Origin of the sequence: Halanaerobium sp. ST460_2HS_T2, assembly GCF_003337665.1 — a bacterium.
In the GTDB taxonomy this organism is placed as follows: domain Bacteria; phylum Bacillota; class Halanaerobiia; order Halanaerobiales; family Halanaerobiaceae; genus Halanaerobium; species Halanaerobium kushneri.
Genome location: NZ_QPJF01000003.1, coordinates 1 through 57,671, shown reverse-complemented (window position 1 = coordinate 57,671; position 57,671 = coordinate 1). Strand labels below are relative to the sequence as shown.

The 57,671-nt window shown below is 33.7% G+C and carries 41 protein-coding genes (1 of these 41 running past the window's edge); 38 read left to right on the top strand and 3 right to left on the bottom strand.

Annotated features, from left to right (window positions below; all coding sequences use genetic code 11):
• The 5 genes from uxuA to DFR80_RS02320 all read left to right on the top strand — a co-directional run.
• Window positions 1-447, top strand: partial view of a mannonate dehydratase gene (uxuA, locus tag DFR80_RS02340; protein ID WP_114489102.1) — the end only. It extends 621 nt beyond the left edge of the window; 447 of the gene's 1,068 nt are visible here — the last part of the coding sequence; the start codon falls outside the window, past its left edge; its stop codon occupies window positions 445-447.
• Window positions 448-488: 41 nt separating this feature from the next.
• Window positions 489-2,582: an alpha-glucuronidase family glycosyl hydrolase gene (locus tag DFR80_RS02335; RefSeq protein WP_114489101.1), complete on the top strand. Its 2,094-nt coding sequence runs from the start codon at window positions 489-491 to the stop codon at window positions 2,580-2,582.
• 15 nt (window positions 2,583-2,597) lie between these two features.
• The gene (locus DFR80_RS02330) at window positions 2,598-4,781 is read left to right on the top strand and encodes a glycoside hydrolase family 3 C-terminal domain-containing protein (RefSeq protein WP_114489100.1); all 2,184 of its coding nucleotides are present in this window, start codon (window positions 2,598-2,600) and stop codon (window positions 4,779-4,781) included.
• Between the two features lie 130 nt (window positions 4,782-4,911).
• Window positions 4,912-5,994, top strand: a complete 1,083-nt coding sequence (locus DFR80_RS02325; protein WP_114489099.1) for an aldose epimerase family protein — start codon at window positions 4,912-4,914, stop codon at window positions 5,992-5,994.
• 256 nt (window positions 5,995-6,250) lie between these two features.
• Window positions 6,251-8,278, top strand: coding sequence for a methyl-accepting chemotaxis protein (locus tag DFR80_RS02320; protein ID WP_234978121.1), 2,028 nt, complete (start codon window positions 6,251-6,253; stop codon window positions 8,276-8,278).
• A 116-nt stretch (window positions 8,279-8,394) separates the two neighbouring features.
• Here the strand turns inward: DFR80_RS02320 and DFR80_RS02315 are convergent, their stop codons facing one another.
• Entirely contained in the window at window positions 8,395-9,615 is a 1,221-nt protein-coding gene (locus DFR80_RS02315) for an EAL and HDOD domain-containing protein (protein ID WP_076546210.1), read from the bottom strand.
• Between the two features lie 243 nt (window positions 9,616-9,858).
• On the opposite strand from DFR80_RS02315, the gene DFR80_RS02310 reads away from it, so the two are divergent.
• Entirely contained in the window at window positions 9,859-10,383 is a 525-nt protein-coding gene (locus tag DFR80_RS02310) for an outer membrane beta-barrel protein (RefSeq protein WP_076546211.1), read from the top strand.
• 59 nt (window positions 10,384-10,442) lie between these two features.
• Here DFR80_RS02310 and DFR80_RS02305 read toward each other — a convergent pair whose 3' ends face one another.
• Window positions 10,443-10,598: a XapX domain-containing protein gene (locus tag DFR80_RS02305; protein WP_076546212.1), complete on the bottom strand. Its 156-nt coding sequence runs from the start codon at window positions 10,596-10,598 to the stop codon at window positions 10,443-10,445.
• A gap of 267 nt (window positions 10,599-10,865) precedes the next feature.
• On the opposite strand from DFR80_RS02305, the gene DFR80_RS02300 reads away from it, so the two are divergent.
• From DFR80_RS02300 to DFR80_RS02165, 28 genes are all read left to right on the top strand, one after another.
• On the top strand, window positions 10,866-11,897 hold the full coding sequence (locus tag DFR80_RS02300) for a LacI family DNA-binding transcriptional regulator (RefSeq protein ID WP_076546213.1): 1,032 nt from the start codon (window positions 10,866-10,868) through the stop codon (window positions 11,895-11,897).
• A 499-nt stretch (window positions 11,898-12,396) separates the two neighbouring features.
• Entirely contained in the window at window positions 12,397-13,689 is a 1,293-nt protein-coding gene (locus DFR80_RS02295; RefSeq protein WP_076546214.1) for an ABC transporter substrate-binding protein, read from the top strand.
• A 121-nt stretch (window positions 13,690-13,810) separates the two neighbouring features.
• Window positions 13,811-14,761, top strand: a complete 951-nt coding sequence (locus DFR80_RS02290) for a carbohydrate ABC transporter permease (RefSeq protein ID WP_199505757.1) — start codon at window positions 13,811-13,813, stop codon at window positions 14,759-14,761.
• Between the two features lie 3 nt (window positions 14,762-14,764).
• Window positions 14,765-15,610: a carbohydrate ABC transporter permease gene (locus tag DFR80_RS02285; protein ID WP_076546215.1), complete on the top strand. Its 846-nt coding sequence runs from the start codon at window positions 14,765-14,767 to the stop codon at window positions 15,608-15,610.
• Between the two features lie 145 nt (window positions 15,611-15,755).
• Window positions 15,756-16,979 (top strand): Gfo/Idh/MocA family protein, encoded by a 1,224-nt coding sequence (locus DFR80_RS02280; protein WP_076546216.1) that lies wholly within the window; start codon window positions 15,756-15,758, stop codon window positions 16,977-16,979.
• 16 nt (window positions 16,980-16,995) lie between these two features.
• Window positions 16,996-18,309: an NADH:flavin oxidoreductase gene (locus DFR80_RS02275; protein WP_114489098.1), complete on the top strand. Its 1,314-nt coding sequence runs from the start codon at window positions 16,996-16,998 to the stop codon at window positions 18,307-18,309.
• Window positions 18,310-18,457: 148 nt separating this feature from the next.
• Complete coding sequence (locus tag DFR80_RS02270) at window positions 18,458-19,996, top strand: tagaturonate reductase (RefSeq protein WP_114489097.1); 1,539 nt, start codon at window positions 18,458-18,460, stop codon at window positions 19,994-19,996.
• Between the two features lie 83 nt (window positions 19,997-20,079).
• Window positions 20,080-21,603, top strand: coding sequence for a tagaturonate epimerase family protein (locus tag DFR80_RS02265; protein ID WP_076543848.1), 1,524 nt, complete (start codon window positions 20,080-20,082; stop codon window positions 21,601-21,603).
• A 99-nt stretch (window positions 21,604-21,702) separates the two neighbouring features.
• A complete protein-coding gene (gene uxaC, locus DFR80_RS02260; protein ID WP_114489096.1) occupies window positions 21,703-23,076 on the top strand; it encodes a glucuronate isomerase in 1,374 nt (457 codons plus the stop codon).
• Window positions 23,077-23,161: 85 nt separating this feature from the next.
• Window positions 23,162-24,667, top strand: coding sequence for a UxaA family hydrolase (locus DFR80_RS02255; protein ID WP_114489095.1), 1,506 nt, complete (start codon window positions 23,162-23,164; stop codon window positions 24,665-24,667).
• Between the two features lie 158 nt (window positions 24,668-24,825).
• On the top strand, window positions 24,826-25,812 hold the full coding sequence (locus tag DFR80_RS02250; protein ID WP_076543845.1) for a Gfo/Idh/MocA family protein: 987 nt from the start codon (window positions 24,826-24,828) through the stop codon (window positions 25,810-25,812).
• 78 nt (window positions 25,813-25,890) lie between these two features.
• Window positions 25,891-27,213 (top strand): glycoside hydrolase family 28 protein, encoded by a 1,323-nt coding sequence (locus DFR80_RS02245; protein WP_076543844.1) that lies wholly within the window; start codon window positions 25,891-25,893, stop codon window positions 27,211-27,213.
• A gap of 20 nt (window positions 27,214-27,233) precedes the next feature.
• Entirely contained in the window at window positions 27,234-28,289 is a 1,056-nt protein-coding gene (locus DFR80_RS02240) for a dienelactone hydrolase family protein (protein WP_076543843.1), read from the top strand.
• Window positions 28,290-28,349: 60 nt separating this feature from the next.
• Window positions 28,350-29,711, top strand: a complete 1,362-nt coding sequence (locus DFR80_RS02235) for a hypothetical protein (RefSeq protein WP_114489094.1) — start codon at window positions 28,350-28,352, stop codon at window positions 29,709-29,711.
• Between the two features lie 58 nt (window positions 29,712-29,769).
• Window positions 29,770-31,767 carry an FAD-binding protein gene (locus DFR80_RS02230; protein WP_114489093.1) on the top strand — a complete coding sequence of 666 codons (1,998 nt, stop codon included), beginning with the start codon at window positions 29,770-29,772 and terminating at the stop codon, window positions 31,765-31,767.
• Window positions 31,768-31,848: 81 nt separating this feature from the next.
• The gene (locus tag DFR80_RS02225; RefSeq protein ID WP_076543840.1) at window positions 31,849-32,685 is read left to right on the top strand and encodes a helix-turn-helix domain-containing protein; all 837 of its coding nucleotides are present in this window, start codon (window positions 31,849-31,851) and stop codon (window positions 32,683-32,685) included.
• 162 nt (window positions 32,686-32,847) lie between these two features.
• Window positions 32,848-34,110: a glycoside hydrolase family 28 protein gene (locus DFR80_RS02220; protein WP_199505756.1), complete on the top strand. Its 1,263-nt coding sequence runs from the start codon at window positions 32,848-32,850 to the stop codon at window positions 34,108-34,110.
• 356 nt (window positions 34,111-34,466) lie between these two features.
• Window positions 34,467-36,377 carry an ABC transporter substrate-binding protein gene (locus DFR80_RS02215; RefSeq protein ID WP_114489091.1) on the top strand — a complete coding sequence of 637 codons (1,911 nt, stop codon included), beginning with the start codon at window positions 34,467-34,469 and terminating at the stop codon, window positions 36,375-36,377.
• 106 nt (window positions 36,378-36,483) lie between these two features.
• On the top strand, window positions 36,484-37,494 hold the full coding sequence (locus DFR80_RS02210) for an ABC transporter ATP-binding protein (protein ID WP_076543837.1): 1,011 nt from the start codon (window positions 36,484-36,486) through the stop codon (window positions 37,492-37,494).
• The gene (locus DFR80_RS02205) at window positions 37,491-38,513 is read left to right on the top strand and encodes an ABC transporter ATP-binding protein (RefSeq protein WP_114489090.1); all 1,023 of its coding nucleotides are present in this window, start codon (window positions 37,491-37,493) and stop codon (window positions 38,511-38,513) included. The genes DFR80_RS02210 and DFR80_RS02205 overlap by 4 nt, the downstream gene beginning before the upstream one ends.
• 35 nt (window positions 38,514-38,548) lie before the next feature.
• Window positions 38,549-39,538, top strand: a complete 990-nt coding sequence (locus DFR80_RS02200; protein ID WP_076543835.1) for an ABC transporter permease — start codon at window positions 38,549-38,551, stop codon at window positions 39,536-39,538.
• A gap of 25 nt (window positions 39,539-39,563) precedes the next feature.
• A complete protein-coding gene (locus DFR80_RS02195) occupies window positions 39,564-40,688 on the top strand; it encodes an ABC transporter permease (protein WP_076543834.1) in 1,125 nt (374 codons plus the stop codon).
• A 130-nt stretch (window positions 40,689-40,818) separates the two neighbouring features.
• Window positions 40,819-42,396: a glycoside hydrolase 43 family protein gene (locus tag DFR80_RS02190; RefSeq protein WP_114489089.1), complete on the top strand. Its 1,578-nt coding sequence runs from the start codon at window positions 40,819-40,821 to the stop codon at window positions 42,394-42,396.
• Window positions 42,397-42,484: 88 nt separating this feature from the next.
• Window positions 42,485-43,171 (top strand): rhamnogalacturonan acetylesterase, encoded by a 687-nt coding sequence (locus tag DFR80_RS02185; RefSeq protein WP_076543832.1) that lies wholly within the window; start codon window positions 42,485-42,487, stop codon window positions 43,169-43,171.
• 29 nt (window positions 43,172-43,200) lie between these two features.
• Window positions 43,201-45,537: a pectinesterase family protein gene (locus tag DFR80_RS02180; RefSeq protein WP_114489088.1), complete on the top strand. Its 2,337-nt coding sequence runs from the start codon at window positions 43,201-43,203 to the stop codon at window positions 45,535-45,537.
• Window positions 45,538-45,629: 92 nt separating this feature from the next.
• Window positions 45,630-46,439: an alpha/beta hydrolase gene (locus DFR80_RS02175; RefSeq protein ID WP_076543830.1), complete on the top strand. Its 810-nt coding sequence runs from the start codon at window positions 45,630-45,632 to the stop codon at window positions 46,437-46,439.
• A gap of 353 nt (window positions 46,440-46,792) precedes the next feature.
• Window positions 46,793-50,602 carry a bacterial Ig-like domain-containing protein gene (locus DFR80_RS02170; RefSeq protein WP_114489087.1) on the top strand — a complete coding sequence of 1,270 codons (3,810 nt, stop codon included), beginning with the start codon at window positions 46,793-46,795 and terminating at the stop codon, window positions 50,600-50,602.
• 178 nt (window positions 50,603-50,780) lie between these two features.
• Entirely contained in the window at window positions 50,781-51,728 is a 948-nt protein-coding gene (locus DFR80_RS02165) for an AEC family transporter (protein ID WP_114489086.1), read from the top strand.
• 182 nt (window positions 51,729-51,910) lie between these two features.
• On the opposite strand, the gene DFR80_RS02160 is transcribed toward DFR80_RS02165, so the two are convergent.
• Entirely contained in the window at window positions 51,911-54,337 is a 2,427-nt protein-coding gene (locus tag DFR80_RS02160) for a GH36-type glycosyl hydrolase domain-containing protein (protein ID WP_114489085.1), read from the bottom strand.
• A 260-nt stretch (window positions 54,338-54,597) separates the two neighbouring features.
• Here DFR80_RS02160 and DFR80_RS02155 point away from each other — a divergent pair, with 260 nt between their 5' ends.
• The 4 genes from DFR80_RS02155 (at window position 54,598) to DFR80_RS02140 (ending at window position 57,583) form a co-directional block, all read left to right on the top strand.
• Complete coding sequence (locus DFR80_RS02155; protein WP_114489084.1) at window positions 54,598-55,470, top strand: aldose 1-epimerase family protein; 873 nt, start codon at window positions 54,598-54,600, stop codon at window positions 55,468-55,470.
• Between the two features lie 91 nt (window positions 55,471-55,561).
• Entirely contained in the window at window positions 55,562-56,212 is a 651-nt protein-coding gene (locus tag DFR80_RS02150; RefSeq protein WP_114489083.1) for a hypothetical protein, read from the top strand.
• A 151-nt stretch (window positions 56,213-56,363) separates the two neighbouring features.
• Complete coding sequence (locus DFR80_RS02145) at window positions 56,364-56,648, top strand: hypothetical protein (RefSeq protein WP_114489082.1); 285 nt, start codon at window positions 56,364-56,366, stop codon at window positions 56,646-56,648.
• Window positions 56,649-56,914: 266 nt separating this feature from the next.
• A complete protein-coding gene (locus DFR80_RS02140) occupies window positions 56,915-57,583 on the top strand; it encodes a cache domain-containing protein (RefSeq protein WP_114489081.1) in 669 nt (222 codons plus the stop codon).
• Window positions 57,584-57,671 lie beyond the last annotated feature (88 nt).

Here is a 57,671-nt window from a genome sequence, read left to right as displayed (position 1 = left end):
CCCGATGATCCACCCTGGCCAATTTATGGTCTGCCCAGAGTTGTAACTGGCCAAGAAAATTTGAGAACAATTTTAGAAATGGTTGATAACCCTTATAATGGCCTAACACTCTGCAGCGGTTCCTTAGGATCAAACCCAGCTAATGATGTACCGGCACTGGTCAGAGAGTTTGGCAGTAGAGTTCATTTTGCCCATGTTAGAAACCTTAAGTTTGATGGGGAAGGCAAATTTCATGAGACTTCTCACCTGTCAACAGATGGCTCCCTGGACTTATTTGAAATAATGAAGGCTTATTATGATTCCGGTTTTGATGGTTATCTCAGACCTGACCACGGGCGCATGATCTGGGGAGAAAAGGCAAGACCTGGTTATGGACTTTATGATCGGGCTCTGGGAGCTACATATATTAATGGCTTGTGGGAAGCAATTACAAAAATTGACAGTTAAATTTTATACCTTAACTTTTTAATTCTGAATGGAGGCCAAAAATGTCCGAAATGAAAGTTGTTAACAAAAATTCTAAGGCCTATCAGGCCTGGCTCAGCTATGAAAAACTGAGTGATAGTTATTTAAAAGAATATAACGAATTACTGAGCAACATTTCTGTTTATGGAAAGACTAATTTAAATGCTTCAATCAAAGAAGAAATAAATAGGGCTTTAGCGAAATTTTTAAGTGCAGATTTTGAGCTGAATTTTAATCAGCAGTTACAGAATAAAATTTTAATTGCTGCAGGAAAAGAACTTAAAGAAATTGCAGCTGATAATGAAAAACTGGATTCATTATTAAAAAGTATTGATTTTGCTGAGTTAAATGATGAGGGCTATTTAATTAAATATTTTAAAGAGGAAGATCTACTCCTGCTCACTGCAAAAAGTGATCAGGGCCTTTTATACGGTAATTTTGAGCTTTTAAGAGAAATTCAGCAGGAAAATGATCTGCTGGAACTAGATCTTTTATCTAATCCCAAAAATAATCTCAGAATGCTAAATCACTGGGATAATTTAGATGGCAGCATTGAGCGGGGTTATGCAGGTAAGTCAATTTTTTATCAGGATAATCATCTGGTAAACGATTTAAATAGGATTAAAGACTATGCTCGAATGCTGGCTTCGATTGGAATAAACGCCCTTTCAATTAATAATGTCAATGTTTCTTATCAGGAAACACGCTTAATTGATGACAAAATTGAGATGGTAATTACCATTGCTGATATTTTAAGAGACTATGGAATTACCACCTATTTAAGTGCTAACTATGCTTCACCGATGCAGCTGAGCAGTATTGATACTGCTGATCCACTGGACGAAAAAGTACGACTCTGGTGGAAGGAAAAAACTGCCGAAATTTACGATGAGATTCCAGATTTTGGAGGATTTGTAGTTAAAGCAGATTCTGAAGGCAGACCAGGACCCTTTACCTATGGCCGCAGCCATGCTGATGGTGCCAATATGATGGCAGAAGCACTGGAGCCCCATGGAGGTTTATTAATCTGGCGCTGTTTTGTCTACAACTGTCAGCAGGACTGGCGGGATAAAGAGACCGACCGAGCCCGAGCTGCCTATGACAACTTTAAGGATTTAGATGGCCAATTTAAGGAAAATGTACTTTTACAGATCAAAAATGGACCGATGGACTTTCAGGTGCGTGAACCAATTACTCCACTATTTGGAGCCATGCCGGAAACAAATCAGGTGCTTGAACTGCAGGTTACTCAGGAATATACAGGCCAGCAGAAGGATTTATGTTATTTAATTCCTCAGTGGAAGAAGGTTACTGATTTCGACACCTATGCTGAGGGAGAAAATACCCCTGTTAAGAGAATTGTTGACGGCTCAACTTATAATCAGAAAAATACTGGATTTGCTGCGGTTGTTAATGTAGGTAATGATCAGAACTGGACAGGACACCACTTAGCTCAGGCCAATCTCTATGGCTACGGCCGTCTGGCCTGGAATCCAGATTTATCAGCTGTTAAAATCACAGAAGAGTGGATAAAAATCACCTTTGGTCAGGATCAGGAAGTGATGGAGAGCCTGCTCAGGATGTTGTTATACTCCTGGAGTATTTATGAAGACTATACTTCGCCTTTAGGAATTGGCTGGATGGTAAACCCAGGTCACCATTATGGAGTTAATGTCAACGGTTATGAATATTCGCGTTGGGGAACCTATCACAGAGCGGACCATGAGGGAATAGGTGTTGACCGCAGTGTAGCAACTGGAACCGGTTATGCGGGTCAATATTTTAAGGAAAATGCAGAAAAATATGAGACTATAGAAAACTGTCCGGATGAGCTGCTTCTATTTTTCCATCATGTTCCCTATACCCATGAGCTGGATTCTGGTAAAACGGTGATTCAGCATATTTACGACAGCCACTTTCGAGGTGTGGCAGCTGTTAAAGAACTGCAGGGACACTGGGAGAAACTTGAAGAAAAAGTTGATTCAGAAATCTTTGAAAATGTAAATAAAAGGCTTAAGATGCAGCTTGATAATGCTGTTGAGTGGAGGGATCAGGTGAATACCTACTTCCACAGAATTTCCGGTATTGATGATCAGTTTGATCGGGAAATATATTAGTAATGGAGGAATATAATGACTGAAGAATTGAAATATAAAAATCCATCTCTTCCCTTAGAAGAACGGGTAGAAGATTTAGTTGCTAGAATGACTTTAGAAGAGAAGATGTCGCAGATGATCTATGATGCTGCAGCAGTTGAAAGGCTGGATATTAAAAAATATAACTGGTGGAATGAATGCCTGCATGGAGTGGCCAGAGCTGGTACAGCAACCGTTTTTCCTCAGGCAATTGGAATGGCAGCTTCTTTTAACGAAGAACTGCTCCATGATGTTGCGGGGACTATAGCAGATGAGGCCAGAGCCAAGTACAATCAGGCTCAGAAAAAGGATGACCGCGGAATTTATAAGGGCTTAACTTTCTGGACACCCAACATCAATATTTTTAGAGATCCCCGCTGGGGAAGAGGCCAGGAAACCTATGGTGAAGATCCTTACTTAACTGGACGTCTGGGAGTTGCTTTTATTAAAGGACTGCAGGGAGACCACCCCAAGTACTTAAAGGCTGCAGCCTGTGCCAAACACTTTGCAGTTCACAGCGGACCTGAAAGTGAGCGCCATCACTTTGATGCAGAGGTCAATAAAAAAGATCTGCGCGAAACCTATCTCCCTGCTTTTCGTGATGCGGTTAAGGAAGGAAAAGTTGAGGCAGTAATGGGTGCCTACAACAGAGTTAATGGTGAGCCTGCCTGTGCCAGTAAAGAGTTAATGGAAAATATTTTGCGCGAAGAATGGAATTTTGACGGCCACTATGTTTCCGACTGTGGTGCAATAGAGGATATCTATTTAAGGCATCAGGTTCAGGAGAGCCCTGAAGAAGCTGCAGCAATGGCAGTAAATAAGGGCTGTGATTTAAATTGCGGTCGAGTGTATGAGAGCATGAAAATTGCAGTGGAAAAAGGCCTGCTGACAGAAGCAGTAATTGATAAATCAGTTAAGAGGCTGATGAAGACCAGATTTAAACTGGGAATGTTTGACCCGGAAGATGAAGTTCCCTTTAATCAGATTCCATTTGAAGTAAATGACAGTCAGGAAAATAGAGAGCTGGCCCGGGAGACAGCAAGGCAGTCAATTGTAATGTTAAAAAATGAAGAAGATATTTTACCCTTAAATAAAGCTGAGCTGGATTCTATAGCAGTTATTGGCCCCAATGCTGACAGTCAGCCGGTGCTGATTGGAAACTACAGCGGTAAGGCTTCTAAATATGTGACATTGATAGATGGAATACATAATGCGGTTAGTGACCAGACCCGGGTTTACTATGCTGAGGGCTGTGATTTGAGAACAACTGAGCCTTCTTACTGGGGTAATCAGCCGGATGCTGGCTTTGCAGAGGCGGTTTCCATTGCCGAAAAATCTGATGTAGTAATAATGTGCCTTGGTATTTCTCCTGAACTGGAGGGAGAGGAGGGGGCAGTTGCCAACTCAGATGGTGGCGGAGATAAGATAGATATTGCTCTGCCAGGAATGCAGGAGCAACTGCTGACAGCTGTCGCAGAGACAGGAAAGCCAATCATTGCAGTAATTACAAATGGTAGTCCTGTTAATTTAAATTCGGTTGACCAAAAAGCAAGAGCTGTCTTAGAAGCCTGGTATCCAGGGGAAGAAGGCGGAAACGCTGTTGCTGATATTCTATTTGGAGATTATAATCCATCTGCAAAATTACCGGTAACTTTTGTTAGATCTATGGATCAGCTGCCTGATTTTAGAGATTATTCGATGCAGAATAGAACCTATAGATTTATGGAAGCAGACCCACTCTATCCTTTTGGTTTCGGTTTAAGTTATACGGATTTTGAATTTAGTAACTTGAAATTATCGTCAGAATCTTTTTCCATTGAGTCTGAGATAGAAATCAAGGTTAGCACAAAAATTAAAAATGCTGGTGAATACAGGGGAGCAGAAGTTGTACAGCTATATCTCAAAGATTTAGATAGCAGTGTTCCAACTCCCAAATATGAGCTTAGAGGTATAAAAAAGATTGAATTAGATCCTGGAGAAGAAAAAACAGTTGAATTTGAACTTACTCGCCGAGATTTTGCCTTAATCAATCAAGAAGGACAGGCTATTTTAGAATCAGGTGAATTTGAAGTTCATTTAGGTGGAAGTCAGCCTGACAGCTACAGTCAGCAGCTTACAGAATCTAAATCTCTTAAAGATAAGATTACTGCTAGTGGAGAAAAAATTGAGTTAGTGTATTAAAACATATTAATTTTCCTGTCAGTTTAACTTTCTGGCAGGATTTTTTTGTTTTAACACTAATATAGTTATAAGGAGTTATTTTTATATATTAAAAATTAGGATTTTAACATTTTAAGACGGAGGTATTTTTATGAGCGAAATTAATATTTCAAAAAAGGAATTTGGAGAATTAGAAGATGGGAGAAAAGCAGATTTATATACCCTGGAAAATGAAAAAGGAATGAAAGTCGAGATCACCAATTATGGTGGTATTATCCTTAGGTTGTTTGTACCAGACAGGGATGGAAATCTGGATGATATTGTGCTGGGATATGATAATTTAGAACAGTATTTTAATGATCCCAATTATTTTGGGGCTTTAATTGGTCGTTATGGTAATCGAATTGCTGAAGGAAAATTTGAACTGGATGAAAATACATATCAGCTGGAAATTAATGAAAAGCCTGCCGGACATCCCTGCTGTCTGCATGGAGGAGAAAAAGGCTTTAATTCTCAGCTCTGGACAGCGGAAACAGCCATTATAAATGGAGAAAAATCTTTAAAACTTACTCATTTAAGTGAAGATGGAGAAGGTGGATTTCCAGGTAATTTAAAAGCAGTAGTTTATTATACTTTAACTGATGATAATAAATTAAGAGTTGACTATCGGGCAGAAACTGATCAGAAAACAGTTGTTAACTTAACACAGCATAGTTACTTTAATTTAAAGGGGCATGGAGAAGGTACTATTGAAGACCATCTTTTATATATCAATGCAGATTACTTTACACCAGTTAATGAGGGAATGATTCCAACTGGTGAAATCAGAGAAGTTAAGGATACTCCATTCGATTTTACTGCCATTGGAGAACTGGGCAAAATGATAGATGCTGATGTGGAACAGTTAAAATTTACAGGTGGTTATGATCATAACTGGGTATTAAATAATGAAAAAGAAGACGGACTTGAGCTGGCGGCCAGGGTAATTGAAACTCATACTGGAAGACAATTAGAAGTCTGGACTACAGAGCCGGGAGTTCAGTTTTATAGCGGCAATGGAATTGATCCCAATGGTCCAGGAAAGAAGAATAAGAATTACTTAAAAAGAGGTGCTCTCTGTCTGGAAACTCAACACTATCCAGATTCTCCAAATCATGATAATTTTCCTTCGACTATTTTAAAACCAGGAGAAAAATATCATACAGTTACAGAATTTCATTTTGATATAATATAAATATATTTAAAATATTTGCTATAAAATCCCCTTACTGGAAGAGTACTAAGTTATATTGCTCTGACTGAAGGGGATTTTTTTAAAAAGAATAAAAAATCAGCTGATTATTTTTATAAATTATCTTAAAATTACTTTAATTTCAATAAATTTGCTTTTAGCACTATAATTTAATAAAATATAAACATAATTGAAATTTTTATAGAAATAGATAATTATATTACAAATAAGGATTTATAAGACTTAGAAAAATCAGGGAGTGGTTAGTTTGGAAAATAAGAAAGGGTTTTTATCTTTTATGAAAAATATTAATCTCAGTCAAAGTTTAAGTGCCAAAATTATTGCTATAATTTCTTTAGTTATTATTTTGGGAATGGGAGGCCTTGGTTATTTAATTAATAACACCGTAACAGATGAGATAACGGGTCTGGCAAGAGAAAGGAATAATGGGATTGCTGCAGAAATGCAATCAGAGATAAATTCTTTTCTGGTGGAGAGTAAAAATGTAGTCAACCTGCTTGCTGAACAGCCTGAGGTAATAAACAAGAATGAGGCTGGAATAAGAGAATTATTAAACTCAGTTTCGGATAATTATGATCAGTTTTTAAACCTATATCTAGGAAGTTCGGATGGAGAAATGATTATCGTTCCTGACCAGAATTTGCCCTCAGATTTTGATCCCAGAGAAAGACCCTGGTTTCAAAATGCTGAAAATACAGATCAACCTGTCTGGACAGATACCTATGTCGATGCAGGGAGTGGAACTTTAATTATTTCTGTCGCCAGAAGGGTTCTGGATCAAAATGGAGATCTGGTAGGAGTTCTGGCAGGAGATATTTCTCTGGCAGGGATCAGTGAACTTGTTGGAACAACTAAAGTTGGAGAAACAGGATATACTTTTATGATTGATTCCAGTTCTAAAATTCTGGCTCATCCTGATGCTCAGATGGTAGAGGACAGATTTGATGCCAGCCAACTTTTTGATACTTCTCCTGCCCTTGCTGGCGAATCAGGCTTTGTTGAGTATGAATATCAGGGAGAAGAAAGACTTGCTTCTTACATGCCGATAGAAGAAATTAATGGAGCAATCTTTGCCCAGATTCCGGTAGCTGAAGCCTATAGTGCTAACAGAGAAGTTTTACGACAGATTATTACTCTGTCTATAATTGTTTTGCTGGCTCTAATTATTATAATTATTTTTTATGTAACTAAAAATGTGGTGCGTCCTATTGTTCACTATGGTGAACAGATGCAGAAAGTTTCTAATGGTAATTTGGATGTTGAACTTGAAATTAATCGTAAAGACGAACTGGGCCATCTGGGGAATATTTTTAATCAAATGGTCAAAGATCTTAAGAATCTGGTTCAGAATATCAAAGATACCTCAGATCAGGTAACAGAAACTTCCAATCATCTAGAAGAAAGTTCTCGCGAAGTAGGCAGCACCTCAGAACAGGTTGCAGTTTCAATTCAGGAAGTGGCAACTGGAGCTGATGAACAGGCTAAGAGTGTGGAAGATGTTTCACTTAATATTCAGCAGCTTTCTGAAGGAATAGATGAATTAGAGGCAACTAATGATCAGGTAGAAGAGTTAACAGAAAATATGAATCAGGTAACTGAGGCTGGGTCTGAAAAAATGGAAAAACTAAGCTTCCAGATGAAAGAAATAGTAAAAGCAATGCGGGAAGTTGCAGCCGATATTTCTGATTTAGAGTCTATCTCTCAGGAAATTGGAAGTATAATTGATATTATTAATAATATTTCTGATCAGACCAATCTTCTGGCTTTAAATGCTGCTATAGAGGCAGCCAGAGCTGGAGAAGCCGGTCGAGGATTTTCAGTTGTTGCAGATGAAATCAGAGAGCTGGCAGAAGAATCATCAAGCTCTGCTGATAAAATCAAAAACTTAATCGATGAGGTTACCAGAACAACTGATTCTGTTGGTAAAGAAATGAAGACAAGTGAAAAAGAAATACTGAATGGTGAAGAACTTGTAGATTCAGCTAATGCTACCTTTAAGGAGATTAGAGATACCCTTACTCAGATTAATGAGGGAATGCAGAAATCTGCTGATATTGTAGAAAATACAAATCAGTTTAGTAATGAAATCTCTGAGAATGCTCAAAATATAGCTGGGATTTCCGAAGAAACCTCGGCCTCAGCAGAAGAGGTTGCAGCTGCCAGTGAAGAGCAGACTGCTTCAGTAGAAGAGGTGGCTTCAATAGCTGATGAACTTGCAGCCAGAGCTGCTCATTTAGAGACTTTAATCGAAAAATTTGAAGTTTAGGAGAACTGATAATAAAAAAATATTTTATCAGAAGTATATTAAAGTCAAAAAGTAAAATTTATTTTAGAATCAAAGTAATCCCCATCCGGTTTTTTATTGGATGGGGATTATCATTTTTACTGATTCATTTTTTCAATCGTTTCCGAAGCATTTTCAATTGCCTGCTGATAAATGGAAAATAGCAGATTACTATCTAGATTAAATTTCAATTCAATTTTTTTAAGCTGACTCCATCTTGCCTGTTCAAAAAGAATAATCATTTCTAGAGTTTCTCCAATTTTCCCCTCCAAATTTAGAACTGCTTTTTTAACTTCTTCTGTTAAAGAGAGTTCTTTAATTATATTTTCCAGAGGTCGATCTAAATAAGCATCCAGCATAGAAAGCATTCCTACTGTATAATATTCTGAACTTTTATCTGCTGCATTAGTATGGTTTGCAATCAGTTCTGCCATTTTGGCTCTTACCAGAGTATTTGTAAATAAAGCATTAGGTTTGTCTTCGCTGAGACCTTTGATGAAATAAAGCATTGCCCATTTTTTTAATTTATTGATCCCAAGTAAAGCTACAGCCTGTTTGATAGAAGAAATCTGATACCCATAAATTGCTGCATTAATTGTTCTTAAAAGACTGTATGACATAGATAGATCATTTTTAATAATTTTTGATATTTTTTTAAAGTCAGGATCCAGCGAGTTTAATTCATTAATTACCTCAAGATAGTTAAACTTGTAAGAAGGGATTTTGCGGGTAGATATAGTATCGGGTCTGGTAAAAAAGTATCCCTGAAAATAATCATATCCCATTTCATAGGCTGATTTGAATTCCTCATAATTTTCAATTTTTTCTGCTAGAAACTTTACCTTAGAATTATAATTATTTTTAATTAAATTCATAATTTCTTTACGCTGTCTGCCCTTAGTCTCTAAAAAATCAATTTTAATTATATCTGCAATTTTAATTAAAGGAATTAGTTCTTTTTGATAGATAAAATCATCCAGTAATAAAATATGACCCGAGTCTTTAACTTTTTTTGAGCAGTCAATAATTTCCTGATCAACATTTACTGTTTCTAAGATTTCAATACCAATTTTCTGCTGTGGTAATAATTCTATAATTTCTGATTTAATTAATTCAGCTGTAAAATTAATAAAAGCTTGTTTACCTCTGGTTAGATTATCGAGGCCTATTAGATCAAGACTGCTGGTTAAAACTTCAGCTGTTGCCTGAGTGCCATTAAATTTGGCTTGTTTATTTATAGATCTAAAGAGTAGTTCGTAGGCTACTGTTTCTTTTTTTCTGTTTAATATCGGCTGTCTGGCAACTATTGAATTTTGCATATTTGATCAGCCTACTTTCTTGAAAAATTTAGTATCTATATATTTATTAAACAAAAAAGTTCTAAAATCCTTTTTTATTACTTAATTAATTTTAAAAATAGGGATTTTCGACAATAACTTTGTTAAAATTACAAAAATTGAAAATAAATCATCTTTTTATCTTAAATAAAGAAGGAAAATCTCGACAAATATTGAATATATAAAATAGAAAATAGATTATAAATTGAGAAGGGGGATTTTTTAATGAAAAAAACTATGGTGGTTTTACTTGTAATGGCAATGTTTTTATTCTCTTTCAATGTTTTTGCACAGGCTCAAAGCAGCTGGTCAGTTAAGGCAGGACTTGATTTTGGCTCAACAATAGAAATTGATGGAACAGAACATGATTCTGAAATAGGATATTCTCTAATTGGTGAGTTTAAAATGCCCTATACACGGAACTGGAATATTGGGGGCGGAGTTGCTTATCAATTAGATAGACAGGAAGAAACTAATAATAGTGATTTTGGTTTTACACCATTTTATGGTCTAGCTGAGTATAGAATGCAGGACAGTCCACTTTATTTCTTAGGTCATCTGGGTTATGCCTCATTTAGATATGATAATGCAGGAGACACAAGTGGTGGTTTATACTATGCTCTTGGTGCCGGTATGGACCTGGGTGAGAGATATGAAGCTGAAGTTCTTTATACAGATAATAGTGGGGAAAGTGATGGTACTGATGTAGATTATTCTAAGATTAGTGTGACTTTCGGTATGAAATTCTAAATTAAGTTAAAATAAATTAAAGGCCTTCTTCTTAGATTAGAAGAGGGCCTTTTTTCTAATTAAAATATTGTTTTTGTTAGCATGAAGCCGACATAAATACCTACAATTCCCATTACTCCAGATAAAGTTGGCGGGGCAGGAATAGGTAATTTTAGAAAAGAAAAAAGACCTCCAACAATTAGACCTGAAATCGCTGCTAAAAATGCTTGATTCATAATTAATTCTCCTTTATATATAGATTCAAAATTTTATGATTTATATTTCGTTAGACGTCAGACGACTAACACCAACATCTATTTTAATATATTAAAACACTTTTGTCAAAGAATATGAAGGTTTTTTTGATTATTTTTACTGTTTTAACTTAAAATGATTTAGTTTACAGCCGCTTTTAATTAAAACGTTTTCCATAATCATTGAAAGCTAAATTAATCTATGATAAAATAATTCTTATAACTGATATTAATTGGAAGGAGTTTATCATGGCAAATAAAGAAATAACTATTAAAGATGTAGCCAGATTAGCTGAATGTTCACCAACTACAGTTTCGAGAGTAATCAATAATAGTGATCATCCTGTCAGCAAAGATACAGAAGATAAAGTTAAAGCAGCAATTAAAAAGTTAAATTTTTCACCAAATAGAATAGCTCAGGGTTTAAAAAGTGATAAATCAAATATTATTGGTGTTATTGTTCATGATATCTGTGACTCATATTTTGCCGAGATGGTAAAGGGAATTGAAGAGTTTATTTCTGGACATGAGTATATTGTTAATATTTATAATACAAGCCGTAGTGTAGAAAAAGAAGTGCATGCTGTAAATATGTTAAAAGCCAATCGGGCTGACGCAATAGTTTTCGCTGGTGGTGCACTAATGGATAAAGAGTACGAACAAAAAATGTATACAATTATTGAACAGCTTAAGGCTCAGGGGACTATTTTACTGGGGATTACACCTCATCCATTTGAAATTAATAATATAAGCCTGGGTAATAAAACAGCGGCAAAGATTGTTACTGAACATTTATTAGAAAATGGGCATCGTAAAATTGCCTTTATAGATGGGCCAAAAAATCTTTATACAAGTTTTTTAAGAAGAGAAGGTCTAAAAGATAAATTAATGGAGAATGGTCTTACACTTCCAGATGAACTTATTTTTGATGGAGACTTTAGCTTTGAGGGTGGTCGTAAAGCAGCCTTAAAATTAATGGATAAAATTGATCAGATAACTGCTGTTCTTGCTGCTAATGATGCAACCGCTTTAGGATTGATCTGGGAATTAAATAACCAGGGAATTAAAGTTCCTGCTGATATTTCGGTTGTTGGTATTGATGATTTGCCTGAGGCTAAGTATTCATATCCACCACTTACAACAGTTTCCTTACCTATTTATCAATTAGGAACGAATATTGGTAAATATTTGCTAGAAAATTTAAAGGAAAAGAAAAACTCTAAATTTAATTCGATTGATTTAAAATTAATCAAGCGAAATTCAGTAAAAGATATAAGTTGATTAAGGCCCGTTATATAAGGCGTCGCAAATTATCTATGTGAAGATTAAAACAAATTAATTAAAAAAATATTTAAAAATTGTTTGACAATTAACAGACAATTATTTATAATGTAAATAGTGAATAAAAGTTATCACTTTTTTTATTCCATTTATGGAAATTGTTTTCCGAAAGATAGATTATTACATTTTTGGAACTGCTTAGTTTAATAACTCCTTATTAAATATTAATTATCTAAGAGAGTAGTGTTGCTATTTATCTAAAAATTCTTAATAATCTTTTATTTGACGGAAAACATTTTCCTGAGATAAGTTTACAGATAATCTAATAAGGATAAGGATATAAGACTGTATTTATTTTAATACTCAAAAAAGGGGGGACATCAATTTTCTCTGATCTTTTTGTAAAGGCAAAAAGATTTATAAGACTATAAGAATTTATAATTATTCATCTACAAATTGAACATATTAATAGCTAATTAAATTCCAAGGAGGAAATTAAATGTTTAACAAAAAAAGTTTGGCTTTAGTATTAATCTTAACATTTGTATTATCCTTATCACTTAGTGTTGCTGTAATGGCTCAGGATGATGAAGTGACTTTACGTTTTGCCTGGTGGGGTTCACAGAGTCGTCACGAAAGAACTTTAAGAGTAATTGAAATGTTTGAAGAAGAACATCCGAACATAAAAATACAGCCTGAATATACTGGCTGGGGTGGATACTGGGATAAGATGAATGCTCAGGCTGCTGGAGATAACTTACCTGATATTATTCAGCATGTAAGAAAAATGATGGCAAGTTATGTGGAAAATGAGCAGCTTTTAGCTTTAGATCCCTATATCGAAGATGGAACTTTAGATGTTAGCAAAATTGGAGAATCTTACTTAGAAATGGGACGTGCATATGGTAAACAGATGGGACTTGCTACTGGTGTAAATGCTCCTGCTGGTTACTATGATAAAGAATTATTCGATGCTGCTGGAGTAGATTATCCATCTCCAGAAGATACATGGAAAGATAGAGCAGAGATGTTTAAAAAGTTACACGAAGAATTAGGTATTTTAGGTGCGGCAACTCCTGCTTCACAGGAAGAAGGTAATGGTTTTGTTGTTTGGTTAAGACAACATGGTCAGAGTTTCTTCAGTGAAGATGGAAAGTCTTTAGGTTATGATGATGATCAGTTATTTGTAGATTATATGAATTATGACCTTGAATTAATTGACTCTGGTGCAGTTCAGGATGCTATGCAGAGACAGGAATCACCTGATGCAATTGAGCAGGATCCTGTAACTCAGGGTGAAGCTGCAACTGCAACTAATTATTGGAGCAACCAGCTTCCAGCTATTTCCAATGGTGCTGGAAAACTTCTACATCCTTTCTTATATCCAAAAGCAGAGGATCAGGTTCAAGAAGGTAGATTTATGAAACCAGCAATGGTTATGACTGTTGCTAAGAGTACTGAACATCCAGAAGAAGTAATGACATTCTTAAACTTCTGGTTCAACAATATTGAAGCTGGTAAAGTAATCGGTACAGACCGTGGAGTTCCTACAAATAGTGAAGTCAGAAAAGCTTTAAAAGCCGACGCTGATAAATATGATCAGGCTGTATTTGATTTCATTGAAGTAGCTGCAGAAAATGCTGGTCCTGTACTTCCATTACAGCCACCTGCATTCTCAGAAGTAACTACAGCATTTGCTGACCAGTACTGGGAAGTAATTTATGGAATGAAAACTCCTGCAGAAGCAGCTGCAGACTTCAGAGAAGAAGCTACAAAGTTACTTTCTAGATAATTAACAAATAAAAATTCTTATTTGGATAAATAAAAATAAAATAAGATAAAATTCTATAAGCTAGTGATTTTAAATGAGTCACTAGCTTATAGTTTGTATTAACACTTAAGGAGGGAGATTTTTGAATAATAAATTTGAAGCACTGGATACAGTCCGTTCTCTAGATGCTGGAATGAATAAAAAGAAATGGATAAAAGAAAATTTGACTGGTTATGTATTTATTCTACCCTGGTTAATCGGATTTTTAGCATTTTTGGCTTTTCCGTTATTAAGATCTTTATATTATTCTTTGACAGAATATACTATTGTCGGTGATCCAAGCTGGGTTGGTTTACGAAATTATATAGAAATCTTTACTGATGATCCCAAGTTTTGGACTTCACTTAAAGTAACATTTTACTATGTTGTTTTTGCAGTACCTTTAAGACTGGCAAGTGCTCTTGCTTTGGCTTTAGTTTTTAGAAAGGCAAGGCCGTTTACTAATTTTTATCGTGCTGCTTACTATGTACCTTCTATTTTAGGTGGTAGTGTTGCAATCTCAGTTATCTGGCGTCAGTTATTTTCTTCTCAGGGTGCTTTTAATGATTTTCTGGTTGCTATTGGTGTTATGGGTGATAGGATTTCCTGGATTGGCCATCCTGATTATGCAATCTGGACAATTATTATTTTAGCCGCCTGGCAGTTTGGTTCTCCGATGATTATTTTCCTGGCTGGATTAAAGCAGATTCCAAAGGGGTTATACGAAGCAGCTGAGATTGATGGAGCAGGTAAGATTCAGCAGTTTTTTAGTGTTACTTTACCACTTTTAACACCTGTAATTTTCTTTAATTTGATTATGCAGATGGTTAAAATGTTTATGGTCTTTACCCAGGTTTATATTATTACCGAAGGTGGGCCGCTTAATCGAACTCTGGTTTATGCTGTTTACCTTTATCGTAAAGGTATTTCAAATGGATATTTAGGTTATGGTTCAGCCCTTGCCTGGATTATACTTGTTTTATTAACTATTGTTACAATTTTATTATTTAAAACATCCAATAAATGGGTATATTATGAGTCGGAAGGAGAATAATTGATGAATTTAACCTTTAGTCAAAAAGAAAAACTTAAAAATATATTATTTCATGTATTAGTTGGTGGATTCTGTATCTTTATGCTTTATCCTCTACTCTGGATGGTAGCTGGCTCATTAAAAACCTCAGGTAATGCCTTAAGTGCTACTCTATGGCCTGAAGCAATGCAGTTTAGAAACTATCTGGAAGGCTGGAAAGGTTTTGGTGGGGTTTCGTTTTTAACTTTCTTTAGAAATTCATTCTTTATTGCGGGTACAGCAACAATTGGTCAGATTCTTCTGGCTTCATTTTCTGCTTTTGGTTTTACCCGAACCCGATTTATTGGTCAGAAGTTCTGGTTTGCAATTATGATTGCAACTGTTTTAGTGCCTGGACAAATTTTAAGAATTCCTCAGTATATAATGTTTAATCAGTGGGGTTGGGTTGGTTCATTTTTACCAGTTATTTTACCTCAGATGCTGCCAGTTCCTTTCTTTACATTCTTAATGGTGCAGTTTGTAAGGGGTATTCCAACTGAGCTTGATGAGGCAGCTGAAATTGATGGCTGCAGTAAATTTGGTATTTTCTTTAAGATTATACTTCCTAATTTAAAACCTGTACTGGTTACAGCCGGAATCTTTAGATTCTACTGGTCCTGGAATGACTTTATGACACCTCTGTTATATTTACAGAATGTTACTAAGTATCCAGTTTCAATTGCACTTAAAATGTTCTCTGATCCAAATGCAATTACAAACTGGGGAGCAATGTTTGCAATGACTTTCTTATCCATATTGCCAACAATTATTCTCTTTATTTTCTTCCAGAGATATTTAATTGACGGTGTTGCATTTTCAGGTATTGATTGATCTAAATATTTTTATCTTAAAAATTGTTAAAAAAAACTTAATAGTCAAAGATATGTTTAGAATCTAGATACTGAAACAGATATAATAATTAATGGTCTGATGAGATTAAATTTAAATGGTGTAGATAAATAAGGAGGTAGATCAAATGTCCGAAGTAGGTTTTGCTGTTGTCGGTGTACGTAATTTTGCTGGAAGTTATTTGAGAAACATTGAAGAGTTAGAGACAGAAGGTAAAATGAAACTGACAGCGGTTGTAGTAAATGATCAGGTTAATAATGCTGATAAGGTTAGAGAGCTAAGACATAAAGGAATTGCTATTTATAGTTCTTATGAGAACTTATTAAAAGAAGGGAAATCATGTGTAGATATTATTGGTTTACCTGTCTCCATTCCAACTCATTCCGAGATGGCAATTAAGGGGATGAAAGCAGGTTATAATATACTCCTGGAAAAACCACCTGCTCCTACAGTTCAGGAAATTGATGCAATGATTAAAACTGAAAAAGAGACAGGAAGATTCTGTTCAATTGGTTTTCAATATATCCATTCTCACACAATTAGAAAAATTAAAAAGTTTATTCTAGATGGTAAATTAGGTGAGGTTAAAGAAATTGCAGCTAAAGGATTCTGGCCGCGTTTCAAATCATATTATGATCGTAATGATTGGGCAGGAAAAAGTGTGGCTATGGGCCAACTTGTACTGGATGGGCCAATGCACAATGCTTTTGCTCATTATTTAAATAATATGATTTTTATTGCTGGATCTAATATGCATAGTTCTGCTCAGTTAAAGAGGGTAAGAGCTGAGTTATATAGAGGTCATAGTTACATAGAAGCTGATGATAATTCATGTATTGAGTTGGAAACAAATTCAGGTACTAAAATATATTTTTATGTAACTCATATTCCCGAAGCAAAAAGAGACCCGATAATGGAAATAGTGGGAACAGAAGGTAAAATAACCTGGCAGATGAATGAGGATACAAAGATTGAGTTGGATAATGGAGAGGTTATTGAATTTGATAATGAAGGTTTAGATCCTAAAAAAGAAGTCTTTAGAATTGCAGCAGATAAACACCTTTCTTTAATTGAAGATTTGTACTGTACTCCGGAGAACACAAGAAACTTTGTAGTAGCAATAAATGGGGCGTATGATTCTGCCCAGAAAATTAAAGCTATTCCCCAGGATTTAATAAAAGAATTTAACAATGATGAGGGAGAGTATCAAACAGTACTACCTGGTATTGACGATTTAATAGACCAAGCTTTTGCAGAAAGAAAGCTACTATCTGATTTAGATATTGACTGGGCAGTTAAAACAGAATGGATTAATGTAGAGAACTATCCTGGTTTTAATCCGTTTAATTAGGAAGGGATTTGATTAAATGAAAGATAAAAAATTTAATTATAGTTCTCTAAAAGAGCTTCGGGCAGATCTGTCTAAGCTTGATTTTAAACTGCCCCTGACGGAGAACACAGATATTTTGAAAGAAGAAATTAAGATAAATAATTTAAAGATCCCAAATCGAATTGCTATTCATCCGATGGAAGGAGCAGATGCCAACAACGATGGCACACCTTCTGAGCTTACCAGAAGAAGATATCAGCGTTTTGCGTCTGGTGGAGCTGGTCTTATCTGGCTGGAAGCAATAGCTGTTGATGCTGCTGGACGAGCAAATAAAAGTCAGTTGTTTTTAAAGGAAGAGAATCTGATTGAGTTTGAAAAGCTGGTTAACTTAATCCAGAGTCAGTCCAGTGTTGATCCTTATCTGGTTGCTCAGTTGACTCATTCCGGTCGTTTTGGGGTAAATAATATAATTGCCTTTAGAGATCAAGAACTTGATTCAGTTTCAATAGCAGAAAACGATTTCCACATAATTACTGATCGTGAACTTGATCAGCTGCAGCTTGATTATTTAAATGCTGCCAGCTTAGCAGAAAAAGCGGGCTTTGATGCAGTTGATATTAAAAGCTGCCACCGCTATCTGCTTTCTTCACTGCTTGCTGCTTATGATCGAAAAGGTAAATATGGTGGAAGTTATGAAAATAGAACCCGATTTTTAAAAGAAACTATCAAAAAAGTGAAGGCAAATTTAGATATCGATATTACAGTGCGCCTAAATATTTATGATGCAATACTCGGGGGCTGGGGAAGTAATGAGGATGGAGAAGCCGATTTGACAGAGCCGGCGCGATTATTAAAAGAACTGGAAGAATTGGGAGTGAAGATAATTAATGTTACTGCCAGTACTCCATACCTAAAACCTCATGTTAATCGTCCCTATGATGTAGGAAGTTACAGACCGCCTGAACATCCACTAAAAGGTGTACAGCGTTTGCTGGAACTGACGAAATTTACCAGAAATAATCTGGATCAGGCTCTAGTAATCGGTACTGGTTTCAGCTGGCTGCGTCAATTTGGAGCTAATGCAGCGGCCGGGATGATTGAGGCTGGCTGGACAGATTTAGCAGGTTTTGGTCGTCAGGCATTTGCCTATCCCGATTTTGCAAATGATATTTTTGAAAATGGTGAAATGGACAAAACAAAGGTCTGCATAAGCTGCAGCAAGTGTGCAGAATTAAAAGCTGCTAAAAAGAAAGCTGGTTGTGTAATTAGAGATCAGGAAATATATCTTCCTATTTACCAAGCACTGCAGCAGGAAAAGGCAGCTCAAGAGTTTTCGGCAGTGAATGATTAAAATAGTTTATCCTCAAAGTTACAAATGAGCTAATTATTGAATAAAATAACAAATTACTTTATTGTTATTAGAGTAGATATTTAGTATGATTAATTAAAAGGGTGAAATAGATTTATAACTAGTTTTTTAAATTTGAAGGAGGCAAATGATGTCTGAGAATAATTTACCGATGCTTGATCGTAATTACTTAGAATCAGAACTTTTAGGGACAGAGATTGCAGATTTTCCTGCTGAAATTCTTGATTATCCCGAAAAAGTAGTTCAAATTGGTGAAGGTAACTTTTTACGAGCCTTTGTTGACTGGATGTTTCATACAATGAACAAAAAAGGAATTTTTAAAGGAAGAACAGTTGTAGTTCAGCCAATTAGAGAAGGTAGAATTTCTAATTTGAATCAACAGGATGGTCTTTATACTCTTTATTTAAGAGGAATTGAAAATGGTGAGGAAGTAAATAAAAAAGAAATTATGACCGCTATTTCTCGCGGAATAGAATCATATAATCAGTGGGAAGAGTATTTAAAATTAGCTGAAAATCCTGATATAGAATTTGTTGTCTCTAATACTACAGAGGCGGGGATTGTCTATAATGAAGATGATAAATTAACAGATAATCCTCCAGAATCATATCCAGGGAAATTAACCGCCTATCTTTACCGACGTTATCAAACTTTTAATGGGGCTGAAGATAAGGGAATGGTAATTATTCCGGTAGAACTAATTGATCGTAATGGAGATAATTTAAAGAAAATTGTGCTTCAATTAGCAGAGGACTGGGAATTAGAGGCCGGATTTTCTAATTGGATTAAAGAATCAAATCATTTTTTAAATACACTTGTTGATCGAATTGTAACTGGGTACCCTTTTAACGAAATAGAAGAATTAGAAACTGAACTTGGTTATCATGATCAGAATCTGGATACTGGCGAAATTTTTCATCTCTGGGTTATAGAAGGAGATAAAAGCTTAAAAGAAAAACTGCCATTCCATAAAGCAGGATTAAATGTTAAATGGGTCAATGATTTAACACCTTATCGGACAACAAAGGTAAGGATATTAAATGGGGCTCATACTTCTACGGTACCTGTATCATATTTGGCTGGAATTGATCTGGTTCGAGATGCAGTTAATGACGAACTGGTGGGAGAATTTATTAATCAGGCAGTATTTAAAGATATTATACCTACTCTTGATGCGGACGAAGAGGAGTTAGAAGACTTTGCATCTAAGATTTTTGAGCGCTTCAAAAATCCTTATATTGATCATAAATGGCTTGATATTTCTTTAAACTCAACTTCTAAATTTAAAACCAGAGTGCTGCCTTCACTGGTCCAGCATATTGAAGAATATGATAAAGTACCAGAGCGTTTAAGTTTTGCCCTTGCTTCTTTAATTCATTTTTACCATGGAACAGAGTTAGAAGAAGGCAAACTGGTTGCTTATCGTGATGGAGAAAAATATCTAATCAGAGATGATAGAGAAGCCCTTGAATATTTTGCTGATCTCTGGTCTAAATTTGAAGCTGAAGATATCACTTTATCTGAATTAGGTGAAGATGTACTGGCAAATAATGATTTTTGGGATAGAGATTTAAATGAACTTCCTGGATTGACAGATTCCCTAGTTCATAATTTAAAATTAATAAAAAATGAAGGAATGAGAGCAAGTATAGAGAAATTAATTAAATAGATGAACCAAGTAGATCTATCCTCACTTTTTGAGTGGGGATATTCTGCCTGAATAAAGTTTATTAATTATAAGGAGGTATATATATGTCCTGGAGAGATTTTGCTGAAGAACTTGTTGGAACTTCAAAAGAAGCGGTAAAAAAAGTTGCTGAATATGCCGAAGATTATCGTATTTATCCCCGGTCAATAGTTAAAGAGGGTAAGTCATTTTATTTTATTGCGAAGATTGATCAGAAAAAGAAATTAGTTATTCTAAATAAGAGTAAAAATTTCAAACTTTTTCAGGGTAAAATCGAAGAGTTAGCAGGCTTTAAAGCAAAAATAGCACCTTTAAGTCATTATAATGCGGAGATATTAAGAGATATTTTTCCTTTTACTGCTCCTCAGGCTCTCGGTAATCAGTCTGCAAGCATTGGGCTTGGAGATAGATTAGGAATTGCTACCCCCGGACATATTGCAGCCATTAAAGATTTTGATGTTATGCCTGTTTTTGCTCAGCAGTCAGTCAGAGAATTAACTTTAACTGGAAGAACTTTTAAATCAGTACTTGATGATGTTAGTTGGGCGGTTTTTCAGGAGGGGTATCAGGATGGTTTTGCTGCTGATGCAGACCATTTAAAGGAAAAACCAGATATTCAAAACGCTCTAGATTTAGGCTATACTATGCTGACTTTGGATTGTACAGATTATATTAATGATGATCTGGACCAGATGTCTAAGGCTGAGATTGAAGAAGCTTATCAAGAAGTGCCTGATTATTTAAGAGAGGGACTTGAAGATCAATATTTAAACAAAACTTTTGTTCTCGATTCAGGCTATCAATTAGAGTATAATGAAAATAATTTTCAAGAGATTGTATTAGTCTATTATAAGATGCTTGATTTTGCTAAAGAAATTCAGCATTTACTTAAAAAATCAGATAAAGATGTGGACTTTGAAATTTCAATTGATGAGACTTCAACCCCGACAACTCCAGAAGCACATTTCTTTGTTGCTAATGAACTAAAAAGGAATAAAATTAAAGTTAACTCTCTTGCACCTCGTTTTGTGGGTGAATTTGAAAAAGGAATTGACTATATTGGGGACTTAGATCAGTTTGAAAAAGAGTTTAAAGTTCACTCAGATATTGCTGATCGTTTTGGTTATAAACTAAGTATTCACTCAGGTAGTGATAAATTTAGTGTTTTCCCAATAATTGGTCGTTATACTCAGGGGAGAGTTCACGTTAAAACAGCAGGTACCAACTGGTTGGAAGCCATTAGAGTAGTAGCAGAGAATGATCCATCTTTATATAGAGATATACATGCTTATGCTTTAGAAAAATTTGAAGCTGCAAAAGAATATTACCATGTTACTACAGATTTATCAAAAGTACCTGAACTGGCTAAGATTAGTGATCGGGAACTCGGATCTTTATTAGAAATAGACGAAGTTCGTCAGCTCCTGCATATAACCTATGGCTTTATTCTTCAGGATAAAAAGGATGGACGTTATATATTTAGAGATAAATTATATAAATTCTGGGATGAGCATGATAAAGAATACCGACAGGGACTGGAAAAACATATCGGCAGACATTTAAAAAAATTAGGGTTTTATAAAGAATAATTAAAAATTTGCATTTGTTATAGAAAAGTAACTTTTAAAATGATATTATAATTATGAAAACATTTTCAGGAATGAAATTATAAAATTAGGAGGAGAAAAATGGCTTTTTTAGACGAAAATTATTTACTTGAAGGTGAAACAGCAAAAAAGTTATATAAAGAAATTGAAAATCTACCTATTCTGGATGCTCATAATCATGGTGATGTTCCAGAGATTTTAGAAAATGAAGGTTGGGACGATATCTGGGAAGTAGAAGCAGAAACAGATCATTATGTCTGGGAAATGATGCGTAAAAGAGGTGTTCCAGAAGAAAAAATTACTGGTGATGCTTCTAATAAAGAAAAATGGTTTGCTCTGGCAGAAATTTTCCCTGAAATTGCAGGAAACCCAACATATGAGTGGATTCATCTTGATTTAAAACGACGTTTTGGGATAGAGGAGCCAATTTCTGAGCACACAGCTGAGATGATCTGGCAGAAAACTAAAAATATGCTGGCTGAAGATGAAATGAGCCCTCAGAACCTATTAAAAGAAATGAATGTAGAGATAATGTGTACAACTGATGAGCCATATTCTCTTTTAGAAAATCATAAAAAAGCTAAAGAAGAGGTTGAGGGAGTAAAAATCCTTCCTACCTGGCGTCCTGATAAGATTATGAATATTGAACATGAAAATTGGAGCCAATATGTTGAAAAATTAGGTGAGGCTTATGAAGAGGATGTTAATGATTTAGATGGTCTTTTAACCGCACTTAAAAAGTCTCATGATTATTTTGAAGAAATGGGTTGTGTTGCCAGTGACCATGGTATTGTGGAACCTATTTCCTATAAAGTTGAAAAATCAGATGCTGCTGAAATTTATGAAAAGGCAGTTAATGGTAAAGAATTAACTGAAACTGAGATTAGAGATTTTAAAGCATTTACTTTAGTTGAATTTGGTAAGTTAAATAAAGAGAGTGGCTGGGTAACTCAACTCCATATTGGAGCTGTGAGAGACTATAGAGATAATTTATATGAAAACTTAGGTCCGGATACAGGTGGAGATATTTCTAATAATGATATAGAACTTGTAGATAATCTAAGATATTTTGTAAATAAATTTGATTCTGAGCTGGATATTGTTCTATATACTATGGAGCCAACACACTGGTTTACAGCTTCTACAATCTCCAGAGCTTTTCCTAATGTTTCATTAGGTGCTCCCTGGTGGTTAACTGATAGTCCGTTTGGAATGGAGAGACAGCTGCAGCAGGTTACAACAGTTGATTTATTTTATAATTTAGCCGGTATGGTAACTGACTCCAGAAAATTAATGTCCTATTCTTCCAGATCAGAAATGTTTAGAAGAACACTGGCAAATGTTGTGGGTCGTCAGGTTGATCGAGGGAGAATGCCTTACAGTGTTGCTGCCGATCTAGTAGCTCATGTTAGTTATTATGGTCCAAAGAAATTATTTTTTGAAAATGTAAAGTAATTTGTTTTAGTAATAATCAAATATAAATTTAAATAGCCTGGGATTCTAGATTCCAGGCTATTTTAGAATAAATAAGGAGGTTCTTATGGGAGCCAGAGTTTTGTTAATAAATGAAAATGATAATATTGTTATTGCAGTAGAAGAGATAAATGCTGGAGAAATAATTGAAGTTCAGGGGGAAAAAATAAAAGTTTTAAGTGATATCCCGGTAGGTCATAAAGTTGCTCTTAAAGATTTTGCCGAGAATGAAGAAGTAATTCGTTATGGTTTTCCAATTGGAAAAACAACAGAGGAAGTAAAAAAAGGTGAATGGATACACACTCATAACTTAAAAACTGCTTTAGAGGGGAAATTGGATTATGACTATCAACCTGATTTACCTGAGCTAAAAGAGCCTGAGCAAATCCCTACATTTATGGGCTATCAACGTGAAAATGGAAAAGTCGGGATTAGAAATGATATCTGGATAATTAATACGGTTGGTTGTATTAATAAGGTAGTAGAAAAAATGGCTTTAAAAGCAGAAATGAAGTATGAAGATTTAATTGAAAATGAAATTTTAGATAGTATCCATGCTTTTCCACATCCTTATGGATGTTCTCAGCTGGGGGATGATCTTGAGATGACTCAAAAGGCTTTAGCTGGTTTAGTTAATCATCCTAATGCAGCAGCTGTTATGGTTGTGGGACTTGGCTGTGAAAATAATTTGATTGAAGATTTTAAAGAATATATAGGAGATTATAATCCAGAGCGGGTTAAGTTTATTAATCTTCAGGATGTGGAGGATGACCAGAAGGCAGCAGGAGCTATTTTAGATAACCTGGTAGATTATGCTTCCAAGTTTGAGCAGGAAGAGATTCCGGTTTCTGAACTAAAAATTGGCTTAAAGTGTGGTGGCTCAGATGGATTTTCTGGAGTAACTGCTAATCCATTACTTGGAAGGATTTCTGATAAGTTGGGAACATATGGAGGAACAAGTATTTTAACTGAGGTTCCAGAAATGTTTGGGGCTGAGAAAATTTTAATGAATAGAGCTAAAGATGAGGAAACCTTTGAAAAAGTGGTGGAATTGATTAATGGATTTAAAGATTATTTTCTTTCTCATGATCAGGAAATTTACGAAAATCCTTCACCAGGAAATAAAGAAGGTGGAATTACTACTCTGGAAGAAAAATCACTGGGCTGTACTCAAAAAGGCGGGACGGGTATTGTTAATGATGTATTCTTTTATGGAGATCAGGTTACAGGTAGCGGTCTGAATCTTCTGGAAAGTCCCGGGAATGATTTAGTAGCAACAACTGCCCTATCTTTATCTGGAGCTCACATGGTGCTATTTACTACCGGTAGAGGGACTCCTTTTGGGGGGCCGGTACCAACTGTAAAAGTTTCCACTAATAATAGATTATATAATCAAAAGCGTAACTGGATAGATTTTAATGCTGGAGAATTGCTGGAAGGTAGGAATATGGATTCTTTAGCTGAAGAATTTTTTGAATATCTACTGGATCTGGCTTCCAAAAAAACAAAAACTAAAAATGAAATTAATGATTATCGAGAAATAGCAATTTTCAAGGATGGAGTTACCCTATAAAATTTTTTGAAGAATAGATAATAACAATAAAGGTTCTTCCTAAGGCTGGAGATTTTTGAAGGACCTTTATTGATAATTTGACTTTCAGAGTTGAATCTGATATTTTTTATTTGATCATGGAAAATGTTTTCCACCAAATTATATGAGGGGTGTAAGAGATGAAAATAGTTCTTATTGGTTCAACAGGCCACACTAATTATGTTGTTGAAGGTTTAAAAGATAACTATGAGGATCAAATTGTTGGAATCGCACCTGGATCTGAAACTGAAGAAGTTGATTCTCTCTATCAAAAATTGGCTAAAGATTATGACATAAAAAAATATAATAATTATATAGAGATGCTTGACCAGGAAAAGCCTGATGTCGCAGCTGTTGCCTGTCATTTTGGAGATCATGCTCAGGCTGCAATTGAAGTATTAAACAGAAATATTAATTTATTTGTAGAAAAACCAATTGCTACTACTTTATCTAAACTGGCAGAAGTTAAAGCAGCCTATAAAAAAAGTGAGGCTAAACTTGCTGCAATGTTTGGAATTCGTTATAAACCCTGGTTTTTAACTGCTCATAAATACATAAAAGAAGGAGCTATTGGCGAAGTAAGACTAATGAATGCTCAAAAATCCTATCGCCTGGGCCAGAGAGAGGATTTCTATAAAAAGAGAGAAAGCTATGGAGGAACTATCCCCTGGGTTGGTAGTCATGCGATTGACTGGATGCAGTGGTTAAGCGGCAAAGATTTTAAATCAGTATATGCCTCTCATTCAACAAAAGCAAATAAAAATCACGGGGAATTAGAGGTTTCTGCACTCTGCCACTTTGATTTTGAAGATGAAGTTGCCGGTTCAGTCAATATTGATTATTTAAGACCCCAAAATGCCACCAGTCATGATGATGATCGGATTAGAATTGCTGGTGATAAAGGAGTTATTGAAGTATTAAAAGAAAAAGTCTATCTAATAAATGATCAGATTGAAGGTAATCGAGAGCTTCCCCTACTTGCTAAAAAAGAGGTGTTTGCTGACTTTTTAAACTGGGTTAAAGGTAATGGAGAATCTATGATAACTGCAGAAGAATCATTTAGAGTTACTGAGGCTGCGCTTCAAGCCAGAAGATCTGCAGATCAAAAGAAATTAATTCATTTTTAAGACTTTAAATATTAATTTGATTAAGAAATTGAAATAAACTCTTAAATATTTTATATATCAGTGATAATGGAGGTTAAGATGCTAAAAAATAATTTTGAAATAGAAGTTAAAAAACCAGAATTTCCCGAGCGAAAATTTAATCTAAAGGAGTTTGGAGGAGTAGCTGATGGGAATTTTGATAACACAGAAGTTTTTGCTGAAGCAATCTCCAGCTGTCATCAGGCAGGTGGAGGAATAATAATTGTTCCGGCCGGGGAGTGGTTTACAGGACCAATTCATTTTAAAAGTAATGTTCATTTAAAACTAGAAAAAGATGCAGTTATTTCTTTTAGTGATAATTTTGAAGATTATTTACCTGTAGTTTTTACCCGCTGGGAAGGAAATGAATGCTATAACTATTCTCCTTTAATTTATGCCAGCGAATGTGAAAATATTGCAATTACTGGTCAGGGCAAGCTGGTTGGTAATGGAGAAAAATGGTGGCCCTGGAAACAGACTCAGCATGATGCTGCTAAAAGATTATATGATGCAGAGTATAATGGGATTCCAGTTAAAGATAGGGTTTTTGGGCAAAAAGAGGGTTTAAGGCCTCAGTTTATTCAGCCTATTAACTCCAAAAATATATTAATTGAGGGAATAACTATCGTTGATGGTCCAATGTGGACGATTCATCCTGTTTACTGTGAGAATACAATTATTAGGGATTTGAAAATAATTACTGATGGTCCAAATACTGATGGAATTAATCCTGATTCCTGTAAAAACATGTTGATTGAAAACTGTGATTTTGAAACAGGTGATGATTGTATTGCGATTAAATCAGGAATTAATGAAGATGGTCTGCGGGTAAATAAACCTACTGAGAATCTTCTAATTAGAAATTGTAAATCTAAAGAAGGTCACGGTGGAGTTGTAATTGGCAGTGAAATGTCAGGTGGAGTAAAAAATGTCCATGTCCATGACTGTGTATTTAATGGTGGAGAAAGAGGTGTACGTTTAAAATCTATGCGCGGCCGGGGAGGTTGTGTTGAAAATCTTTTGTTCGAAGATATAGAAATTAATAATCTGCGAGCTGAGGGAATAATTTTGAATATGTATTATGATGCTACTACAGTTGAGCCAAGAACTGAGTTGCCCCCATTATTTAGGAATATAACCATTCGAAATATTAAGGGAGAAAATGTTAACCAGCCTGTTGTGTTGAGAGGCTTACCGGAAAAGAAAATGAAAGATATCACTCTGGAAAATATTAATTTGAGTGGTAAACGGAGTCTAACTGCCAGTAATTTAGATGGACTAAATTTAAAAAATATAAATTTAGAAATAGATTCTGAAGTACAGTTTGAATTTAAAAATGTAGCTAATTTAAATATAAAAAATAGCAGCTGTAAACAAAAATAACTAATATGAGGTGTGAAGAGATGGCAGGAGAGAAAAATATTTTTTCCCCAGATTCCTATTTAGATAAATTATATCAGAAAAATAATCCTAAGTTTCATTTTAAAGCGAAAAATATAAAAGAATGGGAGCTTTGGCGTCAGAAATTAAAAGATAAAATTGCTGAAATTATAGGTGGAGTTCCCAAACAGACTGAGATTTCTGAAATAGAGGTTTTAGCAGAAAATAGATTTAAAAATTATCGACGACTTAGGATCTCCTATCAGGTTAAAAATTATCTTCAAATTCCTGCCTATCTTTTAATACCGGAACAAAACAAGAAGGAATATCCGGCAGTTGTGATTGCCCACGGACACGGAAATGGAAGTAGAGAGACAGTTGGACTTAATGGTGCCGGCGAAGATCTGCAGGAGAGTACCTGTCATAATAATCTGGCGTTAGATTTTGTTAAAGCGGGTTACATAGTTATTATACCGGAGTTAATTGGCTTCGGAGACCGCAGACTTATGGATGATTACAATCAAGATCCTGATTTAAAAGAGGATCCAACTTTAAATTCTTGTTACAGAATAAATAGTCAGCTTTTACTGTATGGTCAGAGTATTTTACGCTTAAGGATGTGGGATATTATTTCAGCAGTCAAGCTGCTTAAGAAAAGAGATGATGTAATAAAAAAAGAGATTAACTGTCTGGGTTTTTCTGGAGGAGCTCCGGTTGCAATTTTAAGTGCTTTATTTGAAGCTGAAATTAAATCAGCTGTTATTAGCGGTTATACCTCTTATTATAAGGACAGTATTATGGACAGAAGACACTGTCTTGATAATTATTTGTCTGGGATTTTAAAATATGCTGAATTACCAACAATAATATCTGCACTGGCTCCTAAAGCAATTATGATTCAGGCAGCAGAAAAAGATCATCTTTTTCCTATTGATTCCGCAAAAAAAGCATATCAGGAAGTAAAGAAAGTTTATCAATTTTTAGATAGTGAAGAGAAAATTGAAAAGGATATTTTGCAGGCAGGCCATTCTGTTGCTGCAGCTGCAGCAATTGATTTTTTTGATAGTTTAGATTCTTGAGCAAAAAAATTATAAAAAATAGGAATTAATTTAGAAAATATAATCAGCAAGGAGAATTTGATGTCAGATAAAATAGGGAATAAAGTTAGAGAAATAAAATATAAAGAGTTGATTGAATTTTTTCTACCGCTTGCTGTGATGCCGGTTATAATTGGTATCTCACATAATGCAGTTAATGCCAGTCTGGCCCGACTTCCTTTTCCAGAAATAACACTGGCGGTTTATGCAGTCGCCAAAAGTATTACCAATATAATTAAATCTCCAATCCATATGTCAAGACAGACAGTTACATCTCTAGTAGATGATTACAGTAGTTTTAAGTTTGTCAGCCGTTTTATTTTTGGGCTTGGGATTTTGTATTTTTTAATGATAGCTTCACTGGGTTATACTCCTCTGGGAGAAATTGTATTTAAAAAGATAATTGGCCTTAAAGATCCAAAGGAGATTAACTTTGCCTATCAGGCTTTAAGTATTATGGCTTTTATTCCTCTGGTAGAATCGATAAGGAATATTATGCAGGGTCTTGCCATCAGTCTTAAAAAAACTAATTTAATTACCCCTGGAGTGGTTGTTCGGATTATTAGTATTTCCCTAATTTTGCTCTGGGTTACTATTAATCAGTCGGTAGCGGGAGTAACTGCTGCCAGTGGAGTCTGGCTAACCGGGATAGCTATAGAAATGATTTTTATTACTTTAGCTCTTCGTTATTATTATGGAAGTTTTGCGGTAGTTATAGACAGTTTACCGGCTAATGTCAGTAAAAAAGTTAACTTAAAACGTATAATTAGATTTTTTATTCCAATTGCTATTATGGCATTTCTGGCAAGGTTTGTGCAGCCAGTTGTACAGAGCGGGATCGTACGGACTAGTGTAACTACTCATGATTTAGCTGCTTATGGAGTGAGCTGGACTCTGGTTATGATTTTTGTAGGTCCTTTAGATATGCTTCATCAGTGTTCATTAGTTTATGCTGCTGAGTTAAACCAGAATAACTGGCAGAGAATTTTAAAATTTTCACTGGGGATTGGAAGTATAGTAAGTATTATTCTGGCTGGTTTAAGTTTTACTCAAGTAGGAGATTTTGTTTTAATAAAGTTAATTTCTGTTACTCCTACAATAGCATTATTAGTTAAAAAAGTTATTTTTGCTTTTATTTTATTTCCGATTATTAGAGCTTTTAGAGAAACTTTTTGGGGAGTAATGATGCAGAGACAGACTACTAATATAATTGCTGCTGCCAAAATTGTTGGATTAATTTTTGTTGTACTGGTTTTTATAGTTCTGGCCCTGACAACTGATATTAATGCTGCTATTATAGCTGCTCTGGCTTTAACAGCTGGGGAAGCGGCTGATGCACTGACAATTTCACTTTATATGACAGGTAATAATGTTCTCGAGATGATTTATTATGATAACCACTAAAATTTTTAAATAATTGGATGGATCAATATAGAATTTGTTTCATCCGGGGAGGAAAATAATGAAGAAAGAGCAAATTAAGATTAATGAGCATAAGATTGATGTTTATTCTTTAAATACAGTTGTAGTAGGTTCCGGAGCAGCCGGCTTTAATGCAGCAGACAGGTTATATAACTTTGGCCAGGAAGATATTGCTATTGTAACAGAAGGAATTAATATGGGGACCTCCCGCAATACTGGATCAGATAAACAGACATATTATAAACTAACTCTGGGTGGTAAAGATAAGGATTCTGTGTTCGAAATGGCTGAAACTTTATTCTCGGGTGGCTGTATGGATGGAGACATAGCATTAGTAGAAGCTGCTTTATCAGCTCGTTCTTTTTATCATCTGGTTGACATTGGCGTTCCTTTTCCTCATAATCGATTTGGGGAGTATGTTGGTTATAAAACAGATCATGATCCCCGTAAACGAGCAACTTCAGCCGGTCCTTTAACCTCCCGTTATATGACAGAAAAATTGGAGAAAGAAATTAAAAATAAAGAAATTAAGATTTTTGATAATTATCAGGTAATAGGAGTTTTAACAGATAAAGAACAGGAGAAAGCAGTTGGGATTATAACTCTTAATAAAAACCAGGCTGAGGACAAAAATAAACGTTATACAATTTTTAACACTACAAATATAGTCTATGCAACTGGTGGGCCGGCCGGAATATATGATACATCAGTTTATCCAGGCAGTCAGACGGGAGCATCCGGACTTGCTTTTGAAGCTGGAGTTAAAGGGAAAAATTTAACTGAATGGCAGTATGGAATTGCTTCTACTAAATTCCGCTGGAATTTGTCTGGTACCTACCAGCAGGTTTTACCAACCTACGTTTCTACTGATCAGGATGGAAATGATAAAAAGGAATTTTTAAATCAATATTTTAATGAACCTGGGAAAATGCTTGATGCAGTATTTTTAAAAGGCTACCAGTGGCCCTTTGATCCCCGTAAAGTTAAAGATTTTGGTTCTTCTTTAATTGATATTTTAGTTTATAATGAAATTGTAATTAAAGGACGAAGAGTCTGGCTGGATTATAGAAAAAATCCTGATTATGCCTCTGAAAACGGTGATTTAGAATTTAACTTACTTGGTGAAGAAGCTCATCAATATCTTGAAAACTCTGATGCTCTTTTTGGAACTCCAATTGAGAGGTTGAGTAAAATGAATCAGCCTGCAATTGATTTATATGCTGATAACGGAATTGATTTAGAAAATGAAAAGCTGGAAATTGCTGTCTGTGCTCAGCATAATAATGGTGGCTTAGAGGGCAATATCTGGTGGGAGAGCAATTTAACTCACTTTTTCCCGGTGGGAGAAGTAAATGGAAGTCACGGAGTTTACCGTCCTGGTGGTACTGCTTTAAATTCAGGTCAGGTTGGAAGTACCAGAGCGGCTCAGTTTATTGCTGCTCGTTATCAAGCTCAGCCTCTTGAAATTGAAGATTTTAAGGAAGAAGTTTTGACTCAAATAGAAAAGAAATTAAGTCTGGGAGAGAAATTTGCTAATTCAATTAATGAAAATAGTTCTTCCAATGTAATCTCTATTAGAAAGAAACTTGGTGAGCGAATGAGTGAAGCTGGAGCCCATATTCGTTCAGAATCAAAAATTGAGTCTGCTTTAGCAGAGTGCAAAAATGAGCTTAAAGAATTAGAAACTAATTCTAATTTAGCATCTTATAGAGATTTAAGTCTGGCTTTTCAAAATTATGATTTACTTTTAGCTCAGCTTGTATATCTAACTGCTTTTAAAGATTATATACAAAATGGAGGACGAAGTCGTGGTTCTTATTTAGTGCAGGACAGTGAAGGCCAATTACCTCTTACAGGTTTAAAGGAAGAGTTTCGCTTCAGTCTGGAAAGTGGTGTTTTTAATCAAAAAATCCAGAGAATTAAGTATAAAGAAGACCATTTTGAATTTAGCTGGCAGGATGTAAGATCTATTCCCGAAGATAATAACTGGTTTGAAAATGTCTGGAATAAATATCTTAATGATCAGGTAATCAAATAAATACTTTGCCAATTTAATGCATCCATTGCTAATATGTGATAAAATTATCACAAAGTTATTTTAAATTATAGGGAGGTAAATATGGTCTGTAAAGCCGAACAGTTAAAAGGAGACTTGAGTTTTGAAAATTTGAGTAAACTAAATGATAATGGAATGTCTTCGGTTCACTATCATAATGCTTATGAGATATATTATTTACAGGATGGTAATCGTGGTTATGATATTAAAGACAAAACCTTTAGAGTAAAAAAAGGCAATTTGATATTGATTGATAAATTTAAGCGACATAAGACATTTAATGATAGCAATGATTCTTTTAATAGAATGCTGGTTAAGTTTAAAGAAACTTCTCTGGGAAGTTTTAAACAGGGTGATTATGACTTATTATCCTCATTTAATAAAGATATTAATATTATTCAATTTGATGCTAAAGATAGGATTATGGTTGAAAATATTTTTGCTAAAATGGAAGCTGAAAAGCGAAAAAATAAACCGGGCCAGAATCTTTATTTAAAAACACTTTTAATAGAACTGTTAATTTATGTAAATCGTTATGTTGACGGAAAATATATTGATCAAAAAGAGAGAGATTATCATGTTAAAATTGTAGAAATTATGAACTATATTGATCAAAATTTTTATAAAAAATTAACTTTAAGCAAATTGGCGGATAAATTTTCCTACAGCAGCAGTTATTTAAGTTCACTATTTAAAGAAAAAAGTGATTATACAATAACTGAATATATTAATAATACGAGAATTAAGGAAGCTCAAAATCTTCTTTTAAAAGGAAAAGATAATATTACTAAGATTTCCGAAAGAGTAGGATATAATAATTTAGTCCATTTTGGCCGTAATTTTAAAAAAATAACCGGTTTAACTCCAAGTGAATATAGAAAATGTTATAAAAACAATTAATAAGCTGAAATATGAAACTGCAGTCTGATTTATTTAGACTGCAGTTTTTTTTGATAAATAATGTTTAATTAGTGAAGATAGCTAAAAATATGTTAAGAAATTATTTTTAAATATTGTTATGATGAGTTTAGATTTTAAAAATTACAAATAGGAGAGAGAATAATGAATAGCTCATTTTATAATATTCTTGATTTTGGTGCTAAAGGTGATGGTAAAACTTTAAATACAGCTGCTATTAAAAAAGCAGTAGAAAAATGCAGCCAAAATGGTGGTGGAGAAGTTTATATACCTGCAGGTGATTTTTTGACTGGAACCATAGAACTATATAATAATATTATTCTAAAGATTTCTGCTGGAGCAAAATTAATATTTAGTAATCAACTTAAAGATCATAAAATCATTTCTCAACGCTGGGAAGGTAAAGTTCAAGAAGTATACAGTCCTTTAATCTATGCTAAAGATTCTAAAAATATAACTATTAAAGGTCAGGGAATTATTGATGGCCAGGGTCAAAAATGGTGGGAACTTTTTGCAGCAAACAAGCTGCAGTATCCCAGACCAAGAACAATTTCTTTTGAAAAATCTAGCAATATTTTAATTGCAGACATCAAAATAGTTAATTCGCCAGCCTGGACTATTAATCCTATTAAATCAGATAAGATAACTATTGATAATGTAAGTATTAAAAACCCTCCTAATTCTCCAAATACAGATGGTATAAATCCAAGTTCCTGTAATAATGTACATATATCGAACTGTCATGTTGATGTTGGTGATGACTGTATTACAATTAAATCTGGAACAGAAAAAAGTTCGGAATTGGTCCCCTGCGAAAATGTTACAGTTACCAATTGTACAATGGTTCGCGGTCATGGCGGAGTTGTTATTGGAAGTGAGATGAGCGGGTCAGTTAGGAATCTAACAATAAGCAATTGTGTTTTTAAAGGTACAGATCGAGGAATCAGAATTAAATCAAGGCGCGGTAGAGGGGGAGTTGTTGAAGATATAGTTGTCAGCAACATTGTAATGAAAGGTGTTTTATCTCCAATTATTATGAATTTATTTTATTATTGTGGTGAGGGTGGAAAAAATAAATTTGTCTGGGATAAAAATCCTAAAGAGTTTAATTCTAAAACACCTGTTATTAGAGAGATTCATTTTAACAATATTAGAGCTAATGATGTTAAAACAAGAGCAGTCTTTATTTATGGACTTCCCGAAAGTCCAATTGAAGCAATAACTTTTAATAATATTTCTATTACAATGGCAGATAACGCTCAGTTGCAGACACCTGCTATGATGAGCAATCTTGAAGCTGAAAAACAAAGAGGGGTATATTGTAATAATTTTAGGAATATAGATTTTATTAATTTTAAAATTAAAAATCAAGTCGGCGAAAAATTTGAACTGATTAATGAAAAATAAAAATATACATCTATTAATAAAAAATTTAAAATCATAAAAACATATGTTAAATTTTTCTTAACCTAAAAAAATGTAAAATATCTTAACTTATCTAAATATCTGTTAAGAATCTAATTTTTTTTTCTGTTATTATACTTAATAGATATTTCTAAACTAATAAGTAAATAAGAAGATAAGGCAGTTTAAAATTTGTTATTTTTTCAAGGAGGTGGAAAATAACAAGATTATAGGGTGTGAGATTTTCTAGTTTGTTCAAGTTATCAGGATTTTCATAACTTAAATAAGGATAATTAGGATAAGCTAAATATTTAAAAATCATTTAAATAACTTAAATTATTAAGGGGGATATTTACTAAATGAAATTGGTAAAAGAAAATAGTTTTATTTTACTAACAGTGTTAATTTTATTCTTAACTTCTGGTCTGGCTTCTGCTTATAACCAAGCTCCTGTTTTAGATCAAGAAGTTGAAAATGGAAATCTACCGGCAGTAGATGAAAGATTACCTGAAAACCCGTATGTGACAGAAGTAGTAGATCGTATTGGTGATTATGGTGGTACTTTAAACTGGTTCGCAACTAATGCTACTGATGATCCTAAATTGATGGCTTTATATAATAATATTAATTTGGTTAGATATACACCAAGTCTAACAATTAAACCTGACTTAGCAGAAAGTTATGAGGTGTCTGATGACTTAACAACTTATACTTTTAATTTAAGAAAAGGAATTCGCTGGTCAGATGGTGAGTTATTTACAGCAAATGATGTTATGTTCTGGTTTAATGACATTATTAAAAATGATCAATTAACTGCCGAATCTGGAAGTGGCTGGCTAAAGATTCAGGATAAGCTTCCTGAAGTCAAAAAATTAGATGATTATACAGTAAGATTTTCTTTTGCTGCTCCTAATCCATATTTCTTAGAAAAACTGGCTTTTCCAGGTCGTAAACCATATGCTGCTGCTCACTATTTAAAACAGTTTCATGCAGATTATGCAGATCAGGCTGAACTAAAAAAAAGAATAGCAGACTCTGATTTTGATAAGTGGGTTGGTTTATTTGAATCGAAAAACTCTAAGAAGTTTTTTAGAAATCCTGAACTTCCTGTTATAGAACCATGGGTACCGGTTACCGAACCGCCTGCAAATAGGTTTGTTTATAAAAGAAACCCTTACTTCTATAAAGTTGATGAAGAAGGAAATCAGTTACCATATCTTGACGAAGTTGTTCTAAAAATTGTATCTGATAAAGAAGTACTTTCAATGCAGGTAGTATCTGGAGCTGCAGATTTACAGATGAGACAATTAATGACAAGTAACTTTACACTTTATAAAAACAATGAGAAAAGTGGTAATTATAAAGTCTTAAAATGGCAGAGAAATACTCCATCCCTACCAACCTTTGCTCCCAATATTACCTATGCAGAGGATGAATGGATGCGAGAATTAAATAATAATAAGAAATTCCGTCAGGCATTATCACTTGCTATTAATAGACCAGAATTAAATCAGGTAGCTACTAAAGGTCTGGCTGTACCTAGACAGGCTACTGTTTATCCTCAGTGGGAAGGATTTAAGCAAGAATGGGCTGATGCTTACGCTGATTATGATCCCGAAAGAGCAAATAAGCTTTTAGATGAAGCTGGATTTACTGAAAGAAACAGTGATGGAATTAGACTTAAAGATGGTAAACCAATTCATTTAACTATCTATATAGGAGAAGATCCCAATTTACCAAGAACAATGAATATGATTAAGGATTACTGGAAAGATATTGGTGTGGATATGGACTTTAAAGGTCTGGAAAAAACTCTACATTACACAAGAAGAGATGCAAATAAACTTCCATGGGCTTATATTGGTGGAGCTTCCTGGTCACCAACTTATCCCTATAACTTTATACCTGTAAGTAATTCTTACTCATCTGGAAACTGGTGGGCACCTCTTTATGCAAAGTGGTATGAAACTAACGGTAAACAGGGTGAAGAACCTCCAGCAGAAATTAAGAAGCTAATGAATCTCTATGATGAAATTCAGATTACTAAAGATCAGGATAAGCGAGTGGAGTTATGGCAAAAAGTCTTTGATATCCATGCAGAAAATGTCTGGATGATTGGTACTAATGGCTTACATCCACAGTTTGTAATCAAGAAAAATTATGTTCACAATGTTCCCGAGACTGCTCTGGCAAGTTGGGATTATGGAGCATATTTCGGACCAAGTGAATTTTATCAATTCTTTATCGAAAAAGATGCTCAGGATAAATAATAAAATATAAGAGAAATTGGTCTCTCTACTCTAAGAGAGGCCAATTTCATTAAGAACTAATTTATTTAAAAATAGTTCACAATTAGATAAGTTTGGAGGTTAAATTATGAGTTCCAGTAATTGTGTTATTGATGTAAAAAATTTGCAGACATTTTTTAACACAGAAAATGGTGTTGTTAAAGCAGTAAATGGTGTTAGTTTTTCCATAGAAAAAGGTAAAACACTGGGAATTGTTGGAGAGAGTGGCTGTGGTAAAAGTATGACATCTATGTCACTTATGAACCTGGTGCCTCGTCCTAAAGGATTTATTGCAGGGGGAGAAATAAACTATTTTTATGAAGATGGCAGTAAAATTGATATTACAGAATATGATCATGATAGTGAAAAAATGAGGAAAATACGAGGAAATGAAATGGCCATGATTTTTCAGGAGCCAATGACTTCTTTAAATCCAGTTTATACAGTTGGAGATCAGATTATTGAAGCGATAAAACTGCATCAGAATTATAAAAATAAAGATGAATTGAGAGAAAGAGCTGTAAAAATGTTAAAAAAAGTTGGTATTTCAGCGCCTGAAAACAGGGTTGACGAATATCCACATGAATTTAGTGGTGGTATGAGACAGCGAGCAATGATTGCAATGGCTTTATCCTGTAATCCTCGTCTTTTAATTGCTGACGAACCAACTACGGCCCTTGACGTAACTGTGGAAGCCCAGATTATTAATTTAATGGGTGAATTACAAAAAGATATGGATATGTCAATTATGTTTATTACTCATGATCTTGGGGTCATTGGTGATATAGCAGATGAAGTAATGGTTATGTATACCGGTAAGGTTGTTGAAAAATCTGATACAAAAAGTTTGTTTTCAAATCCCAAGCATCCTTATACCAGGGGTTTATTGAATTCCAGACCGGTTATTGGAAGTAAGAAAAGACTGGAGCCAATTGAAGGTTCTGTTCCAGACTTGCTTCATCTTCCAGAAGGGTGTGACTTTTATGACCGCTGTCCAAAAGCAATGGAAATTTGCAAAAATGAAGATCCACCAGTTTTCGAAGTGGAAGATTGTAAAGTTAAGTGCTGGCTTTATCGAGAGGAGGAAAAAGCGTCTTGAGTAAAGAAGAAACAATTTTAGAAGTTAATAATTTAAAAAAATATTTTCCTATTAGAAAAGGTTTTTTTAAAAGAGTGGTCGGTCATGTAAAAGCAGTAGATGATGTCAGTTTTTTTATCAATAAAGGAGAAACTCTGGGTTTAGTTGGCGAGAGTGGCTGTGGTAAATCAACACTGGGTAGAACTGTTTTACAGCTTTTAGAACCAACTGCAGGTGATGTAATTTATAATGATCAGGGAGTAAAAAAAGATTTAGCAGAAACCAAAGGACAGGAATTAAGAAAATTGCGCCGGAATATACAGATGATTTTTCAGGATCCCTTTTCTTCTCTGGATTCTAGATTATCTGTAAGAGATATTGTCGCTGAACCACTTACTGTTCAGGGAATTGGTAAAGATCGTGAAGAACGAACTGAAATGGTTAAAGAGCTCTTGGAACAGGTTGGCTTAAATAGTTATCAAATGAATCGATATCCCCATGAGTTCAGTGGTGGACAGAGACAAAGAATCGGGATCGCCAGAGCACTTGCCTTAAATCCTGAATTAATTATTTGTGATGAGCCAGTTTCTGCACTTGATGTTTCAGTACAGGCTCAGGTATTAAATCTTTTGTCTGATCTACAAAAAGATTTAGGTCTAACTTACTTATTTATTGCCCATGATTTGGGTGTAGTGGAATACATAAGTGATAGAATTATGGTAATGTATTTGGGTAAAATTGTCGAAGTAGCTGATTCAGATACTTTATATCAAAATCCTCAACATCCTTATACTGAAGCATTATTAAAGTCTATAGCAATTGGAGATCCATTTTCTAATGAACCAAGAGAGGCTCTGGAAGGAACTGTTCCTGATCCTGCAAATCCACCTTCAGGATGTAAGTTTCATACTCGCTGTCCTTATTGTAGTGATATTTGTAAAACTAAAGAACCGGAATTGATTCCTACTGGTGAGGATTATGATAATTATGTTGCCTGTCATTCAAGAGATAGTTTAAATCTTGAGTCTTTTAAAAAGTAAGTTGAAATTATTTTAAAAATGAAGGGAGTTAAAAAATGATTAATTATATTTCTAGGAGAGTTGCTGTAATGATACCAGTTCTCATACTTATCTCCATGTTTATATTTTTTATTATTCAGTTACCTCCAGGTAATTATCTTGACTCGTATGTTGCCTTAGTATCAAGTCAGGGTGAAACTATAAGTGCTGAGAGAGTACAGAAACTTGAAGAAAGGTATGGTTTAAACCAGCCTGTTTATGTTAAATACTGGAAGTGGGTCAAAGGTTTTGTGTTTCTAGACTTTGGGAATTCGTTTCAATATGATAGTGCCAGTGTCTGGTCTATTGTCAAACAATATTTAGGTTATTCAATTCTAATCGCAGGTTCAACGCAGATATTTATGATTGTGGTGGGAATACCAATCGGTATTTATTCGGCAACTCATCAGTATTCTTTTGGCGATTATTTCTGGACTTTTATTGGTTTTATAGGCTTATCTATTCCAAATTTTATGTTAGCTTTAATATTGATGTATGTAGGTTATTTTGTTTTTGGGATTCCTTCCCTGGGGGGACTTTTTTCAGAACAATATGTTACAGCCCCCTGGAGTATTGCTAAATTTATTGATCTACTGGCTCATCTCTGGATTCCAGTTGTTGTCCTGGGAACAGCGGGAACAGCAGGAGTTATCAGAACAATGAGAGCTAACTTACTGGATGTATTAAATATGCAGTACATTAGTACAGCTCGTGCCAAAGGCCTTAAAGAAAGTGTAGTTATTTACAAACATGCTGTCAGGAATGCACTTCATGTAATTATAATGTGGGCTGGAATGAGATTACCAAAATTAATTTCTGGATCTACTGTAGTATCAATAGTACTTTCTTTACCTACCTTAGGACCTATAATATATAGTGCTTTAAGGTCCCAGGATATGTACTTAGCAGGAACGGTTTTATTATTCCAGTGTATTCTTTTATTAGTTGGTAATCTTGTTGCTGATATTATTTTGGCTGTTGTAGATCCCAGAATTCAGTATAATTAAATTTTGATGGTGAGGGAGGATAGATATGAAAACAGAAACAAATCAATCTGAGAAAAATATTAATGAAATTGATGAGTCGCCAGAAATTTTGAGCAGAAATCAATTGATGTGGAGAAAATTTAAAAGAAATAAATTAGGTGTTGCTGGTGGAATAGTTGTATTATTGTTTTATCTTATGGTGATCTTTGGAGGCTTTCTAAGTCCCTATACTCTGGACCATAAAGATTATTCAAACATTACAGCTCCACCTAGAAGAATTCGTATAATTGATCAAGATGGTTTAAGTGCTCCATTTGTTTATGGTTATAAAGCTTCTATGGATCCTGAAACTTTGCAGAGAAATTATGAAATTGATAAAAACAGTAAATATTATATTGATTTTCTTCATCGAGGAGATGAATATAATTTTTTAGGATTGTTTAAAACAGATTTACATTTATTTGGTGTAAATGAAGGACAGATGTATTTACTGGGAACTGATGAAACAGGTAGTGATCTGCTAACTAAGATAATACTGGGAGGAAGGATATCTTTATCTATTAGTTTATTGGGGCCTTTAATTAGTTTAATAATAGGGGCAATCCTGGGAACAGTATCTGGCTATGTAGGAGGAGTTGTAGATGGAGTTATTCAAAGAATTATTGAATTCTTTAAGTCGTTTCCAAGAATTCCGCTCTGGTTAACTCTGGCAGCAGCTTTACCTGCGAATTGGTCTTCACTGAGAGTATATATTGGTATTGTAGTTATTTTAGCATTTTTGGGCTGGACTGGATTAGCCAGAATGGTTAGAGGTAAAATTATGTCTTTAAGAGAAGAAGATTTTGTCTCTGCAGCTATAGCCTCTGGCTCTACAGGTTGGTGGATTGTAAGAAAACACTTAATTCCAAATGCGATGAGTCAGCTGATAGTTTCTGCTACTCTATCAATACCTTCAATGATTTTAGCAGAAGCATCCTTGAGTTTTCTTGGCCTGGGAATTAGAGCTCCAATGACAAGCTGGGGAGTATTATTACAGGAAGCTCAGAATGTACGTACTATTGCACTTCATCCCTGGTTATTTACTCCAGCATTATTTATTATAGTAGCAATCTTAGGATTTAACTTTCTGGGGGATGGCTTAAGAGATGCAGCAGATCCATTTTCAAATTAAATAACAGTTATTATCAACTGTTTATATTAACAAATATATCCCTGTCTTTCTGACTATTGATTTAATATCACTGGCTCAGGGAGGCAGTTTTTTATTAAAATTAATTAAAAATTTATTAAGGAGATTATAGATGACTGTAAATTTGAAGCAAAATGTTTGGTTAGCTGATCAGGGCAATGGCAAGTATAAAAATCCAATTTTACATGCAGATTATTCTGATCCGGATTTGATCCGGGTGGGAGAAGATTTTTTAATGGTTGCGTCCAGTTTTAACTGTATGCCTGGACTGCCAATTTTACATTCTAAAGATCTTGTTAATTGGGAAATTGTAAATCATGTATATTCAGAATTTCCTGTTGCAGATTTTAATAAGGTAGCACATGGAAAAAATGCCTGGGCACCATCTATTCGCTATCATGATGGTAAATACTGGGTATTTGTTGGTGATCCTGACCACGGAATTTTTATGAGTAATACTGAAGATCCATTTGGAGACTGGTCAAAACCAATTTTTGTTAAGGAGGGGAAAGGTTTAATTGATACCTGTCCTTTCTGGGATGATGATGGCAATGCTTATCTTGTTCATGCTTATGCCCGCAGTAGAGCTGGATTTAAAAATGTTTTAAATCTCTGCCGGATGAGTAATGATGGGACTGAATTATTGGATGAAGGTACTTTTATTTTTGATGGAGAAGATGGGCATCCGACTACAGAGGGTCCAAAAATGTATAAAAGAAATGGTTATTATTATATTTTTGCACCGGCTGGTGGGGTAGCTACAGGCTGGCAGCTTGTTATGAGATCAAAAAATATTTATGGACCTTATGAGAAAAAGGTTGTTTTAAAACAGGGAGATACTCCAGTTAATGGACCACATCAGGGTGGTTATGTTGAGCTGGAGTCAGGTGAATCCTGGTTTGTTCATTTTCAAGATAAAAACGCCTATGGTAGGATTGTTCACCTGCAGCCTATGAGCTGGAAAAACGACTGGCCGGTTATTGGAGTGGATAAAGATAATGACGGTATTGGGGAACCTGTAATGGAATATTCAAAACCGGCTGTAAATTCTGAGGCTGAGATTAAGGTACCAGCAACAAGTGATGACTTTAATGATCAAAAATTAGGTTTACAGTGGCAGTGGCACGCAAATCCAGAAACTAAATGGTATTCTCTTAGTGAAAATAATCAATCACTCCGATTATATACAAACAATATCAGTCAGGAGCAAGAAACAGTTTTATGGTATGCGCCTAGTTTATTACTGCAGAAATTTCCGGCTCCAAATTTTAGTGCTGAAACCAAAATTACTTTTGACCCAGAAGTTGAAGGAGAAAAAGCAGGTTTAATTGTAATGGGAGAAAAGTACAGTTATCTAAGTCTTGAAAAATCTGAAAAAGGTTTAAAACTTATTCAGTACTGGGGAGTTGAAAGAGAAAAAAGATCCGAATTTAAAATGACCAAAAAACAGATAGAGGGGCAAACACTTTATTTAAAAGTAGAAGTAAGAGAATTTAACGAAGAAGCTCTTTGCCAATTTAGTTACAGTATTGAGGGTAAAAAGTTTAAAAACTTTGGTAAACGTTTTAAAGCAGTCCCGGGACGCTGGATTGGGGCAAAGTTGGGTCTTTTTGCAGTTAATACCAGTAAACATTTAACTTCGTCTTTTGCTGATTATGATTATTTTGCCGTTGAAGAACTTTCTCAATAAAATTATTTAATCTTAAATTTTATCGGTTTTCTAACCCTGGAAAAAGGATTTATTAAAGCTAATAATTTATAAAGGAGAATAAATTTAAATGCTCAAAGAAAAAAAGATTTTTATTGCTGGAGATTCAACTGCTTCTACCTATGCTGAAACGGATGCTCCAAGAGCAGGATGGGGCCAGGTTATTGAAAGATTTTTTATAGATCAAATTAATATCATAAATAAAGCTGCATCTGGAAGAAGTTCAAGAAGCTTTATAAATGAAGACAGGCTTTTTGAGATTGATAATTTAATTTCTGAAGGAGATTATTTTTTAATTCAATTTGGCCATAATGACCAAAAAGATGACCCTGAAAGAGCAACAGAAGCTTTTGGCAGCTTTCAGGATTATTTAAAAAAATACATTAATGTTGCTGAGAAAAATAAAGCAATTCCTATTCTTTTAACACCTATTCAAAGAAGGAATTTTTCTGATAATGGTCATTTAATTGAAACTCATGGCAAATATCCAGAAGCTGTAAGAGAACTGGCATCTAAACTTAATATAACTCTAATCGATTTAGCTAAAATTACTAAAAAATATTTTGAAGAACTTGGACCGGGAGAAACTAAAGATATTTTTCTCTGGCTACAGGCCAAAGAAAGTGAAAATTATCCAGAGGGAATAGAAGATAATACCCATTTTTCAGAGAAAGGAGCTTTAAAAATTTCTGAGTTAATTGTTGAAGAAATTAGAAATCAAAATTTAGAATTGAGTAAGTATATATTGAAGAAATAATTTCTCGAAAAAGAAAGGTGAATTTATTAATGATGAAAGAAAAGAATAAAATTGATCGTATTTCAGAAATTATTAATCAGAATAAAATAAAAGAAGTTAAATTTAGAGATCAAAGTTTCAATATTAATGATTTTGGAGCAGTAAAAGGGGGGAGGATTAAAAATAATGAAGTTATAAATAAAACAATTAAAAAATGTTCTAAAGCAGGTGGGGGAAGAGTTATTATTCCTGCAGGTATATATTTAAGTGGCCCTATTGTGCTGGCTGATAATGTTAATTTATATTTAAAAAAAGGAGCAGTATTAAAATTTAGTTATAATCTAGCAGATTATAAGATTATAAGAAGTGAATTTGAAGGGGAAAAAAATTATAGATTTGAATCTCCAATCAGTGCCAAAAAAGCAGTTAATATTGCAATAACTGGAAAAGGCATTATCGATGGTTCAGGTGATAAGTGGAGACCTGTTAAGAAATATAAAATGACAAAAAATCAATGGCAGAAATTAATTGCTACTGGAGGGGCGGTTCAGAAAACAGAAGAATGTAAGATATGGTGGCCGTCCCAAAAAGCTATAAACGGTCAGGATTTGGTACATAACTTAGATATTAAAAGAAAAGAAGGTGCGGAAATAACTCCTGAAGATTACAGAAAAGCTGGAGAGTATCTGCGACCTGTCTTATTAAATTTAAAAGAATGCAAAAATATTTTAATAGAAGGTGTTACTTTTCAAAATTCTCCCGGCTGGAATCTTCATCCATTGATGTCTGAAAATATTATCCTGCGTCAGCTTACTATTCGTAATCCCTGGTATGCTCAGAATGGAGATGGATTGGATATTGATTCTTGTAAGAATGTGCTGGTTGAAGAATGTAATTTTGATGTGGGGGATGATGCCATCTGTCTCAAGTCAGGTAAAAATGAGTCAGGAAGAAAAAGAAAAATGCCTTCAGAAAATATTTACATAAGAGATTGTAATGTTTATCATGGACATGGTGGTTTTGTAATTGGAAGTGAGATGTCTTCTGGTGTAAAAAATGTTTATCTTGAGAACTGTAATTTTATGGGGACAGATATAGGGATTAGATTTAAAAGCACCAGGGGAAGAGGAGGGACAGTAGAAGAAATTTATTTACGGCAGGTTAGAATGTCTAAGATTAAACACCAGGCAATAAAGTTTAATCTTTTTTATGAATCTAAATCAGGATCAAAGATAAAAAAAGAGAAAGTTACTGTTGAAACTCCTCAATTTAAAAATATTTATCTTAAAGATATAAACTGTCTTGATTCTGAACAGGGAATTTATATTAAAGGACTGCCAGAGATGCCGGTTGAAAATATTTATTTGGAAGATCTTAAAATAAATGGAGATAAAGGCCTGAAAGTGAATTATGCTGAAAATATTGAGATCGAGAATTTAGATTTGATTAGTAAAAATGAACATCTGCAGCTTTTAAATTCTAAAAAAATCAATTTAAGAAATTACCTTATTATTGCGGCAGATGGCAGTGGTGATTGCAAAACATTTTCTGAGGCATTAAAAATGTTAGAAGGGAATAACACTATTAATAAAGTTTTTATAAAAAACGGAATTTATAAAGAAAAAATAGTAATTCCAGAGACTTTAAAAAATTTGACATTTATAGGAGAGGATCCTGAAGCTACTATTTTGACCTATGATGATTACGCCCGAAAAATTAAAGAAAATGGTGAAGAAATGGGAACATTTGATTCTGCTTCAATTTTTATTAATGGTGAGCGATTAAAGTTTAAAAATATTACTTTTGTTAATACCTCAGAACCACGCAGCAAAGTTGGGCAGGCAGTAGCAGCTAGTGTGGGTGGAGACAAAGTTGCATTTTATAACTGTAAATTTAAGGGTAATCAGGATACTCTTTATACAAAAAGTGAAGGAAGATTATATTTTGGTAACTGCTATATTGAAGGAGATGTAGATTTCATTTTTGGAGCAGCAACTGCATATTTTAATGAATGTGAAATTTACAGTACAGGGCCCGGCTATATTACAGCTGCTTCTACTCCTAAAGAAAAAGAATATGGTTATGTTTTTAAAGACTGTATTTTAAGCTCTGATCTTAAAGAAAATACTGTGTTTTTAGGCCGTCCCTGGAGACCTTATGGAAATGTAGTTTTTATAAATACTTATATGGGAAAACATGTTAGAGAAAAAGCTTGGAATAACTGGCGAGATCCAGCTAAAGAGAAAACAGCACGTTATGCTGAATATAATAGTTATGGTCCAGGAGCAGCAAATAGCAAAAGATTTGACTGGATTAAAATTTTGACTGCAGAAGAAGCCAGACGATATAATATAAATATGATTTTTACCGATCAGAACTGGTTTTAGTCTTATAGTATTAAAAATTATAAGATATATTTAGTTTTTAATTAATAGCCTGGTTCATTTGATTTAAAAGTTATTTAGAGAGGAGATTAGAAATGTTAGATATCTGGAATGGTCAAATTCCTGGTTATAAAAAGACAGATGATTTTGCACCTCTTTTAAAAAAATACCTGCTCGATACAGAAAAAGTAAAAAAGTCAGTATTAATTTTTCCTGGAGGCGGTTATACTCATCGAGCTGAACACGAAGGTAAAGAGGTGGCTCAGTTTTTGAATAAAAATGGATTTAATGCATTTGTTCTGCATTATAGGGTTGCTCCTTATAGATTTCCTTATCCACTATTAGATGCCTTAAGAGCTGTAAAGTATATTAGGTCAAATGCTGATAAATGGAAGGTTAATAAAAATAAAATTGCAGTTATGGGGTTCTCAGCTGGCGGTCATCTTGCCTCGATTGTGGGCACTAATAATGATTTGTATAGAAATATATATAGAGAAAAATTGAAAGATTATAGTTTTGACCAAGATTTAGTTGAAGCAGAAAATTCAATGGTTAATGCACAAATTTTAGCTTATCCGGTAATCAGTGCTGGAAAGTTTGCTCATCAGGGTTCAGTAGACAATTTACTTGGCAATTCTCCTTCTCAAAAGCTCTTGGATTTATTTTCAACTGAGAAAAATATTTGCAAGAAAACAGCACCAGGCTTTATCTGGCATACTGCTGATGACGCTTCAGTTCCAGTTGAAAACACTATTTTATTCTGTAGAGCATTGAGTGAAGCGAACATTAATTTTGAAAGTCATATCTTCCCCCAGGGAAGGCACGGACTTGGTTTAGCAGCAGAAAACGAATATGTTTCTAAATGGTCTGATTTAGTTTTAGATTGGCTTGATGAAGTATTATAGAGAAAATTGAATAAAGTTTTAAAACTTTAAAGTAGATATTAGCAGATAAATTATTAATATCTACTTTTATTGTTTTATATTGAATATTTTAAGTACTTAAAGCTTTATTTGTTTAAATTATAAGAAAATTTAAATTTTAAGCTAAAAATATGTTAAATGAAATCTAAATTCTAAAAATATGTTTAGATAAAATTAGGATAAAGTGCTAATATTATATTTGTAATTATTTATAAATTTCAAAGATTTGTTATTTAAGGGTAAACGGAAAACGTTAAACCTAAAAAGGAGGTGAAATTTAAATATTTAGTAAGTAATTCTTTTCTAAATTAAAATCAGAGGGGGAAATTAATAAAATGAATTCTAAAATCAACTTAAATATTTTAGTGGCTTTATTAATCTTAATCATCATGACACCAGCAGTTTCTGCAGAAATGATTGAAGTAAACAGTAACTGGGAAGCAAGTGTTTTTGGCAATGTAGGTGGAGATAATAAAATAACAGCCGAAAATTTTGCCATTCAGGAACTGGATAAAGACAGAATTAAAATGATGAGTGCAAATAACAGAGGTAAGATTGAAAGTTCATCAGAAGGAATAGCTTATTATTTTAAAAAGTTAAAGCAAGATGATAATTTTGAGATGAGCGTTCAGGCAGAAGTTCAGTCTTTTGATCTGAATAATCAGGTTTCCTTTGGTATTATGGTCAGAGATAAGGTTTTATATAATAAAAATAATAAAAAAGATATCGGTTATGCACTTGCGGTAGGACCCCTAAATGTAACCAAAGAAACCCCAACAACAGCTTTTTATAGAACTGCAAAAGGACAGAAAAAACTTGGAGAGCTGGTTAAGGGGACCATTCCGGCACCAGAATTAAATTATAAAGTGAAAATGAAAAAATTTGGTGATACATACTGGTTGAAATTTGGTGAGGAAGAACCGGTAATTGTAGATAATTTTTCTGGATTTGAAGGTGAAGATCTTTTTGCAGGACTTTATACCTCCAGAAATACAACAGTAATTTATAGTGATTTAAAGCTTGAAAAAATAAAAGAAGTTGAAGAATTAAATATTAATAGCGATAATTTCAAAAAAGATTATCTTCTAGAAGAGGATTTAAATCTTAAAGGATTGGATGTTACAGCAGAATTTGCTGATAGTAGCAGTAAAGAGTTAAGCAGTAAAGATTATATAGTTACTGGATTTAACAGTTCTAAAGCAGGTAAAAACACCATTAAAATTCAATATGGAGGAGCTGTTAAGAAAATAGATTTAAATATTAGTGAATTGACTGCTACAGCTTTAAAAATTAAATACTACCCTGCTAAAACAAATTATTATTTAGGAGATCAGTTTGAGTCAGAAGGACTTTTAGTTATAGCTGAATATAATAATGGCTACAGAGAAAAAGAAATTAATTCTGAGCAGTATAAAATAGCTGTTGATGGAATTGAGTTAACTGACACTGGATTTATATTTGAATCTCCAGGAGAAAAAAATGTTTCAATAATTTATAAAGAAAAGCCTGAAGTTAAAAGCAGCTTTACTATAAATGTTAGTGATGCAGAACTTAAGAATTTGAAAATCAAAGAAAAACCAGAAAAAACTTTATATTTTCCCGGCGAAGAATTAGACCTGGATGGAATTTCAGTCTATGCTAATTATGATGATGGGAATTCTATTCGTTTAATGAGAGAAGATTATGAAGTTGAAGGTTTTGATTCCAGTGCTATAGGGGAGCAGAAAGTGATGCTTAAATATAAAGATCAAAAAACAGCCTTAAATTTAAGGCTAAAAGAGAAGGAAGTTAGTGGTCTAAAGCTGATTGAGTATCCTCAAACAACAATTGATCTTGGAGAAGAATTTAAAACAGAAGGTATAAAAATAGCAAAAGTATATGATAATGGTGATCAAGAAATATTGGCAGCTGATGAATATACAATTGATGATTCTAATATCGATAATCAAAAAGAGGGAACCTACACGGTGCAGGTAATTCCAGAATCTGATCAATTAGAGGCTATTACTTTTGATATTACAGTAAGAAAAGCAAAAGAGTACAGCTGGAATGCAATTAATTTTGGTCAGTCAGCTTCTGATGATGATACATTTATCAATGTTAAAGAAGATTCAGTGGAAGTAGCTTCTATTAATGGTGGAGGAAAAGTAGCAACTGATCATGATGGAATAGCTTACTATTATACCGTACTTGATGCTGATGATAACTTTAAGCTTTCAGCAGATATTAAAGTGATTGAATATGCGAAAGAGCCACATGATGGCCAGGAGGCTTTTGGAATCATGGCTCGTGATGCAATCGGGAAAGATGGTGATGACGGTGTTTTTGCCTCAAATATTGTTGGTGTAGGTGGCTACAGTGGTGGAAGTAAGGATCCAAATGGAACCCAGTTATTTTACAGAACTGGTGTGGAATCACCGGATGGAAAAGGCAGTAATGGAGATAAAGGTATGATGATTGAGCAAGTTAAACCAACTCCAGATAATACCTATCCTGTAAAAGAGTATAGACTAACACTTGAGAAAACAAACAGCGGCTATGTTGGTCGACTAAATGGAGAAAAAGAAGAGATTTTATTTGAACCTGAACTACTGGAAGTACAGAATGACAAAATTTATCTTGGCTTCTTTGGAGCTCGAGTCGGTCATATTGAGGTTAGTAATATTGACTTAAGAGTTTCTAATGCAGCAACTGATGCTCCAAAAGTAGTACCTCCAGCTGAGCCTGTTGATCCAGATTTTGATTTTCTCTCTCTGGAAAAAACTGCAGTTAAAGATTATCCACTGATTTTTGAAGCAAATGTTGATGGTACTGCAGAAGTAAAACAGGGTAGAGAAATAATTGAAAATGAGTTGGATATTAAGGCTGGAAAAGAAATTGAGATTGCAACTCAGCTTAAAAATAACACTGCCAATGATTTTACGATTATATTTTTACCAGATGACACTCAAAATCTGACAGACTATAATCAGATTATTAAAAACTTCAGTGTTAAGATGAAAACTTATAGAGATGGAGCAGATATTTATGCTGCACCTGAAGGTAGTCCAGCTGCTGAGGGAAGTGAAGATTCTCCGCTTGATATTGATACTGCTGTAGCATATTCTCGTCCGGGGCAGAAAATTGTAGTTTTAGATGGTCAGTATTTAAGAGAAGAAAAATTAGAAATTAAGAAGTATAATGATGGGACTCAAAAAAATTACAGGTATCTTGTAGCAGCAGAAGGGGCAAATCCTGTTTTTGATTTTAATAAAAAATCAGAAGGGATTATACTAAGTGCTGATTACTGGCATATTAAAGGAATAGATGTTACTCAGTCTGCGGCAAATGAAAAGGGAATGGTTATTGGTGGTAATTATAATATTGTTGAGGAAAGTAGATTTTATGATAATGGAAATACAGGTCTGCAGATAAGTAGAACAGATATTACTGAATCTGATAAAGATCAATGGCCATCACATAATCTTATCTTAAATTCTACAGCCTTTGATAATGCGGATCCATCTAATAACAATGCTGATGGGTTTGCAGCTAAATTAACCTCTGGTGAGGGTAACGTATTTAAAGGCTGTATTTCTCATAATAATATTGATGATGGCTGGGATCTTTACACAAAAGTGGGTACTGGTGCAATAGGGAAAGTAGTAATCGAAGACTCTATAGCCTACAATAATGGTACTTTAACAGATGGTACTGTCGGTAATGGAGATAAAAACGGCTTTAAACTTGGTGGAGAGGGAGTTCATGTACCACATCTAATTAAAGATTGTATAGCTTTTGGAAATGGTGCTGTCGGTTTTGCCAGCAACAGTAATCCAGGAGTTAGAGCTGTAAATAACGTCTCCTTTAATAACCAGGGAGGAAACATTGTCTTTACCACTTATAATGGAATAGAGGAGGATTATGTTATAGAAGAATTCATTTCTTTTGCCACAAAAGAAATAGATGCTGATAGTTATCCTGAGGTTGAAGCTTCTAATCATAATTTCTTTTATAATGGTGAAAACTCAAAAAATATCAGTGGTGTAAAAATTACTAAAGATAATTTTGAGAGTTTAGAAATTAAATTACCTATTGAGAGAAATAAAGATGGAAGTATTAAATTAGGAGATTATTTAGAATTCACTTCTCCTATGTTCAAGTAAATAAGATCTAACATTTAATAACAAAAATGAACAGAAAGGCTATTTTATCTAGCCTTTCTGTTTTACTATTTTATATCAAAAAAAGTAGAAAATTAATTTAATATAACAATTAATGTCTTGTTATTATTCTTTTTTTTATATACACTATTGTTAAATATAATGATTTCAGGAGGGAATTATGCTAGATAATTTTGTTTTTAGTCTCAGTGTTGCTTTACCAATTTTTTTGATAATGTTGAGTGGTTTTATACTAAAGAAGAGAAATATAATCAGACAGGATTTTATTAATGCAGCTAATTTTATAGTTTTTTACATAGCTTTACCATTAAAACTTTTTAACAGTGTTTCTCAGAGTGCTGTAGTTGAAAATTTCAATTTTAAATTTGTTAGTTTTGCAATTGTTGGCACAGCAATTAGTGTAGTGATTATATATTTTTATTCCAAATTATTTGTTAAAGAAGACACTAAAGTTGGAGCTTTTATACATGGAACTTTTAGAGGTAATTTTGTTTATGTAGGATTTTCTTTAATTGAAAATGTTACAGGTGCAATTGGTCCTCTTGCTTCTTTAGTCGTGGCTTTTGTAGTGCCGATTTATAATATCTTAGCTGTTTTAGTCTTAGTTCTTACTAATCCTGATAATAAGGCAAAGAATCAATTTAGAAACTCTCTGAAAAATATAATTAGTAATCCTTTTATTATTGCTATAGTTCTTGGTGTTTTAGCCTCATTAATGAAATTTAAATTTCCACCTCTGCTTCAGAATACAGCTAATTATTTTGATGTTTTAGCAACTCCGCTGGCCCTGTTGACAATTGGAGCCACCTTTAAAGTTGATAAATTATTTGTAGATATTAAATCTGCAGTTGCTGCAACGATTTTCAAACTATTAATTAATCCAGCGATAGCTGTTTTGGCAGCTTTTACTTTAGGATTTGGTAATAGTGAAATATTTTTAATTTATATTTTATTTGGAGTACCAACTTCAATTTCTTCTGCAATTATAACAGCTGCAATGGGAGGAGACGAAAATCTCGCCGCTTCAATAGTTATGATGACTACTCTGGGATCAGTTTTTTCTCTGACTTTCTTTGTTTTCATCTTTAGGGCTATAGGAATTGTATAAAAATTATTGTCGAAATGTTTGTAACATGATATATAAGATTACTAATCTATTTGATAAATAAAACTAGAAAAAGCGGCTTAAGGTCTTTAGAAATTATGATCTAAGCCGCTTAGATGATTTTATAATTTTTATTGTTACTTTTTAGAAATAAATTCAAACCAAGTTTTAAGTTTATTCAAAATTTATCCCATTATAACTTCGACCTTACTCTCATCTTTATCATGAGTTTTAAGCAGCTGACCTTCTATTTCTTTGCCATCGACAAATATTTTTTCTACACCTTTATTTATATTTTTCGGGTTTTTAACATTAATTTTAAACTTACAACCTCTAAATTTACGTATTACAGTATATTCATCCCATTCAGCTGGTATACAGGGATCAATTTTCAAACCATCAAAATCAGGTCTGATACCTAACATCCACTGGCTAATAGCAACAAAATTCCAGGCAGCAGTCCCTGTCAGCCAGGAATTTTTAGCTTCTCCAAAGCTGGCAGCATCTTTACCAGCAATCATTTGAGCATATACATAGGGTTCTGTCCGGTGGAGTTTACTAATATCTTCTCTATAGGCTGGAGCAATTTTACTATAGTATTCAAAAGCACGTTCCCCATTTCCTATAATCGTTTCTGCTATCATGATCCAGGGATTATTATGACAGAAGATAGCACCATTTTCTTTATAACCAGGTGGATAAGAGCTTACTTCTCCCATATTTATTTGATATTCCTTAATTGTAGGATCTAAAATCATTAATCCGTGTTCAGAATTCAGCTTTCTATTTACAGAGTCTAAAGTTTTTTCAGCAAATCCATCTTTGAGTCCAATTCCTCCCATGATGCAGAATCCCTGAGGTTCAATAAATATTTTAGCATATTTATTATCTTTTGTTCCTAAAGGCTTACTGTAGTAATCATAAGCTCTAACAAACCATTCATCATCACGACCATATTTATTGACTGCTGCTTTCATTTCTTCTAAAGCCATTTCTGCTTTTTTTGCCAGTTTATTTTTATTCATTTTTCTAGATAAATGGACAAAATCAGGACCGGCTGTTAAAAACATACCTGCAATCATTACAGATTCAGCTGGACTGTTGTCTTTGTTGCTCACAGTCTGAAAAGATTCTCCTGGTTTTTCGGAAAAAGCACTTAAGTTCAGACAATCATTCCAGTCAGCATGTCCAATTAATGGCAAGTTGTGCGGCCCCAGATTATTAACTACATGCATAAATGAGGCTTCCAGATGATCAAAAATAGTGGCTTTTTTTCCGTTATTAAATGGTACTGTTTCCTTTAAGATTTCATAATCTCCTGTTTCTTTAATATATGCAGCAACAGCAAAGATAAGCCAAAGAGGATCATCATTAAATCCACTTCCAATTTTATCATTACCTTTTTTAGTTAAAGGTTGATATTGGTGGAAAGCACTGCCATCTTCAAATTGAGTTGAAGCCAGATCTTTAATTCGTTTTTTGACTCTTTCCGGAATCATATGAGCTGATCCCAGCAGATCCTGATTAGAGTCCCGGAAGCCAATTCCCCGACTAATTCCTGACTCAAAATAGGAGGCAGATCGAGCTAAATTATAAGTAACCATATTCTGATACTGGTTCCAGATGTTAACCATTCTTTCCAATTTGGGATCAGGATGTTTTATAGAAAATGAAGAGAGGAGTTTTTCCCAGTGTTTGCTTAACTTTTTAAAAGCTTTATTAACTTTGTCAGAAGAATTATATTTAGAAATTAGTTTTTTAGCTTTGTTCTTATTTATTACTCCCTTGCTTTCCCACTTTTCTTCCTCTTTATTTTCTATATAACCAAGCTGAAAGATAAATTCTTTTTCCTGGCCAGCATTTAATTCAATTTCTAAAGAATGAGAACCAATCGGTGACCAGCCGTGAGCAATTGAATTATTTGATTCACCTGTTTTTAAAACATCTGGATTAGAAAAGCTATTATATAATCCTAAAAAACTTTCGCGATCTGTATCAAAACCAGAAATTTCTTGATTGACCGTATAGAAAGAATAGTGATTTCTTCTTTCTCTATATTCTGTTTTATGATAAATTGTTGAACCGTCTACTTCAACTTCTCCAGTATTAAAATTACGTTGAAAATTAGTCATATCATCTTCGGCATCATATAGGCAGAATTCTAAAAATGAAAAAAGCTTAATTTTTCTGTGTTCATTACTAAGATTCTTAATTTTAATCTGGTGGATTTCTAAATTATCTCCCAGAGGAACAAAAAACTTCATTTCAGTTTTTAGTAAATTTTTTTCTGATTCAATAATTGTATAGCCAAGTCCGTGTCGACACTGATAGCTATCCAGATTGGACTTTTGTGGTGCCCAGGCAGGAGAAAAATATTCTCCTTTTTCATAAATATAGTAATAACGACCTCCGGCATCAGTAGGAACATTATTATAACGGTAACGGGTTAGTCTTCTCTTGCTGGCATCTTTGTAAAAACTGTATCCTCCAGCAGTATTTGAAATTAAACCAAAGAATTCTTCAGACCCTAAGTAATTAATCCAGGGATAGGGAGTATCAGGTTTTTGAATTATATATTCCTTATTCCTGTCATCAAAATGACCATATTTCACGATAAAACTCCTTTCTTAATGACTAATCAAAAATCTAAAAAATAAAACAAATAACCGAAATCGTTTTAGCATTATTTATATTATTCTTGTTAAAATAAAAAACTCCTTCTTTTTTTAATAAATAAATTAAGTTTTATTTGGAAAAATCATGAGTTTAAAGCAGGTTTGCTTTCTTTTAAATTTATTGTATCTATTATATAATTGTATTATAAGAATGAATAATTACTAAAATTCGAAAGTAAGTCAGGAGGAGATTCCTAATGATTTCAGAACTGGAAAATGGAAAAATAAAAATTACAGTTGATACTAATGGTGCTCAATTAAAGAAATTAATTTTAAAAAAGAACGGAAAAAATTATCTCTGGCATGGTGATTCTAAATACTGGGGGAGAAGCGCACCTGTTTTATTTCCGATTGTTGGACGTTTAAAAAATAATCACTATTTTTATAAAGGCCAAAAATATGAGATGACTCAGCACGGTTTTGCTAGAGATAAGGAATTTGAACTGGTAGAACAAAGTAAAAACCATTTGACATATCTATTGGAAGAGAGTAAGGATACTTTAGAAAAATATCCTTTTAAGTTTAGACTACAGATTATATATAATATTAAAGGCAATTCCCTGGATATTACTTATCGAGTTATTAATCAGGATCAGAAAAATATCTACTTTTCAATTGGAGCGCATCCTGCTTTTTACTGGCCGCTTGCTGAGAATGAAAAAAAAGAAGATTATTATTTAGAATTTGAAAAAAAAGAAACAGCTGATAAACATTTATTAGAATCAGGACTGTTAAATCATCAGCGAAAAAAATTATTAAACAACTCAAGAATTCTGGAACTAAAGCCAGAAATTTTTAAAGACGATGCCTTAGTTTTTAAAAATTTAGTATCGGAAAAAGTAACTTTAAAAAGTAAAAAATCAGAAAGAGAAGTGAAAGTAGAATTTAAAAATTTCCCCTATCTTGGGATCTGGTCACAATCAGCAGAAGCTCCTTTTATTTGTATTGAACCCTGGCAGGGGATTGCTGATTCGGTAGATTCTACTGGAAAACTTGAAGATAAAGAGGGAATTAATGAGCTTAAATCAGGGCGAAAATTTGAGTGCACTCATACAATCAGTATTAATTAATTCTGTGACACATATCATATAAACTCCTTTTTAAAAATGCTATAATAACTTGAGAAGAATAATCAAGTATAAAAATAAAGGAGTTTTGATAATGAGTGCATTTTTAGGACCGATTCATATGTGGTTATATAACCAGATCCAGATAGTGGAAGCCAGAGAAGCAAAAATTGTTGCTAAGTTTAGTCAAAAATATTCAACAGAAATTGTTAATGATCTAATTGAGCCTTATCGTCAGCAGTATGGGGAATTAAAAGCAGATAAACCGCTGACCGAATTAATTGCTGGTAATGATATTCATCCCTGGCTGGAAGCTGCAATTAGCAGTGCTCAGAGTAGAGAAGCTGCAGTGGTATCAGTTTTACTGGACAAATATAATGACCAGGAGTTACTTTTTACTATTTATGAAGAACAGGCAAAAGAGCTTGCGCAAAAAGCAAAAAAACGGGATAAGGTAAAAGAGTTTGATTTAAATGAAGCATTTGAAATTATCAATGAACATTTTGTGGAGAGGATGCCCTGTGATCGTTTGTCAGGAGCAGTTAAAGAAGAAAACAAGTTAATCTGGAAACATCAGAATCAGCTGCATCAGGAATTCTGGCAGCAAACAGAGGTAGAATTGGAGTTAATGCATCAGCTTTATGCAAAGTGGTTGAGTGTTTTTGCAGAAAATCTCAATTCTTCACTTGTTCATAAACGAGAGTTTGAAAGTAATTATTATAATGATATTTTTTATGTTAATTAATAACTATAATTGTAAAAAAGTTATTTAAAACATTCAAATTTTGACATTCAAAATCAGGACTGATATTATATAGGTACTCTTAAGAAATGTCTTATAAAGGAGAAGTGATATTATCAAGAAAAAGTTAGTTATTTTAAAAGACCTTCTCTCAATGTTTATTACACAGCATAGAAATCAGATTTCATATGTTATCGGTTTTATTACTGCCCTTGCTTTCGCTCTTATTTATTTTGAGTTGGGCCTGGAGCTGGCTCTGGTAGTTCTTTTAGCCGGGATTTTAATATTTGAGATATTTGATCACTATTTTGGTGGCAGTCCTGATATTATTGTTATGGGTGTCGATAGTGAAGAAGATATGATGAAAACTCTGAAAAAGACGATGTCAAAAGCAATGAAAGAAAAAAATAAGCAAAATTCAAACCAAAATAATGACTGATTATAAAAAACATCTTTTTTAATATGATACTTCCAAAGTAGGTAGCCTAATTAATTTAGACTATCTATTTGGAGGTATTTTTATTTTTGTTTGATTTGAGCAAATATTCAGATAAAACCCGCCTTAAAAATAGAAATTATTATTAATTAATTGAGAGTAAATTGGCTGCAGAATAGATATAATTTTACATTTCTGTTATAATAAAGTTTAGAATGCTTGTTTTTATTTCTCTAATCAGCAAATAAAAATATAAATAGGAGCTAAGGATGAGAATACTTAAAAATTTATCTATTCAAAATAAAATCTTACTGGGAATTGGATTAAGTTTCGTTATGGCAATGATTTTTCTGCTGGCTATTGTAATTTATCAGTTTAATTATCTTTCCGAAGAAAATCAAGCCCTAATGGAATTGGAATTACTGGAAAGAAATTATGATAAATATGAAGCACTGGTTAAAAGCCGAGCTGAAATTCTTTCTGAGGCTTATCAGCTGCTTCTGCAGGAGGGGCAGGCAGAAAATAAAACTTATACTAAAAATGAGTTAAGAAATATTATGTCTGAATTAAATAATGAGATATATGCTGATGATCTTTATTTTTTTATTTATGATCTGGAGGGGAATACGGTTTCTCTGCCTCCAACTCCAAATTTAGAGGGTGAAAATAGAATGGATCTTCAGATTCAGGATAGAAAATTACTAGAAGAAATGATTAATCTTGTTAAAAGTAAAGGAAGTGGCAGACTAAGTTATCCTTATATTAATCCTGATAATGGAATGATTGAAACTAAATATGGATATCTTCAGAAAATAGAAGGAACTGATATGTTTGTCGGCTCTGGCGGCTATCAGAGTAGTTATTACAATATTGTTTCGCAAATTCTTACCAAAATAAAAAATATTCGTGATGAAACAATTTATTTATTTTTAACTTGAATTCGGCAAGTAAAAATACCGAATCCCGTTATGATAGTCTTTAAACAGTAAATCTAGTTCAAATTTTTTTGAATAAAAAAATAGAATC

Coding starts and splice junctions, on each gene's coding strand:
- uxaC (WP_114489096.1), top strand. CDS start 21,703: ATGGCTTTTTTAGACGAAAATTATTTACTTGAAGGTGAAACAGCAAAA.
- DFR80_RS02265 (WP_076543848.1), top strand. CDS start 20,080: ATGTCCTGGAGAGATTTTGCTGAAGAACTTGTTGGAACTTCAAAAGAA.
- DFR80_RS02220 (WP_199505756.1), top strand. CDS start 32,848: ATGAATAGCTCATTTTATAATATTCTTGATTTTGGTGCTAAAGGTGAT.
- DFR80_RS02335 (WP_114489101.1), top strand. CDS start 489: ATGTCCGAAATGAAAGTTGTTAACAAAAATTCTAAGGCCTATCAGGCC.
- DFR80_RS02280 (WP_076546216.1), top strand. CDS start 15,756: ATGTCCGAAGTAGGTTTTGCTGTTGTCGGTGTACGTAATTTTGCTGGA.
- DFR80_RS02250 (WP_076543845.1), top strand. CDS start 24,826: ATGAAAATAGTTCTTATTGGTTCAACAGGCCACACTAATTATGTTGTT.
- DFR80_RS02245 (WP_076543844.1), top strand. CDS start 25,891: ATGCTAAAAAATAATTTTGAAATAGAAGTTAAAAAACCAGAATTTCCC.
- DFR80_RS02185 (WP_076543832.1), top strand. CDS start 42,485: ATGCTCAAAGAAAAAAAGATTTTTATTGCTGGAGATTCAACTGCTTCT.
- DFR80_RS02210 (WP_076543837.1), top strand. CDS start 36,484: ATGAGTTCCAGTAATTGTGTTATTGATGTAAAAAATTTGCAGACATTT.
- DFR80_RS02235 (WP_114489094.1), top strand. CDS start 28,350: ATGTCAGATAAAATAGGGAATAAAGTTAGAGAAATAAAATATAAAGAG.
- DFR80_RS02190 (WP_114489089.1), top strand. CDS start 40,819: ATGACTGTAAATTTGAAGCAAAATGTTTGGTTAGCTGATCAGGGCAAT.
- DFR80_RS02310 (WP_076546211.1), top strand. CDS start 9,859: ATGAAAAAAACTATGGTGGTTTTACTTGTAATGGCAATGTTTTTATTC.
- DFR80_RS02165 (WP_114489086.1), top strand. CDS start 50,781: ATGCTAGATAATTTTGTTTTTAGTCTCAGTGTTGCTTTACCAATTTTT.
- DFR80_RS02150 (WP_114489083.1), top strand. CDS start 55,562: ATGAGTGCATTTTTAGGACCGATTCATATGTGGTTATATAACCAGATC.
- DFR80_RS02275 (WP_114489098.1), top strand. CDS start 16,996: ATGAAAGATAAAAAATTTAATTATAGTTCTCTAAAAGAGCTTCGGGCA.
- DFR80_RS02300 (WP_076546213.1), top strand. CDS start 10,866: ATGGCAAATAAAGAAATAACTATTAAAGATGTAGCCAGATTAGCTGAA.
- DFR80_RS02330 (WP_114489100.1), top strand. CDS start 2,598: ATGACTGAAGAATTGAAATATAAAAATCCATCTCTTCCCTTAGAAGAA.
- DFR80_RS02200 (WP_076543835.1), top strand. CDS start 38,549: ATGATTAATTATATTTCTAGGAGAGTTGCTGTAATGATACCAGTTCTC.
- DFR80_RS02155 (WP_114489084.1), top strand. CDS start 54,598: ATGATTTCAGAACTGGAAAATGGAAAAATAAAAATTACAGTTGATACT.
- DFR80_RS02315 (WP_076546210.1), bottom strand. CDS start 9,615: ATGCAAAATTCAATAGTTGCCAGACAGCCGATATTAAACAGAAAAAAA.
- DFR80_RS02305 (WP_076546212.1), bottom strand. CDS start 10,598: ATGAATCAAGCATTTTTAGCAGCGATTTCAGGTCTAATTGTTGGAGGT.
- DFR80_RS02270 (WP_114489097.1), top strand. CDS start 18,458: ATGTCTGAGAATAATTTACCGATGCTTGATCGTAATTACTTAGAATCA.
- DFR80_RS02325 (WP_114489099.1), top strand. CDS start 4,912: ATGAGCGAAATTAATATTTCAAAAAAGGAATTTGGAGAATTAGAAGAT.
- DFR80_RS02285 (WP_076546215.1), top strand. CDS start 14,765: ATGAATTTAACCTTTAGTCAAAAAGAAAAACTTAAAAATATATTATTT.
- DFR80_RS02295 (WP_076546214.1), top strand. CDS start 12,397: ATGTTTAACAAAAAAAGTTTGGCTTTAGTATTAATCTTAACATTTGTA.
- DFR80_RS02180 (WP_114489088.1), top strand. CDS start 43,201: ATGATGAAAGAAAAGAATAAAATTGATCGTATTTCAGAAATTATTAAT.
- DFR80_RS02255 (WP_114489095.1), top strand. CDS start 23,162: ATGGGAGCCAGAGTTTTGTTAATAAATGAAAATGATAATATTGTTATT.
- DFR80_RS02145 (WP_114489082.1), top strand. CDS start 56,364: ATGTTTATTACACAGCATAGAAATCAGATTTCATATGTTATCGGTTTT.
- DFR80_RS02170 (WP_114489087.1), top strand. CDS start 46,793: ATGAATTCTAAAATCAACTTAAATATTTTAGTGGCTTTATTAATCTTA.
- DFR80_RS02225 (WP_076543840.1), top strand. CDS start 31,849: ATGGTCTGTAAAGCCGAACAGTTAAAAGGAGACTTGAGTTTTGAAAAT.
- DFR80_RS02215 (WP_114489091.1), top strand. CDS start 34,467: ATGAAATTGGTAAAAGAAAATAGTTTTATTTTACTAACAGTGTTAATT.
- DFR80_RS02230 (WP_114489093.1), top strand. CDS start 29,770: ATGAAGAAAGAGCAAATTAAGATTAATGAGCATAAGATTGATGTTTAT.
- DFR80_RS02195 (WP_076543834.1), top strand. CDS start 39,564: ATGAAAACAGAAACAAATCAATCTGAGAAAAATATTAATGAAATTGAT.
- DFR80_RS02175 (WP_076543830.1), top strand. CDS start 45,630: ATGTTAGATATCTGGAATGGTCAAATTCCTGGTTATAAAAAGACAGAT.
- DFR80_RS02240 (WP_076543843.1), top strand. CDS start 27,234: ATGGCAGGAGAGAAAAATATTTTTTCCCCAGATTCCTATTTAGATAAA.
- DFR80_RS02140 (WP_114489081.1), top strand. CDS start 56,915: ATGAGAATACTTAAAAATTTATCTATTCAAAATAAAATCTTACTGGGA.